The 57,671-nt window shown below is 37.0% G+C and carries 52 protein-coding genes and 1 tRNA gene (2 of these 53 running past the window's edge); 28 read left to right on the top strand and 25 right to left on the bottom strand.

Features of this window, described 5'->3' with window-relative positions:
• The 3 genes from BM361_RS06305 to BM361_RS06295 all read right to left on the bottom strand — a co-directional run.
• On the bottom strand, positions 1–843 hold the start of the coding sequence (locus BM361_RS06305) for an adenosylcobalamin-dependent ribonucleoside-diphosphate reductase (RefSeq protein ID WP_074977680.1). Its footprint begins 1,710 nt before the window's first position; the window shows 843 of its 2,553 coding nt (coding positions 1–843); it begins with the start codon at positions 841–843; the stop codon falls past the left edge of the window.
• Positions 844–1,099: 256 nt separating this feature from the next.
• Complete coding sequence (locus BM361_RS06300) at positions 1,100–2,278, bottom strand: AIR synthase related protein (protein ID WP_074977679.1); 1,179 nt, start codon at positions 2,276–2,278, stop codon at positions 1,100–1,102.
• 243 nt (positions 2,279–2,521) lie between these two features.
• Positions 2,522–4,708: a glutamine synthetase III family protein gene (locus BM361_RS06295; protein ID WP_038265895.1), complete on the bottom strand. Its 2,187-nt coding sequence runs from the start codon at positions 4,706–4,708 to the stop codon at positions 2,522–2,524.
• Between the two features lie 269 nt (positions 4,709–4,977).
• Here BM361_RS06295 and BM361_RS06290 point away from each other — a divergent pair, with 269 nt between their 5' ends.
• Positions 4,978–6,003 carry a glutamine synthetase beta-grasp domain-containing protein gene (locus BM361_RS06290; protein ID WP_038265900.1) on the top strand — a complete coding sequence of 342 codons (1,026 nt, stop codon included), beginning with the start codon at positions 4,978–4,980 and terminating at the stop codon, positions 6,001–6,003.
• A gap of 79 nt (positions 6,004–6,082) precedes the next feature.
• On the opposite strand, the gene kynU is transcribed toward BM361_RS06290, so the two are convergent.
• On the bottom strand, positions 6,083–7,348 hold the full coding sequence (gene kynU / locus BM361_RS06285; RefSeq protein WP_074977677.1) for a kynureninase: 1,266 nt from the start codon (positions 7,346–7,348) through the stop codon (positions 6,083–6,085).
• 65 nt (positions 7,349–7,413) lie between these two features.
• Between kynU and BM361_RS06280 the strand changes: the two genes are divergently transcribed.
• Positions 7,414–8,055 carry an O-methyltransferase gene (locus tag BM361_RS06280; protein WP_074977675.1) on the top strand — a complete coding sequence of 214 codons (642 nt, stop codon included), beginning with the start codon at positions 7,414–7,416 and terminating at the stop codon, positions 8,053–8,055.
• On the opposite strand, the gene BM361_RS06275 is transcribed toward BM361_RS06280, so the two are convergent.
• From BM361_RS06275 to gpmI, 3 genes are all read right to left on the bottom strand, one after another.
• Complete coding sequence (locus BM361_RS06275; protein WP_175496548.1) at positions 8,038–8,415, bottom strand: phosphatase PAP2 family protein; 378 nt, start codon at positions 8,413–8,415, stop codon at positions 8,038–8,040. The genes BM361_RS06280 and BM361_RS06275 overlap by 18 nt on opposite strands.
• 187 nt (positions 8,416–8,602) lie before the next feature.
• A complete protein-coding gene (locus BM361_RS06270) occupies positions 8,603–8,881 on the bottom strand; it encodes a Sec-independent protein translocase subunit TatA/TatB (protein ID WP_074977672.1) in 279 nt (92 codons plus the stop codon).
• Positions 8,882–9,030: 149 nt separating this feature from the next.
• Positions 9,031–10,548: a 2,3-bisphosphoglycerate-independent phosphoglycerate mutase gene (gene gpmI / locus BM361_RS06265; RefSeq protein ID WP_074977670.1), complete on the bottom strand. Its 1,518-nt coding sequence runs from the start codon at positions 10,546–10,548 to the stop codon at positions 9,031–9,033.
• Positions 10,549–10,799: 251 nt separating this feature from the next.
• Between gpmI and BM361_RS06260 the strand changes: the two genes are divergently transcribed.
• Positions 10,800–11,195 carry an ankyrin repeat domain-containing protein gene (locus BM361_RS06260; protein ID WP_074977669.1) on the top strand — a complete coding sequence of 132 codons (396 nt, stop codon included), beginning with the start codon at positions 10,800–10,802 and terminating at the stop codon, positions 11,193–11,195.
• Positions 11,196–11,274: 79 nt separating this feature from the next.
• Here the strand turns inward: BM361_RS06260 and BM361_RS06255 are convergent, their stop codons facing one another.
• The 3 genes from BM361_RS06255 to BM361_RS17200 all read right to left on the bottom strand — a co-directional run bounded on the left by BM361_RS06255 (position 11,275) and on the right by BM361_RS17200 (position 14,020).
• A complete protein-coding gene (locus BM361_RS06255) occupies positions 11,275–12,279 on the bottom strand; it encodes a DUF6588 family protein (RefSeq protein WP_038265919.1) in 1,005 nt (334 codons plus the stop codon).
• 107 nt (positions 12,280–12,386) lie between these two features.
• On the bottom strand, positions 12,387–13,094 hold the full coding sequence (locus tag BM361_RS06250; protein WP_074977667.1) for a M15 family metallopeptidase: 708 nt from the start codon (positions 13,092–13,094) through the stop codon (positions 12,387–12,389).
• Positions 13,091–14,020 (bottom strand): GNAT family N-acetyltransferase, encoded by a 930-nt coding sequence (locus tag BM361_RS17200; RefSeq protein WP_083425865.1) that lies wholly within the window; start codon positions 14,018–14,020, stop codon positions 13,091–13,093. Before BM361_RS17200 ends, BM361_RS06250 begins: the two co-directional genes overlap by 4 nt.
• Before the next feature lie 309 nt (positions 14,021–14,329).
• On the opposite strand from BM361_RS17200, the gene BM361_RS06235 reads away from it, so the two are divergent.
• Positions 14,330–14,402 (top strand) — tRNA-Gly (locus tag BM361_RS06235).
• A 1,142-nt stretch (positions 14,403–15,544) separates the two neighbouring features.
• Here BM361_RS06235 and pepE read toward each other — a convergent pair.
• Positions 15,545–16,249, bottom strand: a complete 705-nt coding sequence (pepE, locus tag BM361_RS06230; RefSeq protein WP_074977666.1) for a dipeptidase PepE — start codon at positions 16,247–16,249, stop codon at positions 15,545–15,547.
• Between the two features lie 146 nt (positions 16,250–16,395).
• On the opposite strand from pepE, the gene BM361_RS06225 reads away from it, so the two are divergent.
• From BM361_RS06225 to BM361_RS06200, 6 genes are all read left to right on the top strand, one after another.
• Complete coding sequence (locus BM361_RS06225) at positions 16,396–17,154, top strand: carboxypeptidase-like regulatory domain-containing protein (RefSeq protein ID WP_038266015.1); 759 nt, start codon at positions 16,396–16,398, stop codon at positions 17,152–17,154.
• Positions 17,138–17,920: a carboxypeptidase-like regulatory domain-containing protein gene (locus BM361_RS06220; RefSeq protein WP_051413509.1), complete on the top strand. Its 783-nt coding sequence runs from the start codon at positions 17,138–17,140 to the stop codon at positions 17,918–17,920. The genes BM361_RS06225 and BM361_RS06220 overlap by 17 nt, the downstream gene beginning before the upstream one ends.
• A 93-nt stretch (positions 17,921–18,013) precedes the next feature.
• Positions 18,014–18,520: a DUF6702 family protein gene (locus BM361_RS06215; protein ID WP_074977664.1), complete on the top strand. Its 507-nt coding sequence runs from the start codon at positions 18,014–18,016 to the stop codon at positions 18,518–18,520.
• Positions 18,521–18,582: 62 nt separating this feature from the next.
• Positions 18,583–20,886, top strand: coding sequence for a M1 family metallopeptidase (locus BM361_RS06210; protein WP_074977662.1), 2,304 nt, complete (start codon positions 18,583–18,585; stop codon positions 20,884–20,886).
• Positions 20,887–21,040: 154 nt separating this feature from the next.
• The gene (gene map / locus BM361_RS06205; protein ID WP_074977660.1) at positions 21,041–21,862 is read left to right on the top strand and encodes a type I methionyl aminopeptidase; all 822 of its coding nucleotides are present in this window, start codon (positions 21,041–21,043) and stop codon (positions 21,860–21,862) included.
• Positions 21,863–21,866: 4 nt separating this feature from the next.
• Positions 21,867–22,631, top strand: coding sequence for a class I SAM-dependent methyltransferase (locus BM361_RS06200; protein ID WP_074977659.1), 765 nt, complete (start codon positions 21,867–21,869; stop codon positions 22,629–22,631).
• On the opposite strand, the gene BM361_RS06195 is transcribed toward BM361_RS06200, so the two are convergent.
• Together BM361_RS06195 and BM361_RS06190 are read right to left on the bottom strand one after the other, a co-directional pair.
• The gene (locus BM361_RS06195; RefSeq protein ID WP_254785739.1) at positions 22,632–23,639 is read right to left on the bottom strand and encodes an FAD:protein FMN transferase; all 1,008 of its coding nucleotides are present in this window, start codon (positions 23,637–23,639) and stop codon (positions 22,632–22,634) included.
• A gap of 13 nt (positions 23,640–23,652) precedes the next feature.
• Positions 23,653–24,012 carry a hypothetical protein gene (locus BM361_RS06190; RefSeq protein ID WP_038266036.1) on the bottom strand — a complete coding sequence of 120 codons (360 nt, stop codon included), beginning with the start codon at positions 24,010–24,012 and terminating at the stop codon, positions 23,653–23,655.
• Between the two features lie 172 nt (positions 24,013–24,184).
• Between BM361_RS06190 and BM361_RS06185 the strand changes: the two genes are divergently transcribed.
• Positions 24,185–26,002 (top strand): vWA domain-containing protein, encoded by a 1,818-nt coding sequence (locus BM361_RS06185; RefSeq protein ID WP_074977656.1) that lies wholly within the window; start codon positions 24,185–24,187, stop codon positions 26,000–26,002.
• Positions 26,003–26,050: 48 nt separating this feature from the next.
• Here the strand turns inward: BM361_RS06185 and nqrF are convergent, their stop codons facing one another.
• The 6 genes from nqrF to BM361_RS06155 are packed head-to-tail and all read right to left on the bottom strand — an operon-like array spanning position 26,051 to position 31,976.
• Positions 26,051–27,343, bottom strand: a complete 1,293-nt coding sequence (gene nqrF / locus BM361_RS06180; RefSeq protein WP_038266052.1) for an NADH:ubiquinone reductase (Na(+)-transporting) subunit F — start codon at positions 27,341–27,343, stop codon at positions 26,051–26,053.
• 21 nt (positions 27,344–27,364) lie between these two features.
• Positions 27,365–27,979 (bottom strand): NADH:ubiquinone reductase (Na(+)-transporting) subunit E, encoded by a 615-nt coding sequence (nqrE, locus tag BM361_RS06175; RefSeq protein WP_038266055.1) that lies wholly within the window; start codon positions 27,977–27,979, stop codon positions 27,365–27,367.
• A 28-nt stretch (positions 27,980–28,007) separates the two neighbouring features.
• Positions 28,008–28,730, bottom strand: coding sequence for an NADH:ubiquinone reductase (Na(+)-transporting) subunit D (locus tag BM361_RS06170; protein WP_038266056.1), 723 nt, complete (start codon positions 28,728–28,730; stop codon positions 28,008–28,010).
• A 5-nt stretch (positions 28,731–28,735) separates the two neighbouring features.
• A complete protein-coding gene (gene nqrC, locus BM361_RS06165; RefSeq protein WP_038266057.1) occupies positions 28,736–29,458 on the bottom strand; it encodes an NADH:ubiquinone reductase (Na(+)-transporting) subunit C in 723 nt (240 codons plus the stop codon).
• Positions 29,459–29,460: 2 nt separating this feature from the next.
• A complete protein-coding gene (locus BM361_RS06160; protein WP_038266060.1) occupies positions 29,461–30,618 on the bottom strand; it encodes an NADH:ubiquinone reductase (Na(+)-transporting) subunit B in 1,158 nt (385 codons plus the stop codon).
• Positions 30,619–30,632: 14 nt separating this feature from the next.
• Complete coding sequence (locus BM361_RS06155) at positions 30,633–31,976, bottom strand: Na(+)-translocating NADH-quinone reductase subunit A (protein ID WP_074977655.1); 1,344 nt, start codon at positions 31,974–31,976, stop codon at positions 30,633–30,635.
• A gap of 157 nt (positions 31,977–32,133) precedes the next feature.
• Between BM361_RS06155 and BM361_RS06150 the strand changes: the two genes are divergently transcribed.
• The 5 genes from BM361_RS06150 to BM361_RS06130 all read left to right on the top strand — a co-directional run bounded on the left by BM361_RS06150 (position 32,134) and on the right by BM361_RS06130 (position 37,025).
• The gene (locus tag BM361_RS06150; protein WP_074977653.1) at positions 32,134–33,384 is read left to right on the top strand and encodes a type IX secretion system plug protein; all 1,251 of its coding nucleotides are present in this window, start codon (positions 32,134–32,136) and stop codon (positions 33,382–33,384) included.
• Positions 33,381–34,487 (top strand): DUF3667 domain-containing protein, encoded by a 1,107-nt coding sequence (locus BM361_RS06145; protein ID WP_074977651.1) that lies wholly within the window; start codon positions 33,381–33,383, stop codon positions 34,485–34,487. Before BM361_RS06150 ends, BM361_RS06145 begins: the two co-directional genes overlap by 4 nt.
• Positions 34,488–34,491: 4 nt before the next feature.
• On the top strand, positions 34,492–34,878 hold the full coding sequence (gene apaG, locus BM361_RS06140; protein ID WP_038266536.1) for a Co2+/Mg2+ efflux protein ApaG: 387 nt from the start codon (positions 34,492–34,494) through the stop codon (positions 34,876–34,878).
• Positions 34,879–34,968: 90 nt separating this feature from the next.
• A complete protein-coding gene (pruA, locus tag BM361_RS06135; protein ID WP_038266071.1) occupies positions 34,969–36,597 on the top strand; it encodes an L-glutamate gamma-semialdehyde dehydrogenase in 1,629 nt (542 codons plus the stop codon).
• A 152-nt stretch (positions 36,598–36,749) separates the two neighbouring features.
• Positions 36,750–37,025, top strand: a complete 276-nt coding sequence (locus BM361_RS06130) for a hypothetical protein (RefSeq protein ID WP_038266073.1) — start codon at positions 36,750–36,752, stop codon at positions 37,023–37,025.
• Positions 37,026–37,028: 3 nt separating this feature from the next.
• Here the strand turns inward: BM361_RS06130 and rsmG are convergent, their stop codons facing one another.
• The gene (rsmG, locus tag BM361_RS06125; protein WP_074977649.1) at positions 37,029–37,661 is read right to left on the bottom strand and encodes a 16S rRNA (guanine(527)-N(7))-methyltransferase RsmG; all 633 of its coding nucleotides are present in this window, start codon (positions 37,659–37,661) and stop codon (positions 37,029–37,031) included.
• A 177-nt stretch (positions 37,662–37,838) separates the two neighbouring features.
• Between rsmG and BM361_RS06120 the strand changes: the two genes are divergently transcribed.
• Both BM361_RS06120 and BM361_RS06115 read left to right on the top strand, forming a co-directional pair.
• Positions 37,839–38,939, top strand: a complete 1,101-nt coding sequence (locus tag BM361_RS06120) for a fatty acid desaturase family protein (protein WP_038266078.1) — start codon at positions 37,839–37,841, stop codon at positions 38,937–38,939.
• 31 nt (positions 38,940–38,970) lie between these two features.
• Entirely contained in the window at positions 38,971–40,158 is a 1,188-nt protein-coding gene (locus BM361_RS06115; protein ID WP_038266081.1) for a pyridoxal phosphate-dependent aminotransferase, read from the top strand.
• 88 nt (positions 40,159–40,246) lie between these two features.
• Here BM361_RS06115 and BM361_RS06110 read toward each other — a convergent pair whose 3' ends face one another.
• Together BM361_RS06110 and trkA are read right to left on the bottom strand one after the other, a co-directional pair.
• Complete coding sequence (locus BM361_RS06110; RefSeq protein ID WP_254785738.1) at positions 40,247–41,743, bottom strand: TrkH family potassium uptake protein; 1,497 nt, start codon at positions 41,741–41,743, stop codon at positions 40,247–40,249.
• 9 nt (positions 41,744–41,752) lie between these two features.
• A complete protein-coding gene (gene trkA / locus BM361_RS06105; protein WP_038266083.1) occupies positions 41,753–43,102 on the bottom strand; it encodes a Trk system potassium transporter TrkA in 1,350 nt (449 codons plus the stop codon).
• A gap of 177 nt (positions 43,103–43,279) precedes the next feature.
• Here trkA and ubiE point away from each other — a divergent pair, with 177 nt between their 5' ends.
• Complete coding sequence (gene ubiE / locus BM361_RS06100) at positions 43,280–44,008, top strand: bifunctional demethylmenaquinone methyltransferase/2-methoxy-6-polyprenyl-1,4-benzoquinol methylase UbiE (RefSeq protein ID WP_038266086.1); 729 nt, start codon at positions 43,280–43,282, stop codon at positions 44,006–44,008.
• 108 nt (positions 44,009–44,116) lie between these two features.
• On the top strand, positions 44,117–44,821 hold the full coding sequence (gene porT / locus BM361_RS06095) for a type IX secretion/gliding motility protein PorT/SprT (RefSeq protein WP_038266089.1): 705 nt from the start codon (positions 44,117–44,119) through the stop codon (positions 44,819–44,821).
• Here the strand turns inward: porT and BM361_RS06090 are convergent, their stop codons facing one another.
• Positions 44,822–45,553 (bottom strand): TrmH family RNA methyltransferase, encoded by a 732-nt coding sequence (locus tag BM361_RS06090; protein WP_074977648.1) that lies wholly within the window; start codon positions 45,551–45,553, stop codon positions 44,822–44,824.
• A gap of 148 nt (positions 45,554–45,701) precedes the next feature.
• On the opposite strand from BM361_RS06090, the gene tamL reads away from it, so the two are divergent.
• From tamL to BM361_RS06050, 8 genes are all read left to right on the top strand, one after another.
• Entirely contained in the window at positions 45,702–48,242 is a 2,541-nt protein-coding gene (tamL, locus tag BM361_RS06085) for a translocation and assembly module lipoprotein TamL (RefSeq protein WP_074977834.1), read from the top strand.
• Positions 48,243–48,302: 60 nt separating this feature from the next.
• On the top strand, positions 48,303–49,370 hold the full coding sequence (gene fbaA, locus BM361_RS06080) for a class II fructose-bisphosphate aldolase (protein WP_038266093.1): 1,068 nt from the start codon (positions 48,303–48,305) through the stop codon (positions 49,368–49,370).
• 81 nt (positions 49,371–49,451) lie between these two features.
• A complete protein-coding gene (accD, locus tag BM361_RS06075; RefSeq protein WP_074977646.1) occupies positions 49,452–50,309 on the top strand; it encodes an acetyl-CoA carboxylase, carboxyltransferase subunit beta in 858 nt (285 codons plus the stop codon).
• Positions 50,310–50,521: 212 nt separating this feature from the next.
• Positions 50,522–50,791, top strand: a complete 270-nt coding sequence (gene rpsO / locus BM361_RS06070; protein ID WP_038266100.1) for a 30S ribosomal protein S15 — start codon at positions 50,522–50,524, stop codon at positions 50,789–50,791.
• Between the two features lie 189 nt (positions 50,792–50,980).
• The gene (locus BM361_RS06065) at positions 50,981–53,125 is read left to right on the top strand and encodes a polyribonucleotide nucleotidyltransferase (RefSeq protein ID WP_074977644.1); all 2,145 of its coding nucleotides are present in this window, start codon (positions 50,981–50,983) and stop codon (positions 53,123–53,125) included.
• Positions 53,126–53,328: 203 nt separating this feature from the next.
• Positions 53,329–54,192: a sigma-70 family RNA polymerase sigma factor gene (locus BM361_RS06060; protein WP_038266105.1), complete on the top strand. Its 864-nt coding sequence runs from the start codon at positions 53,329–53,331 to the stop codon at positions 54,190–54,192.
• An 818-nt stretch (positions 54,193–55,010) separates the two neighbouring features.
• On the top strand, positions 55,011–55,670 hold the full coding sequence (gene rpe / locus BM361_RS06055; RefSeq protein WP_074977643.1) for a ribulose-phosphate 3-epimerase: 660 nt from the start codon (positions 55,011–55,013) through the stop codon (positions 55,668–55,670).
• Positions 55,670–56,647: a YpdA family putative bacillithiol disulfide reductase gene (locus BM361_RS06050; protein WP_074977642.1), complete on the top strand. Its 978-nt coding sequence runs from the start codon at positions 55,670–55,672 to the stop codon at positions 56,645–56,647. The genes rpe and BM361_RS06050 overlap by 1 nt, the downstream gene beginning before the upstream one ends.
• Before the next feature lie 11 nt (positions 56,648–56,658).
• Here the strand turns inward: BM361_RS06050 and BM361_RS06045 are convergent, their stop codons facing one another.
• Positions 56,659–57,090: a CBS domain-containing protein gene (locus BM361_RS06045; RefSeq protein ID WP_038266112.1), complete on the bottom strand. Its 432-nt coding sequence runs from the start codon at positions 57,088–57,090 to the stop codon at positions 56,659–56,661.
• A 248-nt stretch (positions 57,091–57,338) separates the two neighbouring features.
• Positions 57,339–57,671: the 3' portion of a glycoside hydrolase family 2 TIM barrel-domain containing protein gene (locus tag BM361_RS06040; protein WP_074977641.1), read on the bottom strand. It continues 3,033 nt past the right edge of the window; the window shows 333 of its 3,366 coding nt (coding positions 3,034–3,366); the start codon falls outside the window, past its right edge; the stop codon is at positions 57,339–57,341.

Below are 57,671 nucleotides of genomic sequence, written 5' to 3'. Positions count from 1 at the left end.
ATCCCAAAACAAAATACCTGGTTCGGCAGACTTCCATGCATTGTGCACTATTTTATCCCAAAGAACTTTTGCTTTAATATCTACTGTTGCCTTTGGGTTATCACTATAAACCGGGAATTTCTGAGTATAAATACTATCTGATTCGACGGCTCGCATAAATTCATCATCAATACGGACAGAAACATTGGCACCCGTTACTTTACCTTGCTCCATTTTAGCATCGATAAAATCTTCGGCATCCGGATGGTTTATAGCCACTGACAACATCAATGCACCTCTTCTTCCGTCTTGGGCCACTTCCCTGGTAGAGTTGGAAAAACGCTCCATAAAAGGCACTAACCCTGTAGATGTTAATGCTGAGTTTTTAACAGGAGAGCCTTTCGGGCGTATATGAGACAGATCATGACCAACACCTCCACGACGTTTCATTAATTGAACTTGTTCCTGATCGATCTTCATAATTCCCCCATAAGAATCAGACATTCCTTCATTACCAATAACGAAACAATTGGACAGCGAAGCTATTTGAAAAGGATTACCGATTCCTGCCATAGGACTACCCTGAGGAACTATATATTTAAAACCTTTAATAAGCTCATAAACTTCATCTTCAGACATGGGGTTCGGATATTTCACCTCAATTCTGGCGATTTCCTTAGCAATTCTTCTATGCATTTCATCAGGGGTCAATTCGTAAATATTCCCCTGAGAATCTTTTAAGGCGTATTTGTTAACCCAGACACGAGCAGCCAGGTCATCACCATTAAAGTATTTTAACGAAGCCTGATAAGCTTCTTCTTGAGAATAGGTCTTACTTGGCATAGCTGCCTTTGTCACATTCATAGCAATAGATTTTAGGTGAGACTAATTTGATTTACACACTATAAAAGTAAACAAAAATTAAAACTAAATCATGACAAATATCATAAAGTGAACAAATTAAAATGCTTAATTAATTGGTTTACAGTTGTTTATAAATTTATAAACATAAAAAAGTTTACAAGTTTTTATATTTTTTGTAAATTTTAATTAAAATAATTTCACAAAAAAAGACACTGCATAACACAGTGTCTTCCCATATAACGTTTCCAATTATATTCTAATACTCAAAGGTACCATATTCAGATTTAATAGTCAACTTCTTATTATCAGAAGCTTCAACCCTACCCACAATCTTTGCATCTACATTAAAAGATTCAGAAATACTTATGATATCCGAAGCAATGGACTCATCAACATAAAGCTCCATTCTATGTCCACAATTAAAAACCTGATACATTTCTTTCCAATCTGTCTTAGACTGCTCTTGAATTAATTTAAACAAAGGCGGCACATCAAACATATTATCTTTTACGATATGGAGATTGTCAATAAAATGGAGTATTTTGGTTTGAGCTCCACCACTACAATGAATCATCCCGTGAATATCATTTGCATTATATTTTGACAAAACCTTTTTAATTACAGGGGCATAGGTACGGGTTGGCGACAACACCAATTTCCCTGCATCGACAGGCGCACCCTCTACATCATCGGTCAATTTAACGTTACCGGAATACACCAATTCTTCTGGTACCGCTGCATCAAAACTTTCCGGGTATTTCCCTACCAAGTATTTATTAAAAACATCATGACGAGCAGAGGTTAACCCATTAGACCCCATACCACCATTGTATTCTTTTTCATAAGACGCCATACCAAAAGAGGCCAAGCCTACAATAACATCACCTTCCTTGATATTAGCATTATCTATAACATTTTCACGCTTCATTCTTGCAGTCACGGTAGAATCTACAATAATAGTCCTAACCAAATCACCTACATCAGCCGTCTCACCACCTGTTGAATGAATCTCAACACCGAAGCCTTTCAATTCTTCAATCAACTCCTCTGTACCATTAATAATTGCTGAAATAACTTCGCCGGGAATCAGGTTCTTATTTCTACCTATAGTTGAAGAAAGCAGGATATTATCAACAGCCCCTACGCACAGCAAATCATCTATATTCATTATTAGTGCATCTTGAGCTATCCCTTTCCAAACAGAAACATCTCCTGTTTCCTTCCAGTACATGTACGCTAGCGAACTTTTGGTCCCAGCCCCGTCCGCATGCATAATCAAACAATATTCGTCATCACCTGTCAAATAATCTGGCACTATTTTACAAAAAGCCTTAGGAAAGAGCCCTTTGTCTACATTTTTAATAGCGTTATGCACATCCTCTTTGGATGCCGAAACTCCTCTTTGACTATATCTTTTACTTATATCCGAACCCATAATTATATTGTTTGCACAAAAGTACATATTAAAAAAAAGCACGCAAACAAAAGTTTACGTGCTTTCGGGAATTACTTCCCTTTTTTTTGGTTAGGACAAAATATCCTTGACCCACAATATTATATTGATTAATAGCAAGCTAAAGATAGTAAAACATATTCCACAACTCCTACTAACCAGGTTCTAAATCGACAAAGCCATTAAAAAAACAGATAAAAACATATCTAATTAATTAGTCTTATACTATTTAGTAAACAACATTTCTCTATATTTTGTCAATGGCCAAAGATCGTCATCAACCATTAATTCCAATTTATCACAATGATACCTAATGGTATCAAAGAAAGGCAATACTTTTTCACAGTATGCATCTGCTTTAATTTGTGATTTCTCTAATTTATTTGCCTTTTTACGCTCCTCTATCATCGCGCTAACACTGGAGTTAATTTCAGCTATATGATACGATATATGCTCTATTAAATCCATTTGCTCAGAAGCTAACTTTTTATACTCCTTACTAAAGATATCTTTTAAACCTCTTACGTTATCAATTAAGGTATTTTGATATCGGATTGCAATTGGGATAACATGATTTCTTGCAATATCTCCCAGTACCCTACTTTCTATCTGTACTTTAAGGGTATACTCTTCGAGTTCTATTTCATGTCGAGCTTCACATTCTATTTTATTCATCACACTCATTTCCTCAAAAAGCTCAATGGTCTTTTTACTCACCATCGCTTTTAAAGCTTCAGGGGTCTTCCTATTATTGCTCAATCCTCTTTTACCTGCTTCTTTCTCCCAGACAAGGCTATATCCATCTCCTTCGAACCTGATTTTCTTAGAAGCCTTAATATACTCTCGCAATACATTGAAGATAGCCTCATCCTTTTTCAGGCTTTTCTTTGCAACAAGTGCATCTACTTCTTTTTTAAATTCCATTAATTGCTTTGCAACAATCGTATTCAGCACCGTCATGGGATTTGCACAATTTGCCTTTGATCCTACAGCTCTGAATTCAAATTTATTTCCCGTAAAAGCAAACGGAGAGGTTCTATTCCTATCTGTATTGTCAAGAAGAACATCCGGAATTTTACCTACAACGTTAAGCTTGAGATCTGTTTTTTCCTGTGGAGATAATTTACCTTTAGAAACATCTTCCAGCTCATCAAGCACCTTGGTTAATTGAGCTCCAATAAATACTGAAATTATTGCAGGCGGAGCTTCATTCGCCCCCAATCTATGATCGTTGGTAGCCGAAGCTATTGACGCTCGCAGCAACTCCTCATGCTCATTAACTGCTTTTATGGTATTAATAAAAAAGGTAAGGAACTGCAAATTTTTCATTGGAGTAGATCCAGGCGCCAACAAATTCACTCCTGTGTTCGTAGACAAAGACCAGTTATTATGTTTTCCGGAACCATTTATTCCTGCAAATGGCTTTTCATGAAATAACACCTTTAAGTTATGCTTATCTGCCGTCTTATCCATAACATCCATCAACAACGTATTATGATCAACAGCTAAATTGGCTTCCTCAAAAATTGGGGCTAATTCAAATTGATTCGGCGCAACTTCATTGTGCCTTGTCTTCACAGGAATTCCAAGTTTCAAACATTCCATTTCCAATTCGCGCATATAACTCATCACCCTACTTGGAATAGAACCGAAATAATGATCATCCAATTGCTGTCCTTTAGCCGGTGAATGCCCTAAAAGAGTCCTCCCTGAAAGAACTATATCCGGTCTGGAATAGGCAAGCGCTTTATCGATCAGGAAATATTCCTGCTCCCAACCTAAAGTAGCATTAACCTTCGTTACATTTTTATCAAAATATTTAGCAACGCTGGTTGCTGCTTGATCAACAGCCTGCAAAGCCCTTAACAGAGGCGCCTTATAATCGAGAGCCTCTCCTGTATAAGAAACAAACACGGTAGGAATACACAACGTCGTTCCATATATAAAAGCAGGAGATGTTGGATCCCAGGCAGTATAGCCTCTTGCTTCGAATGTATTCCTTATTCCACCACTTGGAAAACTAGACGCATCGGGTTCTTGCTGCACCAACTGTCCTCCCCCGAACTTTTCAATCGCCTGTCCATCACTTTGAGTTTCAAAAAAAGCGTCATGCTTTTCTGCTGTAGTTCCAGTTAATGGTTGAAACCAGTGCGTATAATGCGTCGCTCCTTTACTGGATGCCCATGCCTTCATACCCGAAGCTACCTGATCAGCTATTTTACGATCTATTTTCTTTCCATGAACGATGGCATCCATCACAGAAGTAAAAGCTTCTTTAGTCATAAATTGACGCATCGACATTTCGTTAAAAACATTCACCTGAAACAAATCTGAACGTTTTCCCTGTTCGGCAACTTCAAGAGGTTTTCTATTAAAGGTCTCTTTGATCGCCTCTAATCTGATGTTTGACATATTATATAAGTTTTGTATTTCTATTAAAACATTCTCCAATAAGACAAATGTAAGTTACAATTTTTCAAGCATTTAAAATGGGCATTATTAAAAAATATTCAATATGAAGCCTCAAAAATACCAATAATCTCAATACACCCCCTTCTAAAATGGGGTAATAATAAAAATTACACGAAAATTAAAAATACACCCCCTAATTTTAATGCGTATATTGTTCTATAACTTATATTTGCATCGTATTTAGTGTTCAATTTTTAAACCGCCAAAATATGAGTAAAGCAAAACTCGAATACATTTGGTTGGATGGTTACTATCCAACTCAAAACATGAGAAGTAAAACGAAGATTGAAGAAGATTTTAGTGGAAAACTAGAAGACTGCCCGATATGGTCTTTTGACGGTTCTTCTACCAAACAAGCTGAAGGTGGAGATTCAGACTGTCTTTTAAAGCCTGTTGCTATCTATCCAGATCCAGCGAGAAAGAACGGATACCTTGTAATGGCTGAAGTTCTAAATGCAGATGGAACACCACACGAGACGAACGGCAGAGCTCAGATTGACGATGAAAATGATGACTTCTGGTTCGGATTTGAACAAGAATATTTTATCATGGACACCAAAACAGAGCTTCCTTTAGGATTCCCTGTTGGTGGATACCCTGGGCCTCAAGGTCTTTACTATTGTTCTGTTGGAGGGAAAAACACCCACGGAAGAGACATCGTAGAAGAGCATGCTGATCTTTGTATCGAGGCTGGACTTAACTTCGAAGGTATCAACCAGGAAGTAGCGTGTGGACAATGGGAATTCCAAATTTTTGCAAAAGGTGCAAAAAATGCGGGTGACCAAATCTGGGTTGCACGATATTTATTAGACAGACTAGCTGAACAATATCAATACTATATTGAATACCATCCAAAACCAGTTAAAGGTGATTGGAATGGTTCTGGTATGCACGCCAATTTCTCAAACACGCTTCTTAGAACATGTGGTTCTAAAGAAATCTACGATAAAGTTTGTGAAGCATTCCGTCCTGTTACTAAAGAACACATTGAGGTTTACGGTGAATTCAACGACGAACGTCTTACAGGTCTTCACGAAACAGCTTCAATCAATGACTTTAGCTACGGTGTTTCTGATAGAGGTGCTTCAATAAGAATCCCTATTATCACTGTAGAGAAAGGATACAAAGGATGGTTAGAAGACAGACGTCCGGCATCAAATGCAGATCCTTACAAAGTAGCTGGAAGAATCATTGAAACTGTAAAGAATGTTGAAGTAGAAGTTGCAACTGCATAATTACTACGTTTTAAGCTATTATAATAAAAAAGAGCCGGTTATTTAACCGGCTCTTTTTTTATATTCACACAAAATAATACTAAGACGTCAACCCCTTTTTCAATATTTCGCCAAACGTAAACATATCTTCAAAAGAACAATAAAAAGGCACAGGAGCTAACCGAATCACATTGGGTTCTCTCCAGTCTACAATTACTCCATTTTTCATAAGGTAATCAAATATCTCACGTCCTTTTCCGTGTAAAAACACTGAGAGTTGACATCCGCGATCTTGCGGTGTAATAATTTCAAACGAGGCATCCACATTCTTGTCGACCTCCTTTAAAATAAACTCCAGATAAGAAGTTAACAATTTACTTTTTTCTACCAAGGCATCCATCCCAACTTCATCAAACATTTTCAGCGAGGCCAAATACGGTGCAAAAGACAATATTGAAGCATTACTAAGGTGCCAGGCTTCTGCATTTGGCATAGGATCGAACTCCGGCTCCATAAGAAATCTACGGTCTTTATTATGACCCCACCAACCTTCGAATCGCGGTATATCTTTCTTCCCTAAATGTCTTTGGTTAACAAAAATCCCAGATGCATTTCCAGGTCCGGAATTCATATATTTATAACTACACCAAGCTGCAAAGTCTACATTCCAATCATGAAGTTCTAATTTAATATTACCTGCTGCATGGGCAAGATCAAAACCAACAATTGCTCCTGCCTTGTGCCCTGCCTGGGTAATGGCTTTCATATTAAAAACCTGTCCGTTGTAATAATTCACACCACCAATCAACACCAATGCCAATTCATCACCGACTTCCTCAATCTTAGCTAAAACATCTTCTTCGCGCCAAAAATTCTCTCCCGGACGCTTCTTTATCTCCACTATAGCTTCTTTTGGGTCGTACCCATGAAAACGCACCTGGCTCGCCAACATATACTGATCTGAAGGAAACGCTTTTTCTTCGCATATAATTTTAAACCTGGCAGCACTGGGATTATAGAAAGAAACCATAAGCAAGTGAAGATTCACGGTTAACGTATTCATGACTGTGACCTCATCTGTTTTTGCCCCTACCACCCTGGCTAAAGGAGCTGCTAATCTTTCATGGTAGTCCCACCATGGTTTTTCAGCATAAAAGTGCCCTTCCACAGCCAGCTCTGCCCAATCCTGCATCACTTCATCTACATACTTTTTAGCATTTTTTGGCTGTAACCCAAGAGAATTTCCTGTAAAGTAAATAACATCATTCCCATTCACTTTGGGAAAAACGAATTCGTTACGATATTTCAAAAGTTCATCCTGACGATCCAGGCTCGCGGCATATGCTCTGGTATTTTCAAATTGCATCCTTATCCTTTTTTAATTCAAAAATAAACAATCAAAATTAAGTACATTTGTAAAAAACCATTAAGATGCATTTTATCTCGCCAGAACTAGAAAACTATATTGCAAATCACTCTGAGGATGAACCTAAATTACTTCAGGAGTTAGATCGTGAGACCCACTTAAAAGTTCTACAACCCAGAATGCTTAGTGGTCATTTTCAAGGAAGAGTACTCAGCATCTTATCAAAATTAATCAACCCCAAGTGCATACTGGAAATTGGGACCTATACCGGGTATTCGGCAATTTGTCTGGCGGAAGGCCTTAAAAAAGACGGCACACTCCACACCATTGACATTAATGAAGAACTACAAGAGCTGCAACGCACCTACTTCGACAAAAGTGGTTTTGGGGATCGAATTGTTCAGCACTTAGGAAATGCCCTAGATCTTATTCCCGAGATTGATTCAAATTTCGATTTAGTCTTTATCGATGCCGACAAGGAGAATTATTCTCGTTATTTTGATCTGATTATTGAAAAAATGAATCCCGGAGGCATCATTTTATCAGACAATGTTCTTTGGAGTGGTAAGGTACTGAGAGAAGCCAAGCCTAACGACAAAAGCACTATTGCTTTAAAAGCCTATAATAAAAAACTCAAAGAAGATAAGCGAGTGGAGACTGTATTACTGCCTATCAGAGATGGGTTAACCTTATGTCGGGTTATTTAACAGGCTATTCCTTTTTAAAATTTTGTAGGCAGAACCCCCTAAAAGAACTCCTACTATACTTCCCACCAAAATATCAGAAGGGTAATGAACTCCAACATATATCCTGCTATAACTAAAAAGCAGTGGCCATAGGTATAGCAACACATACCACTTACTTTTTCTACAAAGCAACATCACGAAAAAGGTGGTAAGGCTAAATGAATTCGCAGCGTGCCCGGAAAAAAAGCTGTTATTGACAGGAAATTGCAAGACTCTAATCACTTCTTCAAGTCCAGCATTATTAGGTCTTATTCGTCCAACGATCATCCTAACTGATTCTGTAATCAGTATGGTAACGCCAAGCAAGAAGACTGCATACATAGCTATTCTTTTGCCCAAACTCTTGCCAAAGGTTTTTACCAGGATCAAAGCTAAAATTATGTAGAAGGGAATCCAGAAATAAATCTGGGTTATTGAGATCCAAAAATAATCATACTTTTCGGCCCCCAGACTATTAAGAAAAATAAAAAAACTGGTATCTATATCCTTGATATCATTAAACATAAACCTACATGCGACGCTTAATAGAACCTGTCACATCATCAATGTCTTTTTTAATATCGTCTATTTCTTTGGTTATATTACCTGTAATTTCATCGGTATTTATACCTTGTTTTTCGGCACTTCTTTGTATTTCCGCTTTTACATCATTCGTTGCATCCTTAAGTTGACGCATACCTTTCCCTAACCCTCTGGCAATTTCCGGTATCTTATCTGCACCAAAAACCATTACCACTATAAAGAGGATAAATACAATTTCGGTTCCGCTTATAAAAAGAAACATCATAATTCTTTCTTATTCTTTGCAAATATATAGAACATTATGCGTGTTACCACAAATGAAATGTTATAATTTAACAGTCTTTAAAAATTAAAAAACGATCAAAGCCTGAAAGCAATTTGATCGTTTCTTAATATGAACTTTTTTTATAGTTTTTAAACCAGTGACTCTCGTGACATAGCCTCAGGCTTATCCACACCTATTAATTTCAACACGGTTGGCGCAATATCTCCAAGTATTCCATCTTTAATGGTCTTTATATCCTTATCCACTAATATCACAGGTACTGGATTTGTAGTGTGCGCTGTATTAGGTGTTCCATCAGGATTTATCATAGTATCGCAATTACCATGGTCTGCAATGACAATGGAGGTATATCCATTCTCGTTGGCTGCTGTAATAACATCTTTAGCACATTCGTCTACAACCTCACATGCCTTAACAGCTGCCTCCATAACACCCGTATGCCCAACCATATCAGGGTTTGCAAAGTTCAAACAAACAAAATCAACTTCACCCTTTTCCAATTCGGGAACTATAGCATCACGTATATCATAGGCACTCATTTCAGGTTGCATATCATAGGTAGCAACCTTAGGAGAAGGGCACAAAATACGTTTCTCTCCTGTAAAAGGTTCTTCACGTCCGCCATTAAAGAAGAAGGTAACATGAGGATACTTTTCGGTTTCGGCAATCCTGATCTGTTTCTTCCCTGCTTTTGAGAGTACTTCTCCCAACGTGTGGGTAATATTTTCTTTATCGTAAACAACGTGAACCCCTTTGAAGGTTTCATCATAATTTGTCATGGTCACATAGTACAAATTCAATTTATGCATGTTTTGCTCATGAAAATCCTGCTGAGTCAAAGCCTGGGTTAACTGTCGTCCTCTATCGGTTCTAAAATTAAACATCATCACCACATCCCCATCTTTTATTTTTGCAACAGGCTGATCATTATCGCCCTGAATAACAATAGGCTTTATAAACTCATCCGTAACCCCAGCATCATAACTTTCCTGTATAGCTTTTAAGACATCATGCGATGGCTCACCTTCACCATTCACTAAAAGGTCGTAGGCTAATTTAACACGCTCCCATCTTTGATCACGGTCCATCGCATAATACCTCCCAACGACAGATGCCAGTTTTGCATTGGTTCTTTCACAATAGCTTTGCACATCTGCTATAAACCCTTTTCCGCTTTTAGGATCTACATCCCGACCATCAGTAAAGGCATGAACGAAAACTTTGTTTAAATTATAGTCCTTAGCGGCATCAAGTAATCCTTTCAAATGATTGATATGAGAATGCACACCTCCATCACTTACTAAACCTATAAAGTGAACATCCTTATCATTTTCTTTAGCATATTCAAAGGCTTTTTTCAACTCGGTTTCCTGAGCCAGTGTATGCTCCTTAACTGCAAGGTTAATTTTAGCCAAATCCTGATAAACAATTCTCCCTGCTCCAAGATTCATGTGCCCTACTTCACTATTCCCCATCTGCCCCTCTGGCAATCCTACATTTAATCCATCTGTTAATAGATTTGCATCCGGATAATTGGTATACAAAGAATCTATAAAAGGCGTTTTGGCATTTTCGATGGCTGAAATTTTAGGATCTGGTGATTTCCCCCAACCATCTAATATCATTAATAAAACTTTCTTGTTCATATGTAATTCTGATTATATTTTTCAAAGATACTATTCTGTACTATAAATAAGAAGGGATACTTGTGTATCATAACTTATCTCGGGAAGAAGTTATATTCCTAACAATGAATAACTGCCTTCATCACTTCCTTAAAATTATCTTAAGTAGGTTAAACAAATGTTAAAGCAACATAAAAAGTGAAACACCCTACCGAATTGGTCGTCTTTTCTATATAACCTATAAAATTTCAACAATTAAAATTTCATCAATTATGAAAAAGTTAGCCTTAGTAACCGCATTATTATTTATTGGAGTAAGCATTTCGAATGCTAAAACTACAAAATTAGAACCAACCGCTGAAAAAACTCAGTTAACCGTCAAACCAAATGTAGGTCCGTTTTGCATGGCCATTGTTAATGGTGATGTGGAAACCGTAAAAAAATTAATTGAGCTAGGAGCTGATGTTAATCAAAAATCTTCCAATGGAATGACTCCAGCTATGTTTGCCGCCAGATACAACAGATGTGAAATCTTACAACTATTAATCGCCAAGGGTGCGGACTTAAAAGTTAAGGATTCAAAATTTGGAAGAACAGCCTTAAAATACGCTGAATTATCTAAAGCTACCAAAGCGCATAAAATCATTAAAGAGGCACTTAGAGCATAAAAAATAAGCTCATTTGCATAATTTGAATTAGTCAGAAAAATCCCGTTTCACGGGATTTTTCATTTTTATACTTTAGCAACTATCTGATATTATAATTAAAACCCAGAGATAGGTTGTTATATCCTTGAAATGTATAATCAATATTTATACTAAACCTCCCAAAACTTGCTTTCCCTCCTATATTTGCTCTTAAACCCGATACATTATTCCCAATAACAAATGGATCGCTGAAAGTTCTGGTCTGTTGCTGTGTCTCAATCACATAAGTTCCTTTCATGGCAACATCGGAGGTACCGGTAATATATCCCACCCCTCCATAGGCATTATACTTAGGGTATTTTGTTGAAACTATCATTTCAAACAACCATGAATCATAATCAAAATCAATATGCTGTCCAGTTCCCGAAACAAAACCTCCTGTCTGAAATTCATAATCAGCATTTATAGCTGTATAAGCCACGATACCTGAAACTGCAAACATTGATTCTTTTATGGGTTCTATCCAGTTTGAAATCTGATGTTGTATTGCAGCCCCATGCATTCCTAACTCTGAATTATCAATATTGAGTTTAGGAAAATACCTCAGCTTAATTTCGGTGCCATATGGAATACCCATCCTAAACTGCAGGAAAGCAGACGGCAAAAGATTTATATCAGCTAAGCCAGTAATACCCGTTGGAACATCAAACTCAAAACGCTCATCATCTAAAATAGCAGCTAACCTCACTGAAGACTTGGTATCGCCAATAATTGTAGGAATATCCACTGATTCTCCGCCCCCTACAATTTCAAGATTATCAAACCTACTTACATCGAGTCTATATATTTTTTTTTCACTTGGAACAAAGGAACCATTGGTTACAAGGGCTATATCCATACCCCACTTGTCTAAAACCCGGGCATCGTTATACCACCCACCGGTTATAGCGTAAATTAATCCTTCATCTGCCGGCTCTGTATATTTTGACATTAAATCCTGTGCTGCATCAACACCCAAAAGCAGATAATCTTTAACCGTTATATTTTGAGCATAGGACACCTGAAGAAAAACAAACAAAATTAAAATTGGTATTAATCTTTTCATTACGACCCTATATCAGAAATATTAATAAAATATTAGAAATTCTTCAAACCTCAAGGTAAGAGATTACGGGGTAGTATCCTTATTTTAATAAAGTTACAAAAAGATTATTACAATAATTCAGGATTTATATCTAAAATATTATTGTCTATGTAGCTATTGATAAAAGAATCTGTAAAAGCCTTTGCCCCTAATAGCTTATATTCCAGCAGCTGCTCTTTTATAGCTAACTCTCTATATTGTTTGAGGTAGCTAATAGACAAGGGAGCATAGCTGTAATGCCATGGTTCATAATTAAATCCCTTTCTTTGAGAATCATTTGTATACACTAAATAATAACCAAATTTGTGTGCATTTTTATCCATCCATTGTTTAAGCTTTGCATAAGGCCCTCCATTTTCGTAATTATCTTGTATCAAAACGTCACCTTTAACCTTTTTTGTTCCATCAATAATATCAATATCCGTTCCCCAATGATGTCTTGAAGTACCTGGAATCGTAGAATACTCAACAATTTTTGATACAGCTTGGGAAGGAGACAATCCATTTGCAGTAAATCTTTTAAACTTTCGCTCCCAGATTTTTCGTTGACTCTCATAGCTACGATAACTGGATGCTATGGTTATCACAATACCTTCCCTGGCAGCCGCTTCCTGCATCTGAACAAAACACTCATAAGCTTCCTTTCTAAGGTTTATTCCTTTACCATACAGCTTTGGATCTCCATTACCAAGAAGTTCTTCCACTGAAATAGCTTTATTTTGTGCCTGAACATTAATGCTCGTAATTATCATTAACAGCAATAGTCGTTGTATCATAGTTTTTTTTTCATTTTATAATGTGCTCCAATTTTGGGTATATAAAACTTTTCACCAAACTTTTCATACCCTAATTTCATATAAAAGTTTAAAGCTACCTGCCGGGCATTCATCCATACAGAAGTCCCTCCTTTTTTTCTCACCTCCTCTTCTGCATGACACACCAGCTCTTCACCAATTCCTTTTTTCTGATAGTCATCCAATACTGCCATTCCTCTTAGCTGAAAAACGTTTTCAGTCTTCTCTGCTGATTTCATCATAGTAACCACTCCTACCAGGTTTTTATTGTAAAAAGCACCTAAATGAAATGTTGATTTTAAATCATCCCCCTCAAACACACATGTCTCCAAAGGCCTTCCCGGTCTTAAAACAGGATGACGAACCTGAAAGGTTTCTTGCGCTGATATAAACTCAATCAGCAAGTCTGGATTTTTTTTAACATACAGATACACGGGCACGTCATTATATTCGAATTCTTTGATCTTGGTAAAGCCACACTTTTCCATAACTTTTAGCGAACTCTTATTAAGCTTATGGGCATGGGCATAGATTTTTGAAAGTTTTATACTCGAAAAACCATATGAAATCACAGATTTGGTGGCCTCTGTAGCAAAACCTTGTCCCCAAAACTTTTTATTAAACCGAAACCCTACTTCTACCCTGGCCAGGTCCGGATAATATGTTAGTCCGCACCAACCCAAAAAAGATTCATCTCTTTTTCTAATCACAGCCCACCTTCCAAAACCATATTTTTTATAACTCCCGGATAGTTGAGTGATTTCATGCCCGGCTTCCTTTAATGTTTTAACTCTATCGCCAGTAAAACGCACAACATCCTCGTCTTTATGTAACTCAAATATATGTCGTGCATCTTCCGGATTAAATTCACGAAGATAAATTCTTTCGGTTTCAGTTATATATTTCATTGGCAACAGATCAATTCAACTTATCACTGGCACTAAATTAATGTAAAAATCAACTGGAATTCGAAAATATAAAGCTATCTAAAGGAAAAATTATTCAATTCTTTTATTTTATGTTCTTAAAGATTGTGATTGCCATTTTACATTCCGGAGCGTAGTTTATTCCTCATAATTAACAACTTATAAAACCACCTGTTTGAATCGGTCCTTTTCCAGCGAATCGCACCCAAGCAAAACATCATTTTTTTTTAAAGAAATTCTATTTTTTACTTGCAAGTAATTTGAATCTTTATTTATATTTGCCGGGCAATTGCGGGAGTAGCTCAGTTGGTAGAGCGTCAGCCTTCCAAGCTGAATGTCGCGAGTTCGAACCTCGTCTCCCGCTCTACAAAGTCAACCTTATCCAGGTTGACTTTTTTTATTGCATGAATTCAAACTTCATCAAGTGTTCTAAGCGTCCGTAAAGGGCCTGCTCAATTCAATAAACTTCAAGCGCAGAAGGAAAAGGGGTTCATGCCCGATTGTTGTGTTTATGATGGATTCCCCAACAGGTGCGGAATGACAAAGAAAAAACAGGGGTTAATTTGAGTCCGCTTTTGAATGGATTCCGTAGTAAATGCGGAATGACATACTCTAATACAGATCCCGGTACAGATGGATTCCGTAACAAGTACGGAATGACAGCAAGTTTACCTTCTACTCTCTACTATTATAATGGGTTCCGTATCTGGTGCGGAATAACAACGTAAAAACATGGGTTGATTTGAGTCCGCTTTTGCATGGTTTCCTTAGTAAATGCGGAATGACATACTCTAATACAGATCCCGGTACAGATGGATTCCGTAACAAGTACGGAATGACAGCAAGTTTACCTTCTACTCTCTACTATTATAATGGGTTCCGTATCTGGTGCGGAATAACAACGTAAAAACATGGGTTGATTTGAGTCCGCTTTTGCATGGATTCCTCAATAAATGCGGAATGACATACTCTAATACAGATCCCGGTACAGATGGATTCCGTAACAAGTACGGAATGACAGCAAGTTTACCTTCTACTCTCTACTATTATAATGGGTTCCGTATCTGGTGCGGAATAACAACGTAAAAACATGGGTTGATTTGAGTCCGCTTTTGCATGGTTTCCTTAGTAAATGCGGAATGACATACTCTAATACAGATCCCGGTACAGATGGATTCCGTAACAAGTACGGAATGACAGCAAGTTTACCTTCTACTCTCTACTATTATAATGGGTTCCGTAACTGGTGCGGAATAACAACGTAAAAACATGGGTTGATTTGAGTCCGCTTTTGCATGGATTCCGTAGTAAATGCGGAATGACATTCTAATACAGAACCCGGTACAAATGGATTCCGTAACAAGTACGGAATGACAGCAAGTTTATTTTCTACTCTCAGCTATAATGGGTTCCGCAACAGGTGCGGAATGACAAAGGAAGGACAAAGGAAAGAAATTGGAATAGAATGACCTGGTTTTTATTTGAACTCCTTTTTTCAGAAAGCTGCTAATAAAAACCTATTTCGGCACCTGAAGCAACTTCATAAGGAGCTTTATTTTGCTCAAAAATTCGAGCAGAGAGCTCCCCTTTTAAAGTAATTCGATCACCTTCCACATTTAGCCAACTTCCTTCTCTGATTCCAACTACTGGTTGGGTATTTATATTATGAAACTCCTTGATTCGGGTTTCCCTGGTTTCTCCCATATGAGTACTTCCTTTAATCGGATCTAAATAATGAGGGTTGATATTAAAAGGAACCAAACCTAATGTTTTAAAGCTCGGAGGATATACAATAGGCATATCATTCGTGGTCTGCATGGTGAGTCCTGTAATATTGGATCCGGCGCTGGTCCCAAAATAAGGCGTTCCATTAAGTACAGATTCACGAATCACTTCCATCAGGTTGTTTTTATATAGCATCTTAACTAAAAGAAATGTATTTCCGCCTCCAGTAAATATGGCTTGGGCATTTTTTACAGCCTTTACGGGATCAGAAAAAGTATGTATCCCGGTAATTTTTTTATTAATTTTCTCAAAACCATTTTGAGCTATTGTCGTATAATCATCATGGGTTATACCACCGGGTCTGGCGTAAGGAACAAATAATACTTCGTTAACCTCGCTGAGAAACTGATCAAGTTCTGGTAAAATGTAATCTAAATAACTTCCTCCGTGAACTGTTGAAGTACTTGCTATAATAAGCTTTTTCATTATGACAATTGTTAAGTTCGATAACAAAGATATTCTTAGTTAAGAATTTCACATGCTATTTTTTTGTAAATTTAAGTAATTACATTTAACATAATTTTGGCCTTTAAAGCAAGATAAAATAATAAAATTGTAATCAAATTTAACTTATGAAAGCACTACCTGCCTACTTCTTGACATTATTTTTACTTGTAAACGTCTCTGTAGCACTTGCTCAAGACGGAATTCTACTTAGAGGTACTGTACTACACAACAACAAGGTAGTTCCTGACATAAATATCGTAAATACGACCACAGAAAAAGCGACAGTTACCAATAATAGCGGAAGTTTTGAAATCGAGGTTAATGAAGGGGAAGTTCTTGCTGTGATTTCATTAAATTTTCAGCTTCAAAGTATTACAATTACCCAAAGCATTATAGACAACAAAAGGCTTGTTATCCAGTTAAAAGAAAAGATAACAGAACTTGACGAAATCGTACTCACTCAAAAAGACAGGGAGGAAACGCTAAAATTAAGAAACGAAGAGTTTAAGCGTGTATTTTATGACCGGGATGAGGCTACTCCTGTAGAAAATGAAGCATTACCAGATCATTTAAAGGGTATGGAATACGGATTAAATTTTGTTAACATTTACAAAGCTATTTTCAAATCGAAAAAAGATAAAGAACCAGAATTTGAGGATCGTTTAAAACCAAGTGAACTCCTCAGGCAAGTCTATGACGATCGATTTTTTGTTATGGACTTGAAAATACCACAAAACAAAATAGACGACTTCCTCTATTACTGCGATTATAAATTACCATCTGATTCATTGCTTACCAAGGCAAACGAATTTCAATTGATCGATTTTTTAGTAACTGAAAGCAAGGCTTACCTTAAAGAACAAAACATTGATCCTCAGAATTAATCTACTTTTAATTTTAGGTTGTTTTGGTTGTGCTTTTTCATCCGCCCAAACCACTTTAATAAAGGGCAAGGTAAAAGCACCCGGAGTTTTAGAAGGGATTCATGTGATCAACCTGAATACAAATTATGCTACAATCACTAATCCTGAGGGAGTGTTCGAAATTAAGGTCGCTCTTAACGACAGTATTAAATTTTCATCCGTAGAATATCAAAACAGAACCATAAGAATTGACAGTACTCACTTTAAAGAAGGGAAATTACATATCACCCTGGTTAGTGATGTCAACAAATTAGATGATGTTGTTGTCACTCCTTATAATTTATCGGGAAGTTTATCTAATGACCTCAATAACATCAAACTAAAAAAAGAAGTAAGCGCTATTTCATTAGGACTGCCTAACGCAACCGTAACACCTCCTACTCAATCAGAAAGACGTTTATATACTGCCAGAACTTCAGCAGGTCTCATTCCTCTCGATTTAATCATCAATTCAATTACGGGAAGGATCAAAAGATTAAAAATGCAGGTTAAACTTGAGGAAAAGGAAAAGACCACAGATAAGGTCAAAAGAAGTTTCGAAAAAGACTTTTATACAGACCACCTTAAAATACCGGAACATAAAATTGATGCTTTTATCTATTTCTGTGCCAGTGACCCCAAATTTCAAAACCTTCTCAAGCTAAAACAACCTTTGAAAATGTTAGAACTTTTACAGGAAAAAAGTGCCGAGTTTAATAGGTTTAACGTTTCCGACGAAGGTAATTAAGTAAATTCTATCTGATAAAGTTTTAACGGATCTTAAGGATAATGGTTAAACTCTTTTTTATATTTTGCGGCACATTTTCAAGTTCAGAGCTATATGAAAAAGATTAAGAAATTTATTCTCATCTTAATTCTGCCTTTATTTGCATTTACTACACTTCATAAATTCTATGTAAGTGTTACTAATATTAACTATTCTGATCAGGATAAGTCACTTCAAATTATCAGTAGGATATTCATTGATGATTTCGAAGACACTCTTGAAGAGCGATATCAAATAAAGCCAAAGTTAATGAGTGATAAGGAGATGTCGAACATCGATCTTTATATCGAACGTTATTTGAAACATCACTTGAATGTTAAAGTTAACAATAAGAAGGTAGACTTAAAATACCTGGGCAAGGAATACGACAATGATGTTGTTAAGTGCTATATAGAGATTGAAGGAATCGATGCTGATGCATTAAAATCTATTGAGGTTGAAAACTCATTACTTTTTGAGTTGTTTGAGAAACAAAACAACATTGTTCATTTTAAAATTGATGACCTTAGAAAAAGCTTTTCCCTCATTTCCGGAAATGATAAAGCTTTGTTAAATTTTTAAACATTTCTTTAACAAAAATTATAAAATTAATTACTTTAACCCGCTTAAAACCAATAATTACTATGCTAAAAATTAAGAATTGCATTCTTGCAGTTATTTTTCTGAGTGCGTCGTTTGCGACCGCACAACAAGAAGAAGCTAAGCAAGAGCGTAAACCAGGACACATTAACAATAATAAGTTTAGACAACTTTATCAGGAGTTTGCTACTCCTAACATGTTCAGAACTGCTTCAGGAGCCCCTGGTCCTTCTTACTATCAACAACAAGCCGATTACAAGATGGATCTCGTTCTTGATGACGAAAACCAAAAACTATACGGAGAAGAAACAATTACTTACACTAACAATTCTCCAGATGTTTTGGAATACTTATGGGTTCAGTTGGATCAAAATGTTAGAGCCCAGGACTCTGACACTTATTTAATAGAGAGCGACAGAACCTCATTTGCTGACCAGCCGGGAAGCTTTGTAAAAAAGCATTTTGAAGATAAGTTTGATGGTGGTTTTAAAATTGAGGCTGTTAAGGATAGTAAAGGAAACCCTTTAGCTCACACCATTAATAAAACTATGATGCGTATCGACATCCCTAAGCCTTTAAAACAAGGGGAAAGCATTGATTTCAGTATCAAATGGTGGTACAACTTAAACAATCACCTTGTAGATCGTGCAAGAAGTGGTTATGAGCATTTTGAGAAAGACGGAAACAACCTGTATATCATCGCACAATTCTTCCCTAGAATGTGTGTTTACAGTGATGTGGAAGGCTGGCAAAACAATCAGTTTTACGGACGTGGTGAATTTGCACTACCTTTCGGAAACTACGAAGTAAATATTACTGCTCCTGCTGATCATATCATGGATGGTACCGGGGTTCTTACTAACCGTAAGGATCTTTTCACTAAAGAAGAATATGCACGTTGGGAAAAGGCTCAAAAGTCGTATGATGAACCTGTGGTAATTGTAACTCAAGAGGAAGCTGAACAAAAGGAAAAATCATTTTCTAAGAAGACCAAGACATGGAAGTTTGAGGCTGAAATGGTAAGAGATTTTGCTTTTTCATCTTCAAGAAAGTTCATTTACGATGCCATGGCCGTTGACATCAATGGTCGTAAGGTAATGGCTGTTTCTATGTATCCTAAAGAAGGAAACCCTTTATGGGAAAAATATTCTACCAAAGCAGTAGCGAGTACTTTAGAATCTTATTCTAAATACACTTTCGACTATCCATATCACAAAGCGATCTCTGTACATTCTAAAAACCAGGGTATGGAGTATCCTATGATTTGCTGGAATTATGGTAGACCTGATGAGGACGGGAGTTACAGTGACCGAGTTAAATTTGGAATGATCAGTGTTATTATTCACGAGGTAGGACACAATTTCTTCCCAATGATTGTTAACTCTGATGAGCGTCAGTGGACCTGGATGGATGAAGGTTTAAACACCTTTATGCAATATTTAGCTGAGCAGGATTTCCAGAAAAAGCATTTACCGGAACTGGATGCTTATCCTTCTCGAAGAGGACCTGCCAAAAACATTGTTAGATACATGGGTGGAGACCAGGACTTTTTATCTCCTATCATGACCAATTCTGAGAACATCTATCAATTTGGTTCAAATGCATATGCTAAACCTGCAACTGGTCTTAATATCTTAAGAGAAACCATTATGGGGCCTGAATTATTTGATCATGCCTTCATGACCTATGCCCAGCGTTGGAAATTCAAACATCCTACCCCTGAAGATTTCTTCAGAACAATGGAGGATGCATCTGCGATGGACCTTGATTGGTTCTGGAGAGGTTGGTTCTTTACCACTGACTATGTTGACATGGGCGTAAAAGATGTTAAAAAGCTTTACGTTTCTTCTAAGCCTAATCAACAAATGAAAGAATATATTGCTGCAAGAAATATGAGCGAATCAGATTTACCTTCGCTTGTATACCTGGTAGAAGAGGGCAGTGAAGACTATAAAAACAGTGTCGCTAACAACTCAGATTCTGAGAACTTCAAAACTCTTAACGAGTATATCATGGACAACTTCTCAGCTGCAGAACGTAGCGAGCTTAAAAATCCAAAATACTTTTACGAGATTACTTTTGAAAAACCAGGTGGACTTCCAATGCCTTTAATAGCACAGTTTACTTATAAGGATGGTTCTACTGAGACCGTTAAATATCCTGCAATGGTTTGGAGAAAGAACGATGCCGAGGTTGTAAAAGTGGTTGCTTCAGAAAAAGAAATCACTAACATCATCGTAGATCCAAAAGAAGAGACTGCAGATATAGATACTTCTAATAACACGTGGCCTAAAAAGGAAACAAAGTCTGAATTTAACCAATTCAAAGAAGGAGTTAAGAAGAAATAACATTCTTATATACCAACTTAAAAGCCGCATATTACAATTATGCGGCTTTTGCTTTTTCCGGGATATTGAGAACCATCTGTTTTGAAAAATATTAGCTACTTTTGCAGCCATACAGAATTAGCAATAATTCAACATACCATTAAAAATACATAACATGATAAAGATTAAATCACCTGAAGAAATTGAGTTGATGAGAGAAAGTGCCTTAATTGTTTCTAAAACCTTAGGAATGTTGGCCAGAGAAGTAAAACCAGGTGTTACCACTTTACAACTAGATAAATTAGCTGAAGAATTTATTCGTGACCACGGAGCGATTCCAGGTTTTCTGGGGTTATATGACTGTCCGTCTACCTTGCTTACCAGTACCAATATGGCAGTAGTTCATGGACTACCCACCAATGAACCTCTTAAGGAAGGAGATATTGTATCTATAGATTGTGGTGCCTTAATGAATGAATTTTATGGTGATCATGCCTATACTTTTGAAGTTGGTGAAATTGATCCTGAGACTAAAAAGCTTCTAGAGGTCACCAAAGAATCTCTATATATTGGAATCCGCGAATTTAAAGCTGGCAACCGAGTTGGAGATGTTGGTTTTGCTATTCAAAAATATTGCGAAGATCAGGGATATGGAGTAGTAAGAGAACTTGTAGGGCATGGTTTAGGAAAAAAGATGCACGAAGAACCTGAGATGCCAAACTATGGTAAAAGAGGACGCGGGAAGAAATTTGTAGAAGGTATGGTTGTAGCGATAGAGCCTATGATCAATATGGGAACCCGAAGAATTAAGCAATTAAAGGACGGCTGGACCATTGTTACTGCCGATGGTAAACCAAGTGCTCATTTTGAGCATGATGTAGCTTTAGTTAATGGGAAACCTGAGATCTTGTCTACATTTAAGTATATCTATGATGAATTAGGCATCGAAAGTAATGAGGAGGATGAATTCAGACAAAATCCTTTAATCCTTAGCTAGTTTCTTGAAAAAGATATTTAAAATAATTTTGAATACGGTTCCGCGCCCCTGGTTGATTCGCATGAGTTATTGGGTGCGGCCTTTAATGGCCTTTTATCTAAAAGGCGATACTTACACGGATCCAATAGATGGTAAGAGTTTTAAAAGCTTTCTACCTTATGGGTATGGGAAACAGCGCAACAATGTGCTTTCACCAAGCACCCTATCACTGGAACGTCACAGACTATTATGGCTTTTCTTAAAAAGTGAAACAAACTTTTTTCAAGACTCATTAAAAGTTCTGCACTTCGCTCCTGAACAAGCTTTTTATAAACGATTCAGGAAGCAGGAAAACCTGGAATACACCACTACAGACATAGAATCTCCCCTGGCGGATGTTAAGGCAGACATCTGCAATTTACCTTTTAAGGACAATGAATTTGATGTCATACTATGCAATCATGTATTGGAACACATCAAAGATGACACAAAAGCCATGCAGGAGCTCTTCAGGGTGATGAAAAAAGGAGGATGGGGCGTGTTTCAGATTCCTCAGGATTTAAACAGAGAAGAAACCTTTGAAGACGATTCTATTACAGACCCGAAAGAACGTGCTAAAATATTTGGGCAGTACGATCATGTAAGAGTCTATGGACGGGATTATTTTGATAAGTTAAGGACTATTGGTTTTAAAGTAGCAGCAGTGCCCTATTCAAAAAAAATCGCTCCAGAATTAGTGGAACGATTTGCTTTGGACATCAATGAAGTTATCCCATTTTGTCATAAATAGTTATTTTACCAATAACTTTTTAAATCCTTCTGTTTTATATTCTTTTAGACTATCTTTTCCTGCGGCACTAATAAAATAAGCCTCTACATCATTTAATTTTCCCAATAAAGCCTTTGATTCTTCGAATGGCATAGCCATAAAAGCAGTAGCATAAGCATCAGCTTCCATACAAGTTGAAGCAATGACAGTAACGCTCAGGACATCTGACTTTTGCGTATAACCTGTTTTAGGGTTAATGGTATGCACGAACCGTTCGCCCGTTAATGAGTCTAACCTGAACTTTCTGTAATTACCACTGGTAGCCATCGCCTTATTCTTCAATTTAATTTTTGCAATCAAAGTTCGTTCTCCCTCTTGTTGGGTCGGGTCGTCAACTGCCACAATCCAATCTTTATCTTTTACTACATTTTTACCTTTAGTAAGAATCTCTCCTCCTATTTCAATGATATAATTATTAATTCCATGCTCATCAAACATACGTCCAATTAAATCTAATGTAAACCCTTTTGCAAGTGCATTAAAGTCAAAATAAACATAGGGATGATTTTTAAGAATATACCCTTCTTCGGTAATAGACACTTTATCAAAACCGGTAAATTCTAAAATACTATCTACCTGCTCTTGCTCTATCCTGGCGAGTGGCTTGTCAGGCCCAAAACCCCAGGCATTCACAAGGGCTCCAACAGTAGGGTCAAACAATCCATTTGTTTCCTTCCATATGCGTTGTGCTGTAAAAAACACTTCCTTAAAATTAGCATCCACCGCAATGGTACTATCTCCCTTGTTTATTTTAGAAATATCAGAGGTTGGTATATAGGTTGACATCGAACGGTTCATATTTTCAAACACCGTTTGAATTTCATCATCTAAGCGAATGGAATCATGAGCTACTTCATATTGTATATGGAATGTTGTTCCCAACGCCTGTCCCTCTTCATATTGTAATATCGAATTTGCTGATTGCTTCTGCTCAGTTTTACAAGCAAAAATCAAAAGGCTTAATGCCAAAATAAAAGTGCACTTAAATCTTAATAATACCATCGTATTTTATAATATAGTTTTGTTCTTTATTCACTGGTTTTTCATAATCTGAAGCATTAGCAATCCCCACACCCGCATAATAAGTTGAGGCCTTAAACTTTGTAGCGTGTTCTTTAATTGTTTCCATAAAAAGATAATTTATCTCAGACGGATTTTCCGGGTATAGAACAGCTCTGACTATTATAAAGTGTAGCTTTTTATCTTTTAAACAGACAAACTGTGGATCTTTTTTTAATTTACTATTTACGGCCATAAACTCGAAACCGTTTTTTTCGAGGTCTTTACCCACCACATTCATTGCCAGATTATGTAACTCTTGTTCTGTTAATTCTTCTGCCATAGCAGTTTTTTAAATGTTACTTTGAAGTCAGGCAAAATTACAAAATATATATACGACACCCGATGGAAGGCAACATATATAATTATTCAACCCTGGTTAGACAATTTCCCTGAAGCAGGCATTTTCCTACTTTGGTACGATAGTTGTTTCTAATCATACAAATCTTCATATTATGAAAACAATAATCACCTTTCTATTCTCATTATTAGCAATTTTTACCTTCGCTAAAGAACGAACTATAACAGGTGTGGTTACTAACAATGGTCAGCCGCTAACTGGAGTTAACATTGTAGTTAAAGGCTCCACTAAAGGAACCACAACAGACTTTGACGGCAACTATAGCATCAAAGCTGAAACGGGAAACGTTCTGGTTTTTTCCTATATCGGCATGAAGACCAAAGAAATTAAAATCACCAATCAATCGGTATATAATGTGGTGCTTGAAAGCGATCATTCTACGCTTGAAGAGATCGTGGTGACTGAATATGATCAAGAAATGATTAAATCTAATGTGCCTGTAGCTTATGGGCGAAAGAAGGAACAAAATATTGTGTTAAGGGGAATTGTAAGTGAACCTACTAACGAATCTTATGCTGAGATACAAGAAAACGGATTTCAGCAGCCAAAATACAAACCACTTTCAACCTTTTCAATTGATGTCGACAAGGCTTCATACAGCAATATGAGGCGAATGATTAATACAGGTATAAAGATTCCTAAAGATGCGATTAAAACAGAAGAGCTCATTAACTACTTTAATTACTCGTACACTCAACCAAAAGGAGATGTCCCCTTCTCTATTCAAACAGAATTGAATTATGCGCCATGGAATAAAGAACATCAACTGGTTAAAATAGGAATTCAGGGGAAGAAGATACCTCTTGATAACGTACCTGCTTCTAACCTGGTATTTTTATTAGACGTATCTGGTTCAATGCATAGTCGCAACAAACTACCGTTATTAAAATCCGCTTTTAAATTATTGGTAAATCAATTACGCCCACAAGACAGGGTTTCCATTGTGGTATACGCGGGTGCAGCGGGTATGGTTTTAGAGCCTACATCCGGAAAAAACAAAAACAAGATTATGGAGGCTTTAAATAAGCTTGAAGCCGGAGGTTCTACTGCAGGTGGTGCCGGGTTAGAACTGGCTTATAAAATCGCAGAAGAGCATTTCATTAAAAGAGGCAATAATCGCATCATATTAGCTACAGATGGTGATTTTAACGTTGGTGCTTCGAGTGATAAGGCTATGGAAGAATTAATTGAGGAAAAAAGAAAAAGCGGGGTTTATTTAACATGTTTAGGGTTTGGAATGGGAAACTATAAGGATTCTAAACTGGAGACACTCGCAGACAAAGGGAATGGAAACCATGCTTATATAGATAGTATGCAAGAGGCTCAACGAGTACTTGGGACTGAATTTGGAGGCACCATCTATACAATTGCAAAAGATGTGAAAATACAGGTTGAATTTAATCCGACTAAAGTAAAGGCCTATCGACTCATTGGATATGAGAATCGTCTTTTAAATGATGAAGATTTTAAAGATGACACTAAAGATGCCGGCGAATTGGGAAGCGGTCATAATGTTACAGCTTTATATGAAATCATACCATCGGGAATCGAAAGTAAATATCTAAAGGATATTGACTCTTTGAAATATAGTTCCGTAAAAAACGACACTCATTTTTCGGACGAATTACTCACTGTAAAGTTCAGGTATAAAAAACCTGATGGAAATAAAAGCAAAGAGCTTGTTCATTCTGTAAAAACCACTTTGAAAGCACCTTCTGTAGATTTCAGCTTTACGGCTGCAGTAGCTGCATGGGCTATGTACCTCAGGGAATCGGAATATCTCAATGGTATGAAAAAAGAAAACATCATTGAACTTGCCCAAAAGAGCAAGGGTAAAGATGATGATGGGTACAGAGCGGAGTTCATCAGATTGATGAAAAGTTACAATTACCACCCGGAAGGTACCAAATAAAAAAAGCCGATCTCACGATCGGCTTTTATATTTTATACTTTGACTTTATTATCCTCCAAAGTCGTCGAAACGAACATTTTCTGGTGGTACTCCAAAGTCATCACACATTTTTTCCACTGCTTTATTCATAAGTGGTGGTCCACAGAAGTAGAATTCTATATCTTCAGGAGCATCATGATGATTTAAATAATTATCAATTACTACCTGGTGAACAAATCCTACGAAACCATCACCTTCACCATCTAAACCATCTTTAACCTTCCAGTTATCTTCCTCTAAAGGTTCAGATAGCGCAATGTAAAATTTAAAGTTCGGGAATTCTCTTTCTAATTCTCTAAAGTGTTCCATGTAGAACAATTCACGTTTAGAACGACCTCCATACCAATAGGTAACTTTTCTACCTGTTTTTAAGGTTTTGAAAAGGTGGTATAAGTGCGAACGCATCGGTGCCATACCTGCACCACCACCAACATAAAGCATTTCAGAATCACTAGGATTGATGAAGAATTCACCGTAAGGTCCTGAAATAGTTACTTTATCTCCAGGTTTTCTCGCAAAAATATAAGATGAAGCAATACCAGGATTAACATCCATCCATCCATTTTTATTTCTATCCCATGGCGGTGTAGCAACACGAACATTCAACATGATCTCTCTTCCCTCTGCAGGATAAGAGGCCATTGAGTATGCACGTTCTACGGTTTCGGTATTTTTCATTACCAATGGCCAAAGGTTGAACTTATCCCATTCCATTTGGAATTTCTTAGGATCGTCGTGTTCCTCAGGGTGTGCAGTAATATCAACATCGGCATATTTAACTTCGCAAGGAGGAATTTCAATCTGAATATATCCACCTGGCTCGTAATCCATATCCTCAGGAATACGCACTACAAATTCCTTAATAAATGAAGCCACGTTATAGTTTCTTACAACTTCAGCTTCCCATTTTTTCACACCAAATACTTCTTCAGGCACTTCAATTACCATGTCTTGCTTCACTTTTACCTGGCATCCTAAACGCCAGCCTTCAGCAAGTTCTTTTCTTGTAAAATGAGGTACTTCTGTAGGAAGTGGTTCTCCACCACCTTCTGTTACCACACATTTACATTGAATACAAGTACCTCCTCCACCACATGCAGAAGGCAAGAAGATTTTATTATTTCCAAGTGTAGTAAGTAAGGTTCCACCGGAAGATACTTCTACATCTTTTTCTCCATTAATTTTTAATGTTACAGGACCAGAAGGAACCAATTTGGCCTTTGCCCCTAGAAGAATAGCCACTAAAGCAAAAATCAATACTAAGAATACTACTAGACTGGCTAAGATTACTGAATAATCCATACTTTCTTTCTATAAACAGATTTATAATTTAATTCCCATAAAGCTCATGAAACCAAGTGCCATAAGCCCTGTAATAATAAAGGTTATACCCAACCCTCTTAAAGGAGCAGGAACATTTGAATAGGTGATTTTTTCACGAATAGCAGCGATCGCTAAAATCGCTAAAAACCATCCGATCCCAGATCCCAATCCATATACTGCTGCTTCCGATACTGCGCTGAAGTCTTTTTGTTGCATAAACAACGAACCTCCTAAAATTGCACAGTTAACGGCGATAAGCGGAAGGAATATCCCTAGCGCTCCATATAGTGCCGGAGCGAACTTCTCTACAATCATCTCTACTAACTGCACCATTGATGCCACCACGGCAATAAACATAATTAACGAAAGGAAGCTAAGATCTATATTAGCGTATTCCTCACCCAACCATGCTAATGCACCCGGTCTAAGCAGGTAATTATCCAATAAATAGTTTAAAGGAACAGTTACAAACAAAACGAATATTACAGCCGCCCCAAGACCAACTGCAGTTTTAACTGTTTTAGATACTGCCAAGTAAGAACACATTCCTAAGAAATAGGCGAAAATCATGTTTTCGATAAATATGCTCCTAACAAATAAATTTACGTAATCCATTACTAAATATTTTTAATGTCTTGAGACTTTAGTTCTTTTCGATTAGCTTTCTGTTTCTAGAACGCTGAACCCATATAATAACCCCTACAGTAATCAATGCCATTGGAGACAACAACATCAAACCGTTGTTTTCGTAACCCAATGCATATAAACCGGTAGATTCTGCCATAGTAACACCCTTATGTCCTAATATCTCATACCCTAGCAATTTACCAGAACCCAAAAGTTCTCTGAAAAATGCAACAGCAATTAGAATCAGACCATATCCTGCAGCGTTACCTATACCATCCAAAAATGATTTCCACACACCATTACCCAAGGCAAATGCTTCCAGACGTCCCATTACAATACAGTTGGTAATAATTAAACCAACGAATACTGCTAGTTGTTTACTAACATCGTAAGCGAAAGCCTTTAGAATCTGATCAACCAGAATTACCAATGCAGCCACTACTACCAACTGAACGATAATTCGAATTCGGTTTGGTATCAAATTTCTGATAAGGGATATGATAATGTTACCAAATGCCATCACAAACATTACGGCAATAGCCATAACTATTGATGGTTTTAATTGAACTGTGATTGCCAGGGCAGAACATATCCCAAGGACCTGTACAGTAATCGGGTTGTTATCATTTAAAGGATCTGATAACAGTTCTCTGTTTTTCTTCGAAAAAAGAGGTTCCTTTTCTTCTCCTACAAAAAGAACCACCGGAGATTTTGAAGTCTTGTTTTTATCTTTTCCCATGACAATTATTTTATAGCCAGTTTAGAATTATTTTTCTCAAAATACGGTACGTAATGTAACAGACGCTCTTTAATCATATCTGTCACTCCATCTCCAGTAATGGTTGCTCCTGAAATAGCATCAACTGCATTATCATCCTTATCATTACCACCACTATATCCTTTTTGAACAGCTATTCCGACAAGCTCGTCATTAGCGTTAAAAATCTTTTCATTCACAAAACGCTCCTGAAACCAAGATTGAGTTATTTCAGCTCCAAGTCCTGGTGTTTCACCTGCGTGATCGAAAATTGTTCCTTTCACGGTGTTCATATCTTCTTTTAGAGATATATAACCCCAGATTGCATTCCAAAGTCCAGCTCCTCTCAATGGCACGATATAAAATTTCTCACCATCTACATCAGCTACGAACAGTGGAAATCTTTGCTCTTCCACAGGCTTCTTAAGCTCTTTGTTAAGTTCTATTTTAAAAGCATCTACACTTTCATCCACCGTTCCGTCTGCCTTAAGAGAAAGCTCTTCTTTAATGAATTCATCATATTTAGCCTGAGCTCCATCTCTTTCAACTTCGACACCGATGGTATGCAAAATACTTTGCATTTTTTCGTTTCTTACATTCTCTTGCTGACGTGGTTTTAATGACACTGCTGTAAATGATAATACGGAAGCCACTATCACAACCATTATCGCCGCAAATGAAAATATATATATATTACTATCTCTGTTCATCGTTATGCTGTTTTAACTTTTGCTGCCTCCAGACGCTTCTTTCTTCTTTTAACGTTTGCCTCAATCACATAATGATCGATTGTTGGAGCAAAGACATTCATTAATAAAATAGCAAGCATTACACCTTCCGGATACGCAGGGTTAAATACTCGAATCATGATACAAAAGATACCGACTAATATCCCGTAGATCCATTTCCCTTTAAAGGTTTGTGCGGCAGACACAGGGTCTGTTGCCATAAATACAATACCAAAAGCAAAACCACCTACCATTAAGTGTTGATACCAAGGGAAACTCATTAATGCATTAACACCCCAAAGATTGAATAGAAGTCCCATAAATGCAGCTCCTATAATACCTCCTATCATAATTCTCCAGCTACCTACCCCGGTAAGTATTAATATAGCGGCACCTACAAGGATCCATAAGGTTGACGTTTCTGCTATCGAACCTGGAATAGATCCGGCAAACATGCTCCACATATCATAACCTGCATCTCTTCCGGCTGCCAAACTACCAAGAATAGTTTCTCCTGAAATTGCGTCTACATTCGTTGCTTCTGAAACCCATACTTTGTTACCAGACATATAGGTTGGATATGCAAAAAATGCAAAGGCTCTTGCGGTTAGTGCAGGATTCAAAATATTCATTCCTGTTCCACCGAAGGCTTCTTTACCGATTAAAACAGCAAATGCAACTGATACAGCTACCATCCATAACGGAATATCAACTGGCATGATCATCGGAATTAACAACCCGGTAACCAAGTACCCTTCATTAACCTCGTGACCTCTATAAATTGCAAAAGCGAATTCTATTGCTAAACCTACCACATAAGAAACAACAATCATTGGAACTATTTTGGCAGCTCCATGAAGAAACGCATCCATAAAAGTGAATGACTCTCCTAATTGGGTGAAATGTTGATATCCGGTATTATAAATTCCATAAATCAATGCAGGTAATAAGGCGATGACCACTGTAATCATCGTTCTTTTTAAGTCTACTGCATCTCTTATGTGAGCACCTTTTTTAGTGGTATGATTAGGTACAAAAAGAAAAGTATCGAATGCATTTACGGCTGGCGCAAACTTCTCCCACTTTTCGCCTTTTCCGAAAGGCTTCTTAAGTTGATCTAATTTATTTCTTAAAAAACTCATAGTTACTTATTTGTTTAACCAACTTCTTTGATCATTAAGTCCAACGCTCCTCGAATAATTGATTGTGCCTCTAACTTAGAAGTAGATGTATAATCAATTAATGCAAAATCTTCAGGAGCAACTTCATAGATACCAAGATTTTCCATCTTCTCGATATTCCCAATCATACATTCTTTAATCAGTTGCATCGGGTAAATATCTATAGGCATTACTTGTTCCATTTCTCCGGTAACAACTAAAGCTCTTTCTTCTCCGTTCAGGTTTGCATTCACCTTATATTTCTTATTTGGGAATAACCATGCCAAAGAAGTTCTGGACATACTTGGAATATTATTGTCCTTAAATGGCAACCAACCGAAGATACGATACTCATTCCCTTCAGGAATCAGTGTAACTGTATTATGATAATAGCCAACAGCAGCATTGTTTCCTATTTTATCTCCTGTAAGAACATCTCCGCTGATAATTCTAACAGAAGCAGGAACAGCTCCAATAACATCTTTAACGTTACTTCCTATCTTAACTTTGAAATACTGTGCTTTAGGAGCTTCAGTACCAGCTACAGCAAGAACTCTGGTAGCTTCAAATTTACCGGTCCTGAATAAGGATCCAATAATTGCTACGTCTTCAGGGTTAACAACCCATACACGTTCTCCTGCGTTAATAGGGTCTATGTGATGTATTTGTACTCCAACATTCCCCGCAGGGTGTGGCCCGGAAACTTTATGGATTTCAACCCCGCTAACTTCATTCAAAAATGAATTAGCATTTTTGTCTACAGACAAATGGGTTTTACCCGTTGTTAGTTTTGACAATGCATCTATCCCTGCCTGGAAGTCTTCTTTTCTATCTTTCAGAATAAACTCGATATCTGCTGCTAAAGGAGCAGAAGCGTACGCTGAAATAAAGATAGCTTTAGGACTGTCTTCAGGATTAGCAATTACATCATACGGACGTTGCTTGATAAACGGCCAACATCCGGATTCTAACAAATGAGTCTTTATCTCCTCTGAAGAAAGATCAGCTGGGTTTTTCACCCCAAATTCTTTGTAATCATCTGTTGCATCTGCATCGATGATCACCTCAAGAATCTTTCTTTTAGCTCCTCTTTTTACCTCGGAGATCGTTCCGCTCACCGGAGTTACAAATTTTACCGAATCGCTATACTTAGAAAAGAAAATCACATCTCCTGCTTTAACAGCATTACCTGGTTTTACAACCATTTTAGGAGTTACATTGTGAAAATCGGTAGGTTTTATAGCGAAGGTTTTAGATCTAGGCACATCAGAAATCAGTCTTTCTGCCTCGCCTTTAAGCTTTAAATTTAAGCCTTTCTTAATCTTAATGTCATTTGACATACTACTCGTCTAATTGAAATCAGGTTAATTCAAAATCGCTGCAAATTTATGAATTAAAAGATTCTTTCCATAATAAAAGGCTACATTTTTCGGGTTCGACAACACAGCTAATCAAAGTATTCTTTTTAACTATATTTGACAGTTAAAGTTCAAAATCATGAAACACCTACTGATAATACTATTATTCACCCTTCATAACCCCCTATTAACACAAGCTCAAAAACAAAAAGAAGTTGCACCTCCCGATTACATCAAAACCATTATATTTAAAGGAAGTAACGAGGCTGACCAGTTTCCCATAGTGAGGCTAAACGACCTAATCACCCTCACTTTTGACGACCTGTATGCTGACGAAGCGGACTACTATTATAAAATTGAACATTGCGACTTCGACTGGAAGCCTTCTGACATTGTGAAATCTCAATACTTAAAAGGCCTTGACAACCAGCGCATCACAAATTACCGTAATTCTGTTGCAACTCTAAAACCCTACACGCATTACGAACTAAAAATCCCAAACCAGCAAACCAGGGTAACACGCAGTGGCAACTACATTTTAAAAATATTTAACAGTTATGACGAACTCATGTTTTCGAGAAGATTCATCGTGTATCAAAACGCTGTTAGCGTAGGGGTTACGATCAAAACATCGCGGGATTTAAACCTCATCAATTCAAAACAAGTAGTACAATATACGGTCAACACCAACAACCTAAACATCGTAAACCCACAACAAGAACTCAAAACCGTGATTCTTAAAAACTACCATTGGGACACCGCAATTAAAAACATCAAACCTCAGTTTATATCGGGAAACCAATACACCTATAAATACGATAAGGAAACTGCATTTAATGGCGGTAATGAATATTTATATTTTGAAAACAAGGACATTCGGGTTCCTGCGAATAAAATCAGACACGTTGAACTAAACGACATTTACGAACATCACCTATATACCGACGAAGATCGCAGCAATCAACTCTACACCTACAATCCTGACATTAACGGAGACTTTAGAATTTCGTCTTTAGAAAGCGAAAACAGCTACCAGGCGGATTATGCCAATGTTCATTTCAGCATCCCTTACGAGAATAAACTTGGCTTTAACCAGGTGTATATTTACGGGAAGTTTAATAATTATGAATTGTCAGAAGAAAACAAGTTAGCGTACAATGAGGAGCACAACTTAATGGAGGGTAGCATCCTACTCAAACAAGGGTTTTACAACTATAAATATATTCTCGTTGATGAAGAAGGAAAAAAAGATCTCCATTATTTTAGCGGAAATCATTCAGAAACGGAAAACGAATATTTAGTTATTGTCTATTATCGTAATTTTGGTCAGAATTATGACAGTGTCATTGGAATCGGATCAGCCAACTCAACTAACATAACCAAACAATGAGCATACCTTCAGAATACAAAGGGAGATACCAATTAAAGTACAGAGGCAACCAATGCCTAAACTGCAATCATCCACTTGATTTGAGTGATAAATACTGTCCGCATTGCTCTCAAATGAATTCTACCAAGAAGATCACCTTCAAAGATTTAATCATAGAATTTTTCGGATCCATTATCTCTTACGATTCCAGATTCAGAAAAACTATGAGTTCCCTACTATTCAAACCAGGCAAAATTACCAGGGAGTACATTTCAGGAAAGCGTATGACTTACGCCAACCCATTTAGGTTTTTTCTTAGTGCGGCCATTATATATGCCTTTGTTTTTGGGTTCACCAGGGATTTCTCTGATTTAGATCTCGCAATGGAAGACCAAAACTTCATCAACATTGTTAACTCAAATGATTCCAGAGAAAGAGATTCAATTTTTGCTGAAAAAGATGAAAAACCATTAAAGGAAGCAAGCACTCTATTGGCCTCTAATCTAAAAAAGAGAGACTTTATCACGCTTAAAAATCCGAAAAAAACCTTCGACTCTATCAACAACATGCCATCTTCATTAAATCGCTTTATCTATAAAGCAGGACTGTTTGAAAGAGGAATTAATAATAAATATTTTTTCACCTACCAAAAAGCATTAGATACATTACAAATAGATTCAAGTTTTGAGAACAAGCTCTCTTTTAACGTAGCCCATAGCATCGTAAGAATAGAGCGACAACCCGGAACTTTTGTAAACACTCTTATTTCAAGAGTTCCGTTTATGATATTCTTTTTCCTTCCGGTGTTTGCGGTATTCATCTGGTTGCTATATTTAAGAAGAAATTTCACCTATATGGATCATTTGGTTTTTAGTTTTCACACTCAAACCACTTTCATTATACTTATTACGATTGCCTTTATAATTGACAATATCGTAGAACTTTCAGCGATATCTATTGCCCTGATCTTGTTTCTCTTATACCTTTATAAGGCCATGCGAAACTTTTATCAGCAAGGTAGATTTAAAACTATTGTTAAATTCACCATTTTAAACTCATTTTTTTTTATTTTAGCAGTTATTGCTATAACTATCTTGTTTTTAGCAAGCGCAATTACCTATTAAAATGATGGTTACACAGATCACAAAAGGCATTAAAATCTCTGTAGAGACTAGTTTTGAAGGAACCTTCTTCAAAAACCAGCACATTAACTTTGCCTTTGGATATAAGATTACCATTGAAAATCAAGGTAAAGACACGGTTCAACTCACTGCCCGACACTGGCAAATTTTTGATTCACTCAATGACATTGAAGTGGTAGATGGTGAGGGAGTTATCGGAAAAAAACCTGTTTTAAAGCCAGGCGAGACCCACACCTACAGTTCCGGCTGCTTATTAATCTCTCCAATTGGCTCTATGCGAGGCTATTACGATATGGTAAATTTCACATCAACCAGAAAATTCCGGGTTTACATTCCCACCTTTAAGCTCTACGCTCCTTTTGCTTTAAACTAACCACAACCTTTTGGTTGTTTTTGTTTTTCAAACGTTTGAGGTTTATTACCTTTGGCCAAAATTATATAAACAGTAAAAATAGAGTTAATTATGTCAAAAGGTTTTTTCCATGTTCCTAAGGCTGTAAACGAGCCAGTAAGGTCATATGCTCCGGGTACTCCTGAAAGAGAGTCCGTTTTGAAACAATATAAAGAATTCTACAACAGTAAAGTAGATGTTCCGCTTTATATCAATGGAGAAGAAATTAGAACAGGTAATACCAGGACCATGTCTCCCCCACATGAGCATCAACATATATTAGGCGAGTATCATCTTGCTGAAAAATCACATGTAGATAAAGCTATAAGTACTGCGCTTGAAGCCAGAGAAAAATGGGCTAACCTTTCATGGGAGCAAAGAACTGCCATCTTTTTAAAAGCAGCAGATTTAATCGCGGGTCCTTACAGAGACAAAATGAATGCTGCAACCATGCTTGCGCAATCAAAAAATATTTTTCAGGCTGAAATAGACTCAGCTTGTGAGATCGTTGATTTTTTACGTTTCAACGTTGAGTACATGACTCAAATTTACAACGATCAACCAATTTCTTCGGAAGGAATTTGGAATCGAGTTGAATACCGTCCACTAGAAGGGTTTGTTTACGCTGTATCTCCATTCAACTTTACTGCTATTGCAGGTAACCTACCTACAAGTGCAGCGTTGATGGGTTGTGTGGTTGTATGGAAGCCTAGCGACAGTCAGATATACTCAGCAAAAGTGATCGTCGATGTTTTAAAAGAAGCTGGTGTTCCTGACGGAGTTATCAATGTTGTATATGGAGATCCTGAAATGATTACAGATACGGTATTGGCAAGTCCTGACTTTGCTGGAATCCACTTTACCGGATCAACAACAGTATTTAAAAACATCTGGCAAAAAATCGGAAACAACATTCACAACTACAAGACTTATCCTAGAATCGTAGGTGAAACTGGTGGTAAGGATTTCATCATTGCTCACCCTTCATCAACACCGAAGCAGGTGGCAACTGCCATTTCCAGAGGTGCCTTTGAATTTCAGGGACAAAAATGTAGTGCCGCATCGAGAGTTTACCTTCCTAAGTCAATAGCTCAGGAAGTATTAGATTTCGTAAAAGAAGATGTAGCCTCTTTCAAAATGGGATCACCAGAAGACATGAGTAATTTTATTACTGCTGTTATCCACGAAGGTTCTTTCAATAAACTTGAGAGCTACATTAACAAAGCCAAGGAGAGTAATGAAGCTGATGTTATTATCGGTGGTCATTGCGACAAATCTACTGGTTATTTTGTTGAGCCAACCGTAATATTAACCACGAATCCTCAGTATGAAACAATGACAACTGAGCTTTTCGGACCGGTTGTAACAGTTTACGTATACGAGGATGATCAATGGAGTGAAACCTTGAAATTGGTTGATCAGACTTCTGAATACGCCCTTACGGGAGCTATCTTCTCCAATGATCGCTACACAATAGAGGAAGCGACTCAGGCACTTCAAAATTGCGCTGGTAACTTTTATATTAATGACAAGCCGACTGGAGCTGTTGTAGGACAACAACCATTTGGTGGAGCGAGAGCATCAGGAACCAATGACAAAGCTGGCTCTCCATTGAACCTTTTACGTTGGGTTTCTCCTAGATTAATTAAAGAGACCTTTGTTACACCTGTAGATTACAGATATCCTTTCTTAGGAGAATAAAAACATAAATTCATTTCAAAAAAGCCCGGTTTAACCGGGCTTTTTTTATTTAAGGAAACATAATCAAGATCTTCTTATGTAAATTTAACGTTAATTAATTGTAAACTTAATGTTTATTACGTAATTTAAAGGTGTTGAAAAATCCCTTAATTATGGAAACAAATGACAAATATTGTATTGTAAACATTAAATACACCGTCTTTGAAAAAAATTTGGAAGGCGAAGATTTCCACATAGAAGAAAACTCAAAAAAAATAGTACTTTCCGACGCAATTAAGGACATCAATGAAGAGTTTCAACAAATAGAAAACTTCCTTAAAAAACAACATCAAAAGGAAGCTACATCGATGTTTTCCAGAATAAAAAAGTACATCAGGCATCATCTTTATACCTGGAAAAATGAATACTATGAGTTGTTGAAAATTTAAAACCTATTTATATTTCATAGGCAGGTATACTACTTTTTTGGTTTCAAAGAAAGGTTCATCAAAGTAATCCTTTAGCTGGAACAGCTTCACCGTTTCGTACACCTCCAATTCTTCAGTCAAATCGCCTCCTTTCAGGTATAGGATTCCGTTTTTCAATTCGTGTTTCTGGGATTTCGCTATTTTCCCTCTTACCCATTTTACAAAATCAGGCATATTGGTAACCGCCCTACTCACGATAAAATCAAATTGAGCTTTCACTTTATTAGCCCTGATATGTTCTGCTTTGACATTCTTCAACCCCAGCGCTTCTGCAACCCCTTGAACTACTTTTATTTTTTTTCCTATCGCATCTATCAGGTAAAAATCAGTTTCCGGAAAAAGAATTGCCAGAGGAATTCCCGGAAAACCTCCACCGGTTCCAACATCCAGTACTTTAGATCCAGGCACAAATGGCTGAACCTTTGCGATTCCCAGTGAATGCAACACATGCCTTTCATACAACTGATCTATATCCTTTCTCGAAATTACATTTATTTTAGCGTTCCATTCTTTATATAAATCTTCCAGCTGATTGAATTGATTTTGTTGAATTTCCGTTATTTCAGGAAAGTATTTTAATATAAGTTCTGTAGACATGCATGAAAATTTTAACAAAAGTACCATTTTGTTGGCTTAAGTTTAGAATAAAATATACTTATTAACCAGTTATAATTTTTATTTTTGGCCCCATAATACATTTAGACCGGTCAATAATAATCTGGCAGATGCGTTATATTGAAAATGATTTGTAGAAGAAGAGATTAACTTATTATTATGAATACACCCACAATTAGATTCTCAAGAAGAGACAAGACGCAGTTTTTTAAAACGCTTAACAAAAGAGTAAACAGTTATTTTAAAGAACAGAATATAAAGAAAACAGGAAACTGGAAGTTATACTTTAAGACCATTATCATGTTCTTAATCTTCCTTACTCCTTACTTTTTAATTTTAACCATAGACATGAATCAATGGTTACAATTACTATTGACCATTGTAATTGGTATTGGAATGGCCGGTGTTGGGATGAACGTTATGCACGACGGTAATCACGGCTCTTATTCTTCCAAACCATGGCTTAATAAAATAATGGGTAGCAGTATTTACATCCTGGCAGGAAATGTATACAACTGGAAAGTACAACACAATGTATTACACCATACTTACACAAACATTCACGGACATGATGAGGATCTTGATGCAGGAAGAATTATTCGTTTTACAAAACATGCCGAATGGCATAGATTCCATAAGTTTCAACATTACTATTCCGTGTTCTTATATGGATTGTTAACTCTTAATTGGGCTATCACAACGGACTTTAAACAAATGAGAAACTATCTTAAGAGAAAACTTTCATACGGTAAGTTCCCAAGTCCGGCTAAAGAATGGAGTGTACTGGTTATCACAAAAATCATATACATGACTATTTGGATCGTATTACCAATGCTTATCCTCGACATTGCCTGGTGGAAGGTTCTTATCGGATTCTTTGCTATGCACTATACTGCAGGATTGATTTTAAGTATCGTTTTTCAATTGGCACATGTTGTTGAAGAAGTTGAAACCCCTCTTCCTGAGGAAGATGGTTCTATACAAAATACCTGGGCTATTCACCAGTTATTTACCACAGCAAACTTCTCTACCAAGAACAAAATCGTTAATTGGTTTACAGGTGGTCTTAACCACCAGGTAGAGCATCATATTTTCCCTAACATCAGTCATATACATTACACAAATATTTCTAAAATTGTTAGAGAAACAGCGAAAGAGTTCAATTTACCTTACAACGAGTACAGAAGTACAAGAAAAGCTATAATTTCGCATTTCAAACACCTTAAAGAATTAGGTAGAAAGCCAAAGATGGCATATTAATTAAATCAAATTAAAGCTGAATTAACCACCAATGAAAGAGCATTTATCAGAGCGTGTAGTAAATATGGCTACATCTGCTACGCTAGCTATGGCTGCAAAAGCCAGAGAACTTAAAGCTGAAGGAAAAGATATTATAGGCTTAAGTTTAGGTGAACCGGATTTCAATATTCCGGAATTTATCAAAGAAGCTGCTAAAGAAGCTATCGATCAAAATTACAGCAGCTACCCACCGGTAGATGGATATGCTGACCTTAAGCAGGCTATTATCAATAAATTTAAAAGAGATAACAATCTAACATACACTCCTAACCAAATTGTTGTTTCTACAGGAGCTAAGCAATCGCTTGCGAATGTAGCTCTTGCAATGATCAATCCAGGAGACGAAGTTATCTTACCTGCACCTTATTGGGTTAGTTATTCTGAAATTGTAAAGTTAGCCGAAGGGATTCCTGTAGAAGTTTCAACTTCTATAGAAAATGATTTTAAAATGACAGCGGAACAATTGGAGGCTGCCATTACCCCTAAAACTAAAATGCTTTGGTATAGCTCTCCTTGTAATCCATCAGGTTCGGTTTACAGTAAGGAAGAGCTGGAGGCCATCGCGGCTGTTTTAAGAAAGCACCCGGACATCTATATCGTTTCTGACGAGATTTACGAACATATTAATTTCGGAGAAGGTCATACGAGTATTGCCGAAATTGACGGGATGTACGATCGTACCATTACTGTTAATGGTGTATCTAAAGCGTTTGCTATGACCGGATGGCGAATTGGTTTTATCGGCGCTCCTGAGTTTGTTGCCCGAGCTTGTAATAAAATACAAGGACAGGTAACCAGTGGCGCAAATGCTATCGGACAACGAGCTACTATTGCAGCTCTTGATGCTCCGGTAAGTAAAATCCAATTCATGATAGACGAATTCAAGAAAAGACGTGATTTAGTCTTAGGACTTCTTGAAGAAATCGAAGGATTTAAACTTAATGTACCTGAAGGTGCTTTTTATGTATTTCCTGACATCTCATCCTTCTTTGGTAAAACGGTAAAAGGAAGAAAAATAAACAACGCATCTGATTTCGCTATGCTCCTTCTTGAGGAAGCCAATGTAGCGACCGTAACAGGTGAAGCATTCGGTGATCCAAATTGCATTAGAATATCTTATGCTGCTTCAGAAAAAGAATTAAGAGAAGCAATTGGCAGAATTAAAGAAGCATTGTCATAGTTTCCGGATCTTATAAAATTTAAAAAGCCTTGTTTCTACGAAACAAGGCTTTTTTTATATATACTCTTAAGAAGCTATCTCTCTATTACTATGTTCGTTTCCAGAAATAAGGCGTCATCAGTATTAACACTGTAAATAATTCAAGCCTACCCAATAACATCAAAAATGAACACCACCACTTGCCCAGGTCCGGTAAGCTATTAAAGTTAGCCAAAGGGTGTAACTGACCAAAGGCAGGACCAACATTTCCTAAGGAAGAAGCTGCACCACCGATCGCCGTTTCAAAATCAAGACCTAAAAATCCCAGCACCAGAGCACCTATTATAAACAATAACATATATAAGATAAAAAAGCCTAATATGTTGTATATGATGTTCTCTGTAACCATTTTTCGATTATAGCGAACCGGAATCACGGCATTTGGATGCAATGTTCTTTTAAACTCCAGCAATCCATTTTTTATCATTAACATGTGCCTTACCACCTTAACACCTCCTGAGGTAGATCCTGCAGACCCTCCCAAAAACATCAGGCCAAAGAAAAACACTGTTAAAAAGGTAGTCCAACTGGTAAAATCAGCGGTAACAAAGCCCGTAGTCGTCACCACAGAAATTACTTGAAACAAGGCATGTCTAAAGGCACTCTCTCCTTCTCCCCAGACCATCGGATGGTATTCACTTAATTCCACATTAGCCTGAAAATATACCACTAATGCCGAAATAACAGTAAATGCAATTATAAATCTGAAATAGTATTTAAACTCATCATCCTTAATAACCCTTTGAATTTTTCCTTTAAAGGCAAAGTAACTCAAAACGAAGTTCGTACCTGCCAAAAACATAAAAAGTATTACTATATATTGGATAATTGGGTTATGATTCCAATGAGCAAGACTGGCATTCTTAGTAGAAAAACCACCTGTTGACAAGGTTGCCATCGAATGATTAACAGCGTCGAAGAAACTCATTCCAGCCAGTTTTAACAGTAAGGTTTCCGCCAATGTATAGCCAACATAAATCAACCATAAACGCTTTGCTGTATCCGTAATCCTGGGGTGCAGTTTATCGGCACTTGGACCCGGTGCTTCTGCAGCGAAGAGCTGCATTCCTCCTATCCCCAGCAACGGCAAAATCGCAATTGCCAGTACAATAATCCCCATTCCCCCAATCCAATGAGTCATGCTACGCCAGAATAGAATACCCTCCGGCAAAGACTCAATATCATCCAGTATTGATGCTCCGGTGGTAGTATAACCACTCATGGTCTCAAAAAACGCATTGGTAATATCGGGAATTGCTCCTGTAAATAAATAGGGAAGCATCCCGGTAATTGTCATGAAAACCCATCCAAAGGTCACTACCATATACCCTTCACGCTTTTTAATCTCCTTTTTATGCTCTTTGGTAGCAAACATAAAAAGCGTACCCAAAAGGGTGGTGCTTATTCCGGCAAAAGACATTTCCAGGGTAACCCCATCCTTATAGATAGCGCTGACAACAGAGGCCAACAGCATGAACACTCCATTACAGAGCATCAACAATCCCATTAAGTGAAAAATGATTTTGGTATTCAGCCTTTTTGCCATTACCTAGAATTATAAAAATAGTTTTTCAATACGAGCTATTGATCGCGGTAAACAGCATACCACTACACGATCGCCATCCTTAATCTGAAAATCACCTAAGGCTATCATTCCTTTTCCATCGCGAATTACACCGGCAATAACAGCAGACCTTGGAAAATCAAGCTCTTTTATTTTCTTTCCTGTTACTTCTGAAGTTCTTTTTACAATAAACTCCAGGATTTCAGCATTCAGATTATTTAATCGGGTTAGTGCTACTACTTCTCCTTTTCGTATATGTCTGAATATATTATTCGCTGCTAAAAGCTTTTTATTAATCAGCGTATCAATACCTATTGATTGTGAAAGCTGGAAATAATCCATGTTCTCAACCAAGGCAATTGTTTTCTTAATATTTCGGGATTTAGCCACCAAACATGACATGATATTGGTTTCGGAATTACCTGTTACAGCGATAAAAGCATCCATTTCTTCAATATCTTCTTCTTCCAGCAACTCAACATTTCTACCATCTCCATTAATAATAAGGGCATTTGGTAATAAATCGGCAAGGTCGAATGATTTGTTTTTATCTTTTTCAATAAGCTTCACCCTAAACTTATTAATACAAAGATCTCTGGCGGTTTTATAACCGATTTTACTCCCCCCAAGGATCATTACATCTTTTATCTCCTCTTTCGTTTTCCCGGTAAGTTTATACAATTCCTTCACTCCTGCCTCAGAAGTAACAAAATATGCTTGATCTCCTTCTTTAAAAACAGTATCTCCTCTTGGAATAAGAGTATATTGAGTTCCAAATCTCTGAATGGCTATAGGAACAAAATGCAGTTCGGGAAAAATAGAAGCCGCTTCCTTAACTGTTTTCCCTATAAACGGAGCTGTATGTTGCAATGAGGTTCCTACCATGGTTAAGGCCCCACCTTCAAACTCATAACTATCGTTGAATGCAGATTGATCCAGCAATAATTGAATTTCTTCAGCGGCTAATTGCTCAGGCGAAATCAATTCATCAATTCCTAATTCAGCAAAACCGATTTCATTCTTATTATGAATGAATTCCGTGTTTGAAATTCTCGCAATAGTACGCGTACACCCTAATTGTTTCGCTAACAAGCACAAGGTTATATTGGTAGTTTCGGTTGCTGTAACTCCAATTACCAAATCGGAACTTTCTACACGGGCATCTTTAAGTACGGCTATAGAGGTTGCATCACCCTTTAAAACTTTAATATCTAAATGAGTATCTGCGTAAGCGAGACTTTCTTTATTTGTATCTATAAGTGTGATGTCCTGGGATTCGTATGACAATAATTTTGCCAAATGAAAACCTACTTCACCAGCACCTGCTATAATAATTTTCATCTATGAATGAATACACAATTATTCTATGCAAATATATAGTAAAAATACATTATCACTAAACTACTCACCAAGGGTTTATAACTTAAGTAAATAAACCAACCAAAATAGAAACCTAATGGGTATAAAACGTGAATAGAAGTTATCAATATACTATCTTTGCCGAAAGTTTAAAAAAGCATGTCTAAAAAAATCAACCCTTATAAAGACTCTTCCTTAAGCAAAAAGGAGCAAGTTACCCAAATGTTTGATAATATCTCGGGAAAATACGATGGGCTTAATCGTGTTATCTCCTTTGGCATTGACATTAAATGGCGAAAGAAAGTCGTAAAAATAATAGGTGACACAAAACCTGAAAGCATTTTAGACATCGCTACCGGAACGGGCGATTTAGCCATAAGCTTTGCAAACACCAGTGCAAAAAAGATCGTAGGATTGGATCTTTCTCCCGGAATGCTCGAGGTTGGTAAAGTAAAGGTCTCCAGACTTAATCTGGATGACAAGATAGAAATGGTTATCGGAGACAGTGAAGCACTTCCTTTCGACGATAATAGTTTTGACGCCGTTTCAGTTGCCTTTGGAGTTAGAAATTTTGAAAACCTTGAAAAAGGCCTTTCTGAAATATACAGGGTACTAAAACCTGGAGGAACTTTTGTTGTTCTGGAAACTTCTGTACCCACCAAAACACCTTACAGACAGGGGTATCAATTTTACACCAATGCTATTCTTCCAGTGATAGGGAAAGTATTCTCAAAAGATAAATCGGCATACTCGTATTTATCTAAATCAGCAAGTATGTTTCCTCATGGTGAAGCTTTCAACAATATTTTAAGAAAAATCGGGTTTATTAATGTGGAAGATAAACCACAAACTTTTGGGGCAGCATCTATTTATGTAGCCTCTAAATAAACCATGTGGAAAAGGCAAACCTTTATCAGTAATTTCAATTTTTGACAAAATTACTTTCGAAATGATAAAAGTTTTATTTATTTCACAGGGCTAAAAAAGCAAGAACGAATGAAAAAATATTTTTTTTGCCTCCTTTTTATATGTTGCTTCTTAACTGAGGGAACTGCCCAACTTAGAATTTTTAATGAAGACCCAATTATGAACCTGGAAAACTTTGACAAGCAAACCGTTCATTGGGGATACTTCTTAGGGTTTAATCAATACGACTTTAAATTCGACTACATTAATGACGAAGGAGATGTTTTGGTCGCCAAATCTATAGGATTTAATGTTGGATTAATTGGAAATTTGAGAATCAACGATTATTTAGATTTACGACTGGAGCCCGGACTATATTACAACAAGCGTGATTTAGGCTTTCCGGGGTTCTCAGACATTAACGATTACAAAAGAGAGGTTGCTTCTACCTATATTCATTTTCCGCTCCTTCTTAAAGTCGGCACTAAAAGGTTGGGTAATTTTAAACCGTATTTAGTTGGCGGTGTATCCGGTTCCATCAATTTAAGCAGTGAATTTGACAGTCAGGAAGATAATTCGGGTGGCACTTTCCGAATGAAGAAGAACACATTATACTATGAACTGGGATTTGGGGTAGACTTCTACCTTCCCTACTTTAAATTTTCCCCATCGGTCAGAGGAGTTTTTGCTTTATCGGATGAGCTGATTCCGGACAACGACCCTAACAGTCCATGGACTTCAAATTTGAACAATATGTATTCCAGAGGAGTGTTCGTAAACTTTACTTTCGAATAATTAAAGTGTACGTCTAAATTCACTCAATAAAATTGCTGTTGCTGTAGCTACATTCAAACTTTCTGTTTTTTGGAATGCTCCAAATTGAGGGATTGCTACCTTAAACTGAACCGAATCCATTATGGCTTCAGAAATCCCGTTTGCCTCATTACCCATCACCAAAATTCCAGTATCAGGCAACTCGGTTTTATAGACATTGCTGCCATGCATATCTGCAGCAAAAACCGGCAAATTAGTTTTCTTTATAAAATCTAAAAGATCTGTATAAACAATATTTACACGAGTCAACGATCCCATTGTTGCCTGTACAACTTTTGAATTAAAGCAATCCACCGTTTCCTCACTGCACACCAAATGCTCTATTCCAAACCAATCGCACAGACGAATGATAGTTCCGAGGTTCCCAGGATCCCTTATCTCATCAAGTGCCAGCACCAATCCCTCTTCACCTATTTCCTCAACTACCTTGTTCATTTGGAATAACGCAAGCGCTTTATTCGGGTTTTTAAGGGAACTCATACGCTTTAAATCAGCCTCCTTTATTGGTGTTTTTTCATCGTCGACATTTTCAAAAAGGGAATCATCTGTTACATAAAGCCGTTCCAGCTTATAATCAGAGTTTAAAAATTCATCAATCCCTTTTATTCCTTCAACTACGAACAGGCCGTTTAAAGTTCGGTACTTTTTTTGCTGTAAACTCTTTACAAGCTTAATTTCATTTTTAGTAACCATTTAAATAATGTATTTTCAGCTATTAAAAGCACTTAACTATTGAAAATAATTTGCAAATTTGCCACTATTATTCCGATTAACATTTTTTATCGTTATTAAATTATCGAAATACATAACCAAAAGCTCTAATGACAAAACTAAGATCTGCTTGAAAAACTTTTTTTCAAAAATAACGGTATTCCTGATAATATTACTGATTTCTTCATGTAATGCGGTAAAACGTGTTGAAGATGGTGAATTACTCCTTACTAAAAACACCATTTATATTAATGACGAGAAAATCAAAAACGAAGAACTCGACGGACTTATTTCGCAAAAACCCAACAGTCCTTTAAGGCTAGCCATTTACAATCTTGCCAAGAAGAACTCAGACTCTATCTACCTTGCCCGATTACAGAAACAATTAGATTCTGCAAACTTTTGGAAGAGTGTGCTTTCGGAAAAACAATTAATTCGTTTAGCTGAATACAAAATAGATTTCAATAATTGGTTGAGAAACTCTGGGGAAGCTCCTGTAATTATTAACGAAGAAGAAGCTGAAAAGTCTTCAGAAAGGCTCAGCAAGTACGCCTACAATTTTGGCTATTTCAACAACACTACTTCTTTTGAGATCGACACCACAAAACGAAAAAGAAAGAGAGCCGAAATCTCTTATAAAATTAACACGGGTGAACCTTACATCATTGATTCATTAACCACAGAGATCGTTTCAGATGTTCTGGATTCTATTTATAAGGCACATCAGAATCTATCCATAATCAAATCGGGGGATCAATTCAACTTAAACAATTTCAGTGCTGAACGGGAACGACTGAATGACCTATATCTCAATTCCGGTATATATCGTTTTCAAAGAACCTCCATAACCTACGATATCCAAAGAGATACTATTGAGGCCAATGAGGACTACCAAATGCCTACCACAATCATAATTGACAATGCCTATGAACGCGTTGGTGACTCTTTAAGAGAAATCCCTTATAAGGTACACAGTATTAATAATGTAAACATTTTTACGGACACCAACATCGGCGCCTATACAGACACTATACAATACGATAATTACACTATCTACTACAAGGACGAGCTTCGTTACAAACCTAAAGCATTGACCGATGCGGTTGCTATAATTCCGGGAGACATATACAAGGACCAGGACAGAACGTTAACCTACCGGCAAATAAGCAACCTTAAAATTTTCAGATATCCGACGATAGAGTATACTTATACAGACAGTTCGGATTCTAAATTAAATTCAAACATTTACATTACCTCAAGACCTAAATTCTCTTTAGGTCTAAACACAGATATATCACATTCGAACATCCAAGACATTGGAATGTCTTTTGGAACGTCGCTTTTAAGCAGAAATGTTTTCAGAGGTGCTGAGACTTTGGAGTTAGCACTGAAAGGAACGATAGGATCATCGCGGGAACTCAGAGATGAGGATGACCCATTCTTTAATATTCTTGAATTTGGAGGAGACATCAACTTAAACTTCCCAAGATTCCTGTTACCGTTTAACACAGACAAGTATGTTCCAAAATACATGAATCCAAATACACGCTTATCGGCAGGTATCACCACCCAAAAAAATATTGGATTAGACAAACAGAGCTTAAACAGTTTATTGCGGTACACCTGGGATCCTTCGAGTTATCAGAAGAACATATTCGAACTCATTAATATTCAATTTGTTAAAAACCTGAATCCAGAGCGCTATTATTTGGTATACCGCAACAGCTATGATCGTCTAAACGATTTAGCTGCACCTTATGAAAATCAATATCCTGAATTTTACAAACCTGATACCGAATCGCCTCAACTTGTCATTCCTGAAGGAACCAATGCTTTTATAAATGCTGTAGACAATGGTGATATTGTTTTAAACAACATAGAAGATCAGGAAGAGTTCAGCAGCATTGCCGAACAAGAGGAACGTCTTACGACCGACAATTTAATTTTTGCTTCGAACTTCACATACACTAAAAATAACAGGAAGAGTTACACCGATAACAATTTCTATCAATTTAGAACTAAAATTGAATTAGCCGGGAATCTTTTATCAGGAATTGCGTCTATATTTCCTTTCGACGAGGATGAAAACGGCAACAATCTGGTATTTGGAGTTCCCTATTCACAATACGTAAAATCTGAATTTGACTTCATAAAACACTGGCGTGTTTTTAAAACCAATACGCTTGCCTTCAGGGCATTCACAGGTATTGCTATTCCTTATGGCAATTCCAACAACATACCATTTATACGAAGTTATTTTGCTGGTGGATCTAATGATAACAGAGCCTGGCAACCCTACTCTTTAGGACCTGGAAGAACCGACAATCTTGAAGACTACAACGAAGCTAACTTCAAGATAGCCTTTAACTTAGAATACCGATTTAATATTTTAGGAGATTTAAAAGGGGCCCTTTTTGTAGACTCCGGTAACATCTGGAACGTGTTAGACGAAGTTGAAAGTGAAGAGCGGGTATTTGAGGGGTTCAAATCACTATCAGAACTAGCTATTGGGTCTGGCTTTGGAGTTCGATATGATTTCAGTTTCTTTGTAATCAGATTAGACACCGGATTCAAAACATACAATCCGGCATTAGAAAAAGACAAAAGGTGGTTTAACGAATATAACTTCCGAAATGCAGTTTTGAATATTGGAATAAATTATCCGTTCTAAGCCATGTTTTTATTACTTTTGCCTTTCAACACAAAACGAAATAATAAATTATTTTAAATTATGAGTCACAACATCAAACCGGGTGTAGCAACTGGAGACGAAGTACAAGCGATTTTTAACTACGCAAAAGAAAAAGGGTTTGCCCTACCCGCAGTGAATGTGATAGGTACGGATACCATTAATGCAGTATTAGAAACTGCAGCAGAAATTAACGCTCCTGTAATTATTCAGTTCTCTAATGGAGGTGCACAGTTTAACGCAGGGAAAGGACTATCAAACGAAGATCAGAAGTCAGCTGTAGCAGGTGCTGTTGCAGGTGCTAAGCACGTACATGAACTAGCTGAATTATATGGTGCAACAGTAATTCTTCACACGGATCACTGTGCTAAAAAACTACTACCATGGGTTGATGGAATGCTATCTGCGAGTGAAAAACACTTTGCGGAGACAGGTAAACCATTATTCAGCTCACATATGATCGATCTTTCTGAAGAGCCAATTGAAGAAAACATCGAAACATGTAAGCAATATTTAGCTCGTATGAGCAAAATGGGAATGACTCTTGAAATAGAGTTAGGTATTACAGGTGGTGAAGAAGATGGAGTAGACAATACTGATGTAGATGAATCTCGCCTATATACTCAACCTGAAGAAGTAGCGTATGCTTATGAAGAATTAATGAAGGTAAGTCCGCGTTTCACCATCGCAGCTGCTTTTGGTAATGTACATGGGGTTTACAAGCCAGGTAACGTAAAGTTAAAACCGACCATCCTAAAAGACTCTCAAGAGTATATTTCTGAAAAATATGGTGTTCCTCACAACACTATTGATTATGTTTTCCATGGTGGTTCAGGATCTTCTTTAGAAGAAATCAGAGAGTCAATCGGATACGGAGTTATAAAGATGAATATCGACACTGATTTACAATATGCATTTTTAGAAGGTGTTAGAGATTACATTCAAAATAAATCTGCATATTTGCAAACACAAATTGGTAACCCTGAAGGAGATGATGCTCCAAACAAAAAGCATTATGATCCACGTGTATGGTTACGTGAAGGTGAAAAGACTTTCATCGCAAGATTAAAAAAGGCTTTTGAAGACCTTAATAACGTTAACACGTTATAAATAGAACACACTATTGTTAATAGCCATCTATACTTTTTGAAAGATGGCTATTAACATACTTAATACTAAAACTAATAACTAATGGCTTGGTTTAAAAGAAAAGAAAAAGGTATTCAAACCAAAACCGAAGAAAAAAAAGACACACCAAAAGGTTTATGGTATAAATCTCCTACGGGGAAGATCGTTGAAGCTGAAGAGCTTGCCAAAAACTTTTATGTGAGTCCGGAGGATGATTATCATGTTAGAATTGGGAGTAACGAATATTTTTCAATCCTTTTTGACGACAACAAATTCAAGGAATTGGATGCTAACTTAATGTCGAAAGACCCTCTTAAGTTTGAAGACACTAAAAAGTATTCTGATCGTCTAAAACAAGCTCAGGAAAAAACAGGCTTAAAGGATGCAGTTCGCACTGCAGTTGGAAAATCTAAAGGTAAAAAGCTCGTAATCGCTTGTATGGATTTTGCATTCATCGGTGGTTCGATGGGTAGTGTTGTTGGAGAAAAGATCGCAAGAGCGATTGACTACTCTTTAAAGAACAAGATTCCTTTCATGATGATTTCAAAATCAGGAGGAGCCAGAATGATGGAGGCTGCCCTTTCTTTAATGCAGCTTGCCAAGACTTCTGCTAAGCTTGCACAACTTGCAGAGGCTAAGATTCCATACATCTCATTATGTACGGATCCGACTACCGGAGGTACGACAGCTTCGTATGCAATGTTAGGAGACATTAATATTGCAGAACCTGGTGCCTTAATTGGTTTTGCTGGTCCGCGAGTAGTAAAAGAGGCTACTGGTAAAGATTTACCTGATGGATTTCAGACTGCGGAATTTGTACTTGAACATGGATTTTTAGACTTCATCATTCATAGAAGAGATTTAAAAGACCGGGTTAATTTATATATTGATTTGGTAACAAATCAACCTTACAGAGCATAATAAAAGCCCCGGATCCGGGGCTTTTTTATTTCAAGCCCCTTACTTCTTTCGGATATGCATACAACTTCCTGAATGCTAAAGCCCTATTGCCTTTAAATTGAAAAGATTTAATTTGATTAAAACGGATCAGTTAGCGAAAATATTTCTATATTTGCGGCCTGTAACAGAAGGTCTGTTATGGGGTACATAAAAATCATTTAAATAATATTGGAATGTATTTAACTAAAGAAGTAAAGGCAGAGATCTTTAAAAAGCACGGTGGAGCTGAAAACAACACTGGTTCAACAGAAGGACAAATTGCATTGTTCACTCACCGAATCAGCCACTTAACTGGGCACCTTAAAAAGAATCGTAAAGATTTTAACACAGAGCGCGCTCTAGTTAAATTGGTAGGTAAAAGAAGAAGTTTACTAGACTATTTAAAAAATAAAGATATCGAAAGATATCGTTCGATAGTTAAGGAACTAGGATTAAGAAAGTAAATTTAAAGAGGCTACGTGCCTCTTTTTTTTATAGCTTTTACCGTACTTTTATAAGTATCTAATGCTAAATTCTTATATTCAACGAAATAAGAATTGTAAAAAAGCTGGAATTATTAGTTTTTCATTGGGTAGAAAGACAACAACTACACAACAACACAACGCCCTTTGTTTAATTAATTAAAATAATTTATGATCCCTGAAGTAAAAAAAGAGATTATTGATTTAGGGAATGGTAGATCCATTTCCCTGGAAACAGGAAAGTTAGCCAAACAAGCTGACGGTTCTGTAGTTGTTAGAATGGGTGATGCTATGTTGCTTGCAACAGTTGTTTCGGCACGCACTTCTAATCCTGACATTGATTTTCTACCGTTAACAGTAGATTACAGAGAAAAATTTGCTGCTGCAGGTAGGTTCCCGGGAGGTTTCTTAAAAAGAGAAGCACGTCCGAGTGATCAGGAGATATTAACGATGCGTTTAGTGGATCGTGTTTTACGTCCTTTATTCCCAAAAGATTACCATGCTGAGACGCAGGTAATGATTCAGTTAATGTCGCATGATGAAAATGTAATGCCTGATGCTTTAGCAGGATTGGCTGCTTCAGCATGTCTAGCGCTATCTGACATCCCTTTTGACGGACCAATTTCTGAAACCAGAGTTGGTAGATTAAATGGAGAGTTCATTATCAACCCTAGCAAAGCGGAGCTTGAAGACTGTGATATGGACATCATGGTTGGTGCTACTATTGATTCTGTCTCTATGGTAGAGGGTGAAATGGATGAAGTTTCTGAAAAGGAAATGGCGGAGGCTATTAAGTTTGCCCATGAAGCCATTAAAGTTCAGATAGAAGCTCAAAACAGTCTTGTGGCGCAAGTTGGAGCCAAAGAAACAAGAGAATATGAGCCTGAGAAGGAAAATGAAGAAATGGCTCAGAAGATCTATGACTTCGCATACTCTAAATGCTATGACATAGCTAAAGATGGTACTTCTAAAAGTGAAAGAGGTGAGCAGTTTGCTGCTGTGAAGGAGGCTTGCCAGGAATTATTTACAGAAGAAGAGCTTGAAGAGAACGGCGATCTTATTGGCAAATATTTCGGAAAAGCTCAAAAGGAAGCTGTCAGAAACCTTATTCTTGACGAAAAAATTCGTTTGGATGGTAGAAAACCAACTGACATTCGACCAATCTGGTGTGAGATAGATTATTTACCATCTACACATGGTTCTTCTATATTTACCAGGGGAGAAACTCAAGCGTTAGCTACTGTTACCCTTGGTACTTCAAGAGAAGTAAACGTAATTGACCGTCCGACGGAACAAGGTGAAGAAAAATTCTATTTACACTATAACTTCCCTCCTTTTTCAACAGGTGAAGCAAGACCTATCAGAGGTACATCAAGACGTGAGGTAGGACATGGAAACCTTGCACAAAGAGCTTTGAAAAAAGTACTTCCTTCAGATTTCCCTTATACGGTAAGAGTAGTATCTGAGGTACTTGAATCGAATGGCTCTTCTTCAATGGCAACTGTTTGTGCCGGTACTATGGCCTTAATGGATGCCGGTGTACCATTGAAAAAACCTGTATCAGGTATTGCTATGGGACTTATCTCCGATGGTGCTAAGTTTGCTGTATTATCTGATATCTTAGGAGATGAAGATCACCTGGGTGACATGGACTTTAAAGTAACCGGTACTGAGGACGGGATTACAGCATGTCAGATGGACATCAAGATTAAAGGCTTGAGCTATGAAATTCTTGAGCAAGCTTTAGAGCAGGCAAGAGATGGACGTATGCATATTTTAGGTAAGATTACCGAAACTATCCCTACTGCCGCTGAACATGTAAAAGCTCATGCTCCGAAAATCGTTAAAGTTGAAATTCCAAAAGAATTTATCGGTGCCGTTATCGGACCTGGTGGTAAAAACATTCAGGCACTACAAGAAGAAACAAAAACTGAAATCGTTATCGACGAAGTAGACGATTTAGGAATTGTTGAAATCTTAGGTGTAGATCAGGATGGTATTGACAAAGCGATTCAATCGGTACAAAACGTTACTTTTACTCCAGTTGAAGGCGAAACTTACAAAGTTAAAGTTGTTAAAATATTAGACTTTGGTGCTGTTATCGAATTTGTACCTGGTAAAGATTCTTTACTACACATTTCAGAACTTGACTGGAAACGTGTGGAAAAGGTTACAGATTATGTGAACCTTGGGGATGAAATCGAAGTGAAGTATATTGGTTTAGATCCGCGTACCAAGAAACCTAAAGTTTCAAGAAAAGCCTTGTTGCCTCGACCTCCAAGACAGGAGAAAAAGAAGCCACAAGAAAATAAATAAATCATCAAAGCCCTGAAAATTCAGGGCTTTTTTTTATTCTTATTTTTAAGAAATTCAAAAAGCAACTAACTATTTTACAAGCTCCTAACCGGGAAAAACCGGAAAAAAAATAAAATTTTCTATACTTTCTGTAACCTTTTGCCCTTTTCTTACGTATAACCATTCACACGCTATTATTTATAATAAACTCGGGAGTAAAATAGATGAGACAACTGAAAATTACGAAGCAGGTAACTAACAGAGAAACTGCTTCATTAGACAAGTATCTTCAGGAAATAGGGAAGGTTGACTTAATTACCGCAGAAGAAGAAGTAGAATTAGCACAACGTATTAAAGCAGGAGATCAACGAGCTTTAGAGAAACTAACGAAAGCGAACTTACGTTTTGTTGTTTCGGTAGCAAAGCAGTATCAGAATCAGGGTTTAACATTACCTGATTTGATCAATGAAGGAAATCTTGGTCTTATAAAAGCTGCTCAACGTTTTGATGAAACTCGTGGTTTTAAGTTCATTTCGTATGCAGTATGGTGGATTAGACAGTCTATTTTACAGGCATTAGCGGAACAATCTCGTATTGTTCGATTACCTCTTAATAAAATTGGTTCAATCAATAAGATCAATAAGACGTATGCATTTTTAGAGCAAGCTCATGAGCGTATGCCTAGTGCAGAAGAAATTGCTAAGGAGCTTGACATGTCTGTTAATGATGTAAAGGAGTCAATGAAGAATTCTGGTCGTCATGTATCGATGGACGCACCATTAGTAGAAGGAGAAGACTCAAACCTTTATGATGTACTTCGTAGTGGTGAATCACCAAATCCTGACAAGGACCTTTTACATGAATCACTCCGTACTGAAATAGAACGTGCTCTTGAAACTCTTACACCACGTGAGGCTGATGTTATCAGACTTTATTTTGGTTTAGGTGATCAGCACCCTATGACACTGGAAGAAATTGGAGAAACATTTGATTTGACACGTGAACGCGTTCGTCAGATTAAAGAAAAGGCTATCAGAAGATTAAAACATACTTCAAGGAGTAAAATTCTGAAGACCTATTTAGGATAAGTTAATAAAGTAGTGATTTTACTCAAAATTCACTATTTTTGTAGTACAACAGTTCCGATATAACGGGATAACTGTTCGTTTTTTGATTGATGAATGAACTCCGGCTGATTACCGGAGTTTTTTTTATTTACAAACAGGCATTCTCTCACACTACCTTTTATTGTCTTACATAGCGGATTCCATTTATACAGTTAAAATACCTATCTATGCCTATTCATTCGCTGTACATGCGGAACGACATAGCGTGCGGAATGATATTGGGAGTGAGAACCTTCGGAGCAGAATGGATTCCGCAATAAATGCGGAATGACATTGGGTGCTGAATGATATTGGGTGCTGAATAATATTGGGGTGAGAGTGTTCGGAGGAGAATGGATTCCGCAATAAATGCGGAATGACATTGGATTCGGAATGACAATGGGTGTGGAATGACAGGTGGAAGTATGCTAAATCATTTTCTTCAAGAAACAACTTTTGAGGTTGCCCCTTTTTTTTCTTACATACCGGATACAATTTATACAGTTATAAACCAATCTATACCTGCTCATACTCTATCCATACTTTAACCATACCGTATCTATGCCTAAAGTATGGCTTAAACCACAGGAAATTGTGAAGTAAAAAGTTCTCGGAAGAAAGGAAATGATATAATTTATATCATTTTAAACATGGCGGCTAAAAAGCTCCTTTCAGGTTGCTCCCTCGTGGTTCCTTCCTTCAAATTGACCCTGAATCGTCAATAAGTAATAAACCTTTCTTAATCATTCGTTGTGTTTCTTTATAAATAATTATTTTTGCAGCATCATAAACGACACACAATGAACGACAAATTAGTAGCCCCTTCATTATTAGCGGCAGATTTTGCCAATCTTCAAAGAGATATTGAGATGGTTAACCAGAGTGATGCTGATTGGTTTCACATCGATATTATGGATGGTGTTTTTGTTCCTAATATCTCATTTGGAATGCCTGTACTTGATGCAATCAACAAACATGCTAAAAAGCCTTTGGATGTGCATTTAATGATTGTAGACCCAGATCGTTATATCAAGGCATTTGCTGATCTTGGTACAGCGAACCTAACGGTACATTTCGAAGCCTGTAATCACTTACACAGAACCATGCAGGCCATCAAAGCCGAGGGCATGAAAGCGGGAGTAGCACTTAACCCACACACCAACGTATCTGTATTAGCAGATATCATTCAAGACATTGACCTCGTGATCATCATGAGTGTGAATCCGGGATTTGGGGGACAAAAGTTCATCGAGAACACTTACAACAAGGTAAAACAACTGAAAGCGCTCATCAAAGAGAAAAATGCATCTACACTCATCGAAATCGATGGTGGTGTTAATGCCAACAATGCAAAAGATCTTATCGATGCCGGAGCTGATGTTTTAGTTGCAGGAAACTTTGTTTTTAGCAGTGAAGATCAGATTAAGACGATAAAAGAATTAAAAGAAGTTATTTCTTAATGAAGCATTTAGACCTCATCATTATTGGCGGTGGTCCTATTGGAATTGCATGTGCTTTAGAAGCTAAAAAAAAGGGCCTTAACTATTTAATCATAGAGAAAGGCCCTATCGTAAATTCCTTATTCAACTACCCTATTAATATGCAGTTTTTCTCTTCATCGGAGAAACTGGAAATTGGTGGAGTTCCTTTTATTAGTAAGGAGGCTAAACCAAAAAGAGATGAGGCTTTAGAATACTACCGACGTATCGTCACTTCCAATGAATTAAACATTCATCTTTTTGAAAAGGTTACGGAGGTCGCCAAACATAACAACACTTTCACCATAACTACCGACAAGACATCCTATCAATCGGAATATGCTATTGTCGCTACTGGTTTTTACGACATTCCAAACCTCCTCAATGTACCTGGGGAAGATCTTCCTAAGGTTTCTCATTATTACAAAGACCCTCATTTTTACGCCATGCAAAAAGTGGCGGTTATTGGTGCCAGCAACTCAGCTGTAGATGCTGCTCTTGAGTGTTATCGAAAAGGAGCTGATGTAACGATGCTCATACGCGGTCCTGAAATTGGCAGGCGTGTGAAATATTGGGTAAAACCGGATATTGAAAATCGTATTGCGGAAGGAAGCATCAAGGCGTATTACAATACGGAGGTACAGGAAATCAAAGATTCAGAAATCGTTCTTAATACCAACCGGGGTATTGTTTCTATCCCTAATGATTATGTCATTGCCTTAACGGGTTACAAGCCCAATTTTAAGTTTTTAGAAAAAATAGGAGTCCAATTGTCTGATGATGGTAAATTCTACCCTCAATATAATGAAGAGACCATGGAGACCAACATCAACAACCTCTATTTGGCAGGTGTTATTTGTGGTGGAATGGACACACACCTATGGTTTATTGAAAACTCCCGTATACATGCCCAAATGATCTTAAACCACATTATCAGCAAGCAACATTCAGAGGTATAAATCTGCTTGGATTACTCTTGTTCGTATAACAGGCTATGGTAATATTTTATAAGATCAGTGGTTGTTATAATTCCCACTAAATTTTTATGTTGATCCACTACCGGAAGGGCATGAAATTCTCTTTCTGAAAGAATTTTAGAGACTTCTCTGATCGAAGTATCAGTTGATACAAATACTGGTTTTCCCATCATTACTTGCTTTACTGACAAGGTATCATAAACAAAATTATCGGCATCGAGATTATCATCTATACTATCGACATAGCTCAGTCTCAATAAATCCGTATAGCTCAAAATTCCTACCAATTTCTTACCTTTTATTACGGGAAGGTGCCTGATTTGATTCTTCTTGAAAAGTTCTTCTGCCTTGTACAAGCTATCATCAAGATTTAAATTCACCAGGTTAGTTGACATTATTTTTGATACTGGAACTTCGTTTTTCATTTCTTTAAAGTTTAAGTTTAACGACCAAATTGTTTCCGTTTAGCGTTTCTTAAAACAGCTTCAATCATTCCCTCTTATCAGAAATGATGGCTATTTAATTTTGCTTCACAACTTTAGTATTTATTAGGGACTATAAATTTCAATGATATCTATTTATTTTACCATGATAAATATCATTCTACATGGATCAAAAAAAAAACGGGAGTATATGAATATACTCCCGTTATAGATTCTATTAAATCTTTATGTTACTCAGCAGTGTAATATTGCTTAGCCGTGTTGATGGTATTTGCAGTATTTCCACCTTTGAAAGGTATGAGGTAGAAAGCATACTCATGCTTTTGGTCTCCTTTTAACTGGTATTTTTCCTGAGGTCTCGCTCCCCAACTATTATCTCCTGCAACGCCACGTTGTTCAAGATCAATATTTAGTTGTACCAGGTCTTTTTCGACAATATCAATTGTATGTTTACTGATATTAACTTCCGGCATTCCATCACTGTAATTATCATCTTTGGTTGCATGTTTCTCTACTGCTTTCTTATCCTGCTTATAAGAGATACCAGGAGTTGCATCGAAATC

The organism is Zhouia amylolytica (assembly GCF_900116365.1).
GTDB lineage: Bacteria > Bacteroidota > Bacteroidia > Flavobacteriales > Flavobacteriaceae > Zhouia > Zhouia amylolytica.
Note: the sequence above shows the minus strand (reverse complement) of the source record. Positions and strands in the feature narration are given on the sequence as shown.

Bases quoted from the DNA above. Each gene is read 5' to 3' on its own strand.
- BM361_RS06300 (WP_074977679.1), bottom strand. From the start codon at position 2,278: ATGGGTTCGGATATAAGTAAAAGATATAGTCAAAGAGGAGTTTCGGCA.
- BM361_RS06295 (WP_038265895.1), bottom strand. From the start codon at position 4,708: ATGTCAAACATCAGATTAGAGGCGATCAAAGAGACCTTTAATAGAAAA.
- BM361_RS06290 (WP_038265900.1), top strand. From the start codon at position 4,978: ATGAGTAAAGCAAAACTCGAATACATTTGGTTGGATGGTTACTATCCA.
- kynU (WP_074977677.1), bottom strand. From the start codon at position 7,348: ATGCAATTTGAAAATACCAGAGCATATGCCGCGAGCCTGGATCGTCAG.
- BM361_RS06280 (WP_074977675.1), top strand. From the start codon at position 7,414: ATGCATTTTATCTCGCCAGAACTAGAAAACTATATTGCAAATCACTCT.
- BM361_RS06275 (WP_175496548.1), bottom strand. From the start codon at position 8,415: ATGTATGCAGTCTTCTTGCTTGGCGTTACCATACTGATTACAGAATCA.
- BM361_RS06270 (WP_074977672.1), bottom strand. From the start codon at position 8,881: ATGATGTTTCTTTTTATAAGCGGAACCGAAATTGTATTTATCCTCTTT.
- gpmI (WP_074977670.1), bottom strand. From the start codon at position 10,548: ATGAACAAGAAAGTTTTATTAATGATATTAGATGGTTGGGGGAAATCA.
- BM361_RS06260 (WP_074977669.1), top strand. From the start codon at position 10,800: ATGAAAAAGTTAGCCTTAGTAACCGCATTATTATTTATTGGAGTAAGC.
- BM361_RS06255 (WP_038265919.1), bottom strand. From the start codon at position 12,279: ATGAAAAGATTAATACCAATTTTAATTTTGTTTGTTTTTCTTCAGGTG.
- BM361_RS06250 (WP_074977667.1), bottom strand. From the start codon at position 13,094: ATGATACAACGACTATTGCTGTTAATGATAATTACGAGCATTAATGTT.
- BM361_RS17200 (WP_083425865.1), bottom strand. From the start codon at position 14,020: ATGAAATATATAACTGAAACCGAAAGAATTTATCTTCGTGAATTTAAT.
- pepE (WP_074977666.1), bottom strand. From the start codon at position 16,249: ATGAAAAAGCTTATTATAGCAAGTACTTCAACAGTTCACGGAGGAAGT.
- BM361_RS06225 (WP_038266015.1), top strand. From the start codon at position 16,396: ATGAAAGCACTACCTGCCTACTTCTTGACATTATTTTTACTTGTAAAC.
- BM361_RS06215 (WP_074977664.1), top strand. From the start codon at position 18,014: ATGAAAAAGATTAAGAAATTTATTCTCATCTTAATTCTGCCTTTATTT.
- BM361_RS06210 (WP_074977662.1), top strand. From the start codon at position 18,583: ATGCTAAAAATTAAGAATTGCATTCTTGCAGTTATTTTTCTGAGTGCG.
- map (WP_074977660.1), top strand. From the start codon at position 21,041: ATGATAAAGATTAAATCACCTGAAGAAATTGAGTTGATGAGAGAAAGT.
- BM361_RS06190 (WP_038266036.1), bottom strand. From the start codon at position 24,012: ATGGCAGAAGAATTAACAGAACAAGAGTTACATAATCTGGCAATGAAT.
- BM361_RS06185 (WP_074977656.1), top strand. From the start codon at position 24,185: ATGAAAACAATAATCACCTTTCTATTCTCATTATTAGCAATTTTTACC.
- nqrF (WP_038266052.1), bottom strand. From the start codon at position 27,343: ATGGATTATTCAGTAATCTTAGCCAGTCTAGTAGTATTCTTAGTATTG.
- nqrE (WP_038266055.1), bottom strand. From the start codon at position 27,979: ATGGATTACGTAAATTTATTTGTTAGGAGCATATTTATCGAAAACATG.
- BM361_RS06170 (WP_038266056.1), bottom strand. From the start codon at position 28,730: ATGGGAAAAGATAAAAACAAGACTTCAAAATCTCCGGTGGTTCTTTTT.
- nqrC (WP_038266057.1), bottom strand. From the start codon at position 29,458: ATGAACAGAGATAGTAATATATATATATTTTCATTTGCGGCGATAATG.
- BM361_RS06160 (WP_038266060.1), bottom strand. From the start codon at position 30,618: ATGAGTTTTTTAAGAAATAAATTAGATCAACTTAAGAAGCCTTTCGGA.
- BM361_RS06155 (WP_074977655.1), bottom strand. From the start codon at position 31,976: ATGTCAAATGACATTAAGATTAAGAAAGGCTTAAATTTAAAGCTTAAA.
- BM361_RS06150 (WP_074977653.1), top strand. From the start codon at position 32,134: ATGAAACACCTACTGATAATACTATTATTCACCCTTCATAACCCCCTA.
- BM361_RS06145 (WP_074977651.1), top strand. From the start codon at position 33,381: ATGAGCATACCTTCAGAATACAAAGGGAGATACCAATTAAAGTACAGA.
- apaG (WP_038266536.1), top strand. From the start codon at position 34,492: ATGGTTACACAGATCACAAAAGGCATTAAAATCTCTGTAGAGACTAGT.
- pruA (WP_038266071.1), top strand. From the start codon at position 34,969: ATGTCAAAAGGTTTTTTCCATGTTCCTAAGGCTGTAAACGAGCCAGTA.
- BM361_RS06130 (WP_038266073.1), top strand. From the start codon at position 36,750: ATGGAAACAAATGACAAATATTGTATTGTAAACATTAAATACACCGTC.
- rsmG (WP_074977649.1), bottom strand. From the start codon at position 37,661: ATGTCTACAGAACTTATATTAAAATACTTTCCTGAAATAACGGAAATT.
- BM361_RS06120 (WP_038266078.1), top strand. From the start codon at position 37,839: ATGAATACACCCACAATTAGATTCTCAAGAAGAGACAAGACGCAGTTT.
- BM361_RS06115 (WP_038266081.1), top strand. From the start codon at position 38,971: ATGAAAGAGCATTTATCAGAGCGTGTAGTAAATATGGCTACATCTGCT.
- BM361_RS06110 (WP_254785738.1), bottom strand. From the start codon at position 41,743: ATGGCAAAAAGGCTGAATACCAAAATCATTTTTCACTTAATGGGATTG.
- trkA (WP_038266083.1), bottom strand. From the start codon at position 43,102: ATGAAAATTATTATAGCAGGTGCTGGTGAAGTAGGTTTTCATTTGGCA.
- ubiE (WP_038266086.1), top strand. From the start codon at position 43,280: ATGTCTAAAAAAATCAACCCTTATAAAGACTCTTCCTTAAGCAAAAAG.
- porT (WP_038266089.1), top strand. From the start codon at position 44,117: ATGAAAAAATATTTTTTTTGCCTCCTTTTTATATGTTGCTTCTTAACT.
- BM361_RS06090 (WP_074977648.1), bottom strand. From the start codon at position 45,553: ATGGTTACTAAAAATGAAATTAAGCTTGTAAAGAGTTTACAGCAAAAA.
- fbaA (WP_038266093.1), top strand. From the start codon at position 48,303: ATGAGTCACAACATCAAACCGGGTGTAGCAACTGGAGACGAAGTACAA.
- accD (WP_074977646.1), top strand. From the start codon at position 49,452: ATGGCTTGGTTTAAAAGAAAAGAAAAAGGTATTCAAACCAAAACCGAA.
- rpsO (WP_038266100.1), top strand. From the start codon at position 50,522: ATGTATTTAACTAAAGAAGTAAAGGCAGAGATCTTTAAAAAGCACGGT.
- BM361_RS06065 (WP_074977644.1), top strand. From the start codon at position 50,981: ATGATCCCTGAAGTAAAAAAAGAGATTATTGATTTAGGGAATGGTAGA.
- BM361_RS06060 (WP_038266105.1), top strand. From the start codon at position 53,329: ATGAGACAACTGAAAATTACGAAGCAGGTAACTAACAGAGAAACTGCT.
- rpe (WP_074977643.1), top strand. From the start codon at position 55,011: ATGAACGACAAATTAGTAGCCCCTTCATTATTAGCGGCAGATTTTGCC.
- BM361_RS06050 (WP_074977642.1), top strand. From the start codon at position 55,670: ATGAAGCATTTAGACCTCATCATTATTGGCGGTGGTCCTATTGGAATT.
- BM361_RS06045 (WP_038266112.1), bottom strand. From the start codon at position 57,090: ATGAAAAACGAAGTTCCAGTATCAAAAATAATGTCAACTAACCTGGTG.